Source organism: Clostridium hominis (assembly GCF_014287825.1).
In the GTDB taxonomy this organism is placed as follows: domain Bacteria; phylum Bacillota; class Clostridia; order Clostridiales; family Clostridiaceae; genus Clostridium; species Clostridium hominis.
The window spans coordinates 1-57671 of record NZ_JACOOO010000052.1; the positions used below are offsets into that span (position 1 = coordinate 1).

The 57671-nt window shown below is 28.4% G+C and carries 53 protein-coding genes, 1 tRNA gene, 1 other RNA gene, 2 riboswitches and 1 other annotated feature; of the genes, 18 read left to right on the top strand and 37 right to left on the bottom strand.

Going from position 1 to position 57671, the window contains the following annotated elements:
* Together H8S20_RS19845 and H8S20_RS19850 are read left to right on the top strand one after the other, a co-directional pair.
* Positions 1 to 385: restriction endonuclease (locus tag H8S20_RS19845; RefSeq protein WP_186861162.1), on the top strand; the 385-nt coding region annotated here is incomplete at its 5' end.
* The gene (locus tag H8S20_RS19850) at positions 375 to 896 is read left to right on the top strand and encodes a restriction endonuclease (RefSeq protein ID WP_032118041.1); all 522 of its coding nucleotides are present in this window, start codon (positions 375 to 377) and stop codon (positions 894 to 896) included. The genes H8S20_RS19845 and H8S20_RS19850, both read left to right, overlap by 11 nt.
* 31 nt (positions 897 to 927) lie before the next feature.
* On the opposite strand, the gene H8S20_RS19855 is transcribed toward H8S20_RS19850, so the two are convergent.
* The 3 genes from H8S20_RS19855 to H8S20_RS19865 form a co-directional block, all read right to left on the bottom strand.
* Positions 928 to 2913 (bottom strand): sensor histidine kinase, encoded by a 1986-nt coding sequence (locus tag H8S20_RS19855; protein ID WP_051986840.1) that lies wholly within the window; start codon positions 2911 to 2913, stop codon positions 928 to 930.
* A gap of 194 nt (positions 2914 to 3107) precedes the next feature.
* On the bottom strand, positions 3108 to 3950 hold the full coding sequence (locus H8S20_RS19860) for a CvfB family protein (RefSeq protein ID WP_032118040.1): 843 nt from the start codon (positions 3948 to 3950) through the stop codon (positions 3108 to 3110).
* An 11-nt stretch (positions 3951 to 3961) separates the two neighbouring features.
* Positions 3962 to 4462 (bottom strand): gamma carbonic anhydrase family protein, encoded by a 501-nt coding sequence (locus H8S20_RS19865; RefSeq protein ID WP_186861163.1) that lies wholly within the window; start codon positions 4460 to 4462, stop codon positions 3962 to 3964.
* 123 nt (positions 4463 to 4585) lie between these two features.
* On the opposite strand from H8S20_RS19865, the gene H8S20_RS19870 reads away from it, so the two are divergent.
* Entirely contained in the window at positions 4586 to 5620 is a 1035-nt protein-coding gene (locus tag H8S20_RS19870) for a CehA/McbA family metallohydrolase (protein ID WP_186861164.1), read from the top strand.
* Positions 5621 to 5659: 39 nt separating this feature from the next.
* Here H8S20_RS19870 and H8S20_RS19875 read toward each other — a convergent pair whose 3' ends face one another.
* Positions 5660 to 6010, bottom strand: coding sequence for a hypothetical protein (locus H8S20_RS19875; RefSeq protein ID WP_032118037.1), 351 nt, complete (start codon positions 6008 to 6010; stop codon positions 5660 to 5662).
* Positions 6011 to 6214: 204 nt separating this feature from the next.
* On the opposite strand from H8S20_RS19875, the gene H8S20_RS19880 reads away from it, so the two are divergent.
* Complete coding sequence (locus tag H8S20_RS19880; protein WP_032118036.1) at positions 6215 to 6676, top strand: Lrp/AsnC ligand binding domain-containing protein; 462 nt, start codon at positions 6215 to 6217, stop codon at positions 6674 to 6676.
* A gap of 62 nt (positions 6677 to 6738) precedes the next feature.
* On the top strand, positions 6739 to 6930 hold the full coding sequence (locus tag H8S20_RS19885; RefSeq protein ID WP_186861165.1) for a DUF378 domain-containing protein: 192 nt from the start codon (positions 6739 to 6741) through the stop codon (positions 6928 to 6930).
* On the opposite strand, the gene H8S20_RS19890 is transcribed toward H8S20_RS19885, so the two are convergent.
* Both H8S20_RS19890 and H8S20_RS19895 read right to left on the bottom strand, forming a co-directional pair.
* The gene (locus H8S20_RS19890; protein ID WP_186861166.1) at positions 6895 to 8649 is read right to left on the bottom strand and encodes a phosphoenolpyruvate carboxykinase; all 1755 of its coding nucleotides are present in this window, start codon (positions 8647 to 8649) and stop codon (positions 6895 to 6897) included. The two genes, H8S20_RS19885 and H8S20_RS19890, sit on opposite strands and share 36 nt — an antisense overlap.
* Positions 8650 to 8782: 133 nt before the next feature.
* Positions 8783 to 9466 carry a lysophospholipid acyltransferase family protein gene (locus tag H8S20_RS19895; protein ID WP_366456707.1) on the bottom strand — a complete coding sequence of 228 codons (684 nt, stop codon included), beginning with the start codon at positions 9464 to 9466 and terminating at the stop codon, positions 8783 to 8785.
* A 152-nt stretch (positions 9467 to 9618) separates the two neighbouring features.
* Between H8S20_RS19895 and H8S20_RS19900 the strand changes: the two genes are divergently transcribed.
* Positions 9619 to 10464, top strand: a complete 846-nt coding sequence (locus tag H8S20_RS19900) for a ComEC/Rec2 family competence protein (protein WP_186861168.1) — start codon at positions 9619 to 9621, stop codon at positions 10462 to 10464.
* Between the two features lie 77 nt (positions 10465 to 10541).
* Here the strand turns inward: H8S20_RS19900 and H8S20_RS19905 are convergent, their stop codons facing one another.
* Positions 10542 to 11210, bottom strand: coding sequence for a ribonuclease H-like domain-containing protein (locus tag H8S20_RS19905; RefSeq protein ID WP_186861169.1), 669 nt, complete (start codon positions 11208 to 11210; stop codon positions 10542 to 10544).
* Positions 11211 to 11428: 218 nt separating this feature from the next.
* Between H8S20_RS19905 and H8S20_RS19910 the strand changes: the two genes are divergently transcribed.
* From H8S20_RS19910 to H8S20_RS19920, 3 genes are read left to right on the top strand one after another with little or no spacing between them, the layout of a single operon-like run.
* Complete coding sequence (locus tag H8S20_RS19910; RefSeq protein WP_032118031.1) at positions 11429 to 11650, top strand: FeoA family protein; 222 nt, start codon at positions 11429 to 11431, stop codon at positions 11648 to 11650.
* A 13-nt stretch (positions 11651 to 11663) separates the two neighbouring features.
* A complete protein-coding gene (feoB, locus tag H8S20_RS19915; RefSeq protein ID WP_186861170.1) occupies positions 11664 to 13424 on the top strand; it encodes a ferrous iron transport protein B in 1761 nt (586 codons plus the stop codon).
* Between the two features lie 14 nt (positions 13425 to 13438).
* Positions 13439 to 13579 (top strand): FeoB-associated Cys-rich membrane protein, encoded by a 141-nt coding sequence (locus H8S20_RS19920; RefSeq protein WP_081921695.1) that lies wholly within the window; start codon positions 13439 to 13441, stop codon positions 13577 to 13579.
* Between the two features lie 39 nt (positions 13580 to 13618).
* Here the strand turns inward: H8S20_RS19920 and H8S20_RS19925 are convergent, their stop codons facing one another.
* Together H8S20_RS19925 and argS are read right to left on the bottom strand one after the other, a co-directional pair.
* The gene (locus H8S20_RS19925; protein ID WP_186861171.1) at positions 13619 to 14737 is read right to left on the bottom strand and encodes an AI-2E family transporter; all 1119 of its coding nucleotides are present in this window, start codon (positions 14735 to 14737) and stop codon (positions 13619 to 13621) included.
* Positions 14738 to 14878: 141 nt separating this feature from the next.
* Entirely contained in the window at positions 14879 to 16570 is a 1692-nt protein-coding gene (gene argS, locus H8S20_RS19930) for an arginine--tRNA ligase (RefSeq protein WP_032118028.1), read from the bottom strand.
* A gap of 122 nt (positions 16571 to 16692) precedes the next feature.
* Positions 16693 to 16902: a binding site (T-box leader), on the bottom strand.
* Between the two features lie 136 nt (positions 16903 to 17038).
* On the opposite strand from argS, the gene H8S20_RS19935 reads away from it, so the two are divergent.
* Complete coding sequence (locus tag H8S20_RS19935; protein WP_032118027.1) at positions 17039 to 18544, top strand: Ppx/GppA phosphatase family protein; 1506 nt, start codon at positions 17039 to 17041, stop codon at positions 18542 to 18544.
* Between the two features lie 58 nt (positions 18545 to 18602).
* Here the strand turns inward: H8S20_RS19935 and H8S20_RS19940 are convergent, their stop codons facing one another.
* Together H8S20_RS19940 and H8S20_RS19945 are read right to left on the bottom strand one after the other, a co-directional pair.
* Positions 18603 to 19256, bottom strand: a complete 654-nt coding sequence (locus tag H8S20_RS19940; RefSeq protein ID WP_186861172.1) for a site-2 protease family protein — start codon at positions 19254 to 19256, stop codon at positions 18603 to 18605.
* Positions 19257 to 19390: 134 nt separating this feature from the next.
* The gene (locus H8S20_RS19945; RefSeq protein ID WP_186861173.1) at positions 19391 to 20890 is read right to left on the bottom strand and encodes an LCP family protein; all 1500 of its coding nucleotides are present in this window, start codon (positions 20888 to 20890) and stop codon (positions 19391 to 19393) included.
* 421 nt (positions 20891 to 21311) lie between these two features.
* Here H8S20_RS19945 and rocF point away from each other — a divergent pair, with 421 nt between their 5' ends.
* Positions 21312 to 22211 (top strand): arginase, encoded by a 900-nt coding sequence (gene rocF / locus H8S20_RS19950; RefSeq protein ID WP_186861174.1) that lies wholly within the window; start codon positions 21312 to 21314, stop codon positions 22209 to 22211.
* Positions 22212 to 22305: 94 nt separating this feature from the next.
* The gene (locus H8S20_RS19955; RefSeq protein WP_032118024.1) at positions 22306 to 22938 is read left to right on the top strand and encodes a 3'-5' exonuclease; all 633 of its coding nucleotides are present in this window, start codon (positions 22306 to 22308) and stop codon (positions 22936 to 22938) included.
* Between the two features lie 187 nt (positions 22939 to 23125).
* Here H8S20_RS19955 and H8S20_RS19960 read toward each other — a convergent pair whose 3' ends face one another.
* Together H8S20_RS19960 and pflA are read right to left on the bottom strand one after the other, a co-directional pair.
* Positions 23126 to 24445: a CapA family protein gene (locus tag H8S20_RS19960; protein ID WP_186861175.1), complete on the bottom strand. Its 1320-nt coding sequence runs from the start codon at positions 24443 to 24445 to the stop codon at positions 23126 to 23128.
* Between the two features lie 147 nt (positions 24446 to 24592).
* Entirely contained in the window at positions 24593 to 25294 is a 702-nt protein-coding gene (gene pflA / locus H8S20_RS19965; protein ID WP_032118022.1) for a pyruvate formate-lyase-activating protein, read from the bottom strand.
* Positions 25295 to 25771: 477 nt separating this feature from the next.
* Here pflA and H8S20_RS19970 point away from each other — a divergent pair, with 477 nt between their 5' ends.
* From H8S20_RS19970 to H8S20_RS19995, 6 genes are all read left to right on the top strand, one after another.
* On the top strand, positions 25772 to 26311 hold the full coding sequence (locus H8S20_RS19970) for a helix-turn-helix domain-containing protein (protein WP_032118021.1): 540 nt from the start codon (positions 25772 to 25774) through the stop codon (positions 26309 to 26311).
* A 23-nt stretch (positions 26312 to 26334) separates the two neighbouring features.
* Positions 26335 to 27378 (top strand): spermidine/putrescine ABC transporter ATP-binding protein, encoded by a 1044-nt coding sequence (gene potA, locus H8S20_RS19975; protein WP_186861176.1) that lies wholly within the window; start codon positions 26335 to 26337, stop codon positions 27376 to 27378.
* 2 nt (positions 27379 to 27380) lie between these two features.
* Positions 27381 to 28232, top strand: a complete 852-nt coding sequence (locus H8S20_RS19980) for an ABC transporter permease (RefSeq protein WP_032118019.1) — start codon at positions 27381 to 27383, stop codon at positions 28230 to 28232.
* Positions 28226 to 29038, top strand: coding sequence for an ABC transporter permease (locus H8S20_RS19985; RefSeq protein WP_032118018.1), 813 nt, complete (start codon positions 28226 to 28228; stop codon positions 29036 to 29038). The genes H8S20_RS19980 and H8S20_RS19985 overlap by 7 nt, the downstream gene beginning before the upstream one ends.
* Positions 29025 to 30086, top strand: a complete 1062-nt coding sequence (locus H8S20_RS19990; protein WP_186861177.1) for an ABC transporter substrate-binding protein — start codon at positions 29025 to 29027, stop codon at positions 30084 to 30086. The genes H8S20_RS19985 and H8S20_RS19990 overlap by 14 nt, the downstream gene beginning before the upstream one ends.
* An 82-nt stretch (positions 30087 to 30168) precedes the next feature.
* Positions 30169 to 30441 carry an acylphosphatase gene (locus H8S20_RS19995; protein ID WP_032118016.1) on the top strand — a complete coding sequence of 91 codons (273 nt, stop codon included), beginning with the start codon at positions 30169 to 30171 and terminating at the stop codon, positions 30439 to 30441.
* A gap of 32 nt (positions 30442 to 30473) precedes the next feature.
* Here the strand turns inward: H8S20_RS19995 and H8S20_RS20000 are convergent, their stop codons facing one another.
* From H8S20_RS20000 to H8S20_RS20115, 24 genes are all read right to left on the bottom strand, one after another.
* Positions 30474 to 31421: a glycoside hydrolase family 73 protein gene (locus H8S20_RS20000; RefSeq protein ID WP_186861178.1), complete on the bottom strand. Its 948-nt coding sequence runs from the start codon at positions 31419 to 31421 to the stop codon at positions 30474 to 30476.
* Between the two features lie 98 nt (positions 31422 to 31519).
* Positions 31520 to 32890: an alanine/glycine:cation symporter family protein gene (locus tag H8S20_RS20005; RefSeq protein ID WP_186861179.1), complete on the bottom strand. Its 1371-nt coding sequence runs from the start codon at positions 32888 to 32890 to the stop codon at positions 31520 to 31522.
* A gap of 173 nt (positions 32891 to 33063) precedes the next feature.
* Positions 33064 to 33145: riboswitch (glycine riboswitch) on the bottom strand.
* 2 nt (positions 33146 to 33147) lie between these two features.
* Positions 33148 to 33225, bottom strand: a riboswitch (glycine riboswitch).
* Positions 33226 to 33400: 175 nt separating this feature from the next.
* Positions 33401 to 33486 (bottom strand) — tRNA-Leu (locus H8S20_RS20010).
* A 53-nt stretch (positions 33487 to 33539) separates the two neighbouring features.
* Positions 33540 to 34316 (bottom strand): potassium channel family protein, encoded by a 777-nt coding sequence (locus H8S20_RS20015; protein WP_186861180.1) that lies wholly within the window; start codon positions 34314 to 34316, stop codon positions 33540 to 33542.
* Positions 34317 to 34456: 140 nt separating this feature from the next.
* The gene (gene malQ / locus H8S20_RS20020) at positions 34457 to 35974 is read right to left on the bottom strand and encodes a 4-alpha-glucanotransferase (RefSeq protein WP_032118013.1); all 1518 of its coding nucleotides are present in this window, start codon (positions 35972 to 35974) and stop codon (positions 34457 to 34459) included.
* 151 nt (positions 35975 to 36125) lie between these two features.
* Positions 36126 to 37139 (bottom strand): LacI family DNA-binding transcriptional regulator, encoded by a 1014-nt coding sequence (locus H8S20_RS20025; protein WP_186861181.1) that lies wholly within the window; start codon positions 37137 to 37139, stop codon positions 36126 to 36128.
* Between the two features lie 207 nt (positions 37140 to 37346).
* Complete coding sequence (locus H8S20_RS20855) at positions 37347 to 38297, bottom strand: PucR family transcriptional regulator (protein ID WP_032118011.1); 951 nt, start codon at positions 38295 to 38297, stop codon at positions 37347 to 37349.
* Between the two features lie 121 nt (positions 38298 to 38418).
* Positions 38419 to 39528: an ABC transporter ATP-binding protein gene (locus H8S20_RS20035; RefSeq protein WP_032118010.1), complete on the bottom strand. Its 1110-nt coding sequence runs from the start codon at positions 39526 to 39528 to the stop codon at positions 38419 to 38421.
* A gap of 141 nt (positions 39529 to 39669) precedes the next feature.
* A complete protein-coding gene (locus H8S20_RS20040) occupies positions 39670 to 40713 on the bottom strand; it encodes an aldose epimerase family protein (protein ID WP_032118009.1) in 1044 nt (347 codons plus the stop codon).
* 83 nt (positions 40714 to 40796) lie between these two features.
* On the bottom strand, positions 40797 to 41831 hold the full coding sequence (locus H8S20_RS20045; RefSeq protein ID WP_032118008.1) for a galactose ABC transporter substrate-binding protein: 1035 nt from the start codon (positions 41829 to 41831) through the stop codon (positions 40797 to 40799).
* A gap of 33 nt (positions 41832 to 41864) precedes the next feature.
* Positions 41865 to 42842, bottom strand: a complete 978-nt coding sequence (locus tag H8S20_RS20050; RefSeq protein WP_186861182.1) for a substrate-binding domain-containing protein — start codon at positions 42840 to 42842, stop codon at positions 41865 to 41867.
* Entirely contained in the window at positions 42839 to 44644 is a 1806-nt protein-coding gene (locus H8S20_RS20055; protein WP_186861183.1) for a sensor histidine kinase, read from the bottom strand. Before H8S20_RS20055 ends, H8S20_RS20050 begins: the two co-directional genes overlap by 4 nt.
* Positions 44645 to 44647: 3 nt before the next feature.
* Positions 44648 to 46252, bottom strand: coding sequence for a response regulator transcription factor (locus H8S20_RS20060; RefSeq protein ID WP_186861184.1), 1605 nt, complete (start codon positions 46250 to 46252; stop codon positions 44648 to 44650).
* A gap of 154 nt (positions 46253 to 46406) precedes the next feature.
* Positions 46407 to 46562 (bottom strand): hypothetical protein, encoded by a 156-nt coding sequence (locus H8S20_RS20065; protein ID WP_186861185.1) that lies wholly within the window; start codon positions 46560 to 46562, stop codon positions 46407 to 46409.
* Between the two features lie 47 nt (positions 46563 to 46609).
* On the bottom strand, positions 46610 to 47632 hold the full coding sequence (gene mglC / locus H8S20_RS20070) for a galactose/methyl galactoside ABC transporter permease MglC (protein ID WP_032118005.1): 1023 nt from the start codon (positions 47630 to 47632) through the stop codon (positions 46610 to 46612).
* A gap of 16 nt (positions 47633 to 47648) precedes the next feature.
* Positions 47649 to 49148: a galactose/methyl galactoside ABC transporter ATP-binding protein MglA gene (gene mglA, locus H8S20_RS20075; protein WP_186861186.1), complete on the bottom strand. Its 1500-nt coding sequence runs from the start codon at positions 49146 to 49148 to the stop codon at positions 47649 to 47651.
* 74 nt (positions 49149 to 49222) lie between these two features.
* Entirely contained in the window at positions 49223 to 50299 is a 1077-nt protein-coding gene (locus H8S20_RS20080) for a galactose ABC transporter substrate-binding protein (protein ID WP_032118003.1), read from the bottom strand.
* Positions 50300 to 50478: 179 nt separating this feature from the next.
* Entirely contained in the window at positions 50479 to 50661 is a 183-nt protein-coding gene (locus H8S20_RS20085; RefSeq protein ID WP_186861187.1) for a DUF1858 domain-containing protein, read from the bottom strand.
* 14 nt (positions 50662 to 50675) lie between these two features.
* Positions 50676 to 51314 carry a hypothetical protein gene (locus H8S20_RS20090; protein WP_186861188.1) on the bottom strand — a complete coding sequence of 213 codons (639 nt, stop codon included), beginning with the start codon at positions 51312 to 51314 and terminating at the stop codon, positions 50676 to 50678.
* A 516-nt stretch (positions 51315 to 51830) separates the two neighbouring features.
* On the bottom strand, positions 51831 to 55025 hold the full coding sequence (locus H8S20_RS20095; RefSeq protein ID WP_186861189.1) for a ligand-binding sensor domain-containing protein: 3195 nt from the start codon (positions 55023 to 55025) through the stop codon (positions 51831 to 51833).
* Positions 55026 to 55320: 295 nt separating this feature from the next.
* Positions 55321 to 55685: RNase P RNA component class A (gene rnpB, locus H8S20_RS20100), an RNA gene on the bottom strand.
* Between the two features lie 46 nt (positions 55686 to 55731).
* Complete coding sequence (locus H8S20_RS20105) at positions 55732 to 55956, bottom strand: hypothetical protein (protein WP_032118000.1); 225 nt, start codon at positions 55954 to 55956, stop codon at positions 55732 to 55734.
* A 92-nt stretch (positions 55957 to 56048) separates the two neighbouring features.
* Positions 56049 to 56834: a Nif3-like dinuclear metal center hexameric protein gene (locus H8S20_RS20110; protein ID WP_032117999.1), complete on the bottom strand. Its 786-nt coding sequence runs from the start codon at positions 56832 to 56834 to the stop codon at positions 56049 to 56051.
* 8 nt (positions 56835 to 56842) lie between these two features.
* Positions 56843 to 57535 (bottom strand): tRNA (adenine(22)-N(1))-methyltransferase, encoded by a 693-nt coding sequence (locus H8S20_RS20115; RefSeq protein ID WP_032117998.1) that lies wholly within the window; start codon positions 57533 to 57535, stop codon positions 56843 to 56845.
* Between the last annotated feature and the right edge of the window lie 136 nt (positions 57536 to 57671).

Here is a 57671-nt window from a genome sequence, read left to right on the forward strand (position 1 = left end):
TTCTACTCATAATTATGAAAATATTATTATTTTCAAAGATAATATTCCTGAATTAACAAATCTTAAAGGAATATTAAATGGAGATAATGTCTATATAACTTGTATACAAAATATCATGAAAAATGATTCTAATAATGAAAATCTATCTACACTTACTACCAAAAAAGATATAGAAAGTTTTTTAGGACGTATGATCACAAATGATTGTAAAAGAGGTCTTTTCATAAATAATACTTCATATTCAAACGATGTGTGTGATTTCGTTAGAGTATTGAATTCTTCATCCAACTTTGAAATAAAATTAATTGATGGATATGAACTAACTAAATCCATACGATTATATAAAAATTGTAATATAGAACTGGAGGTAAGTAATGAGTTTTAATAATATTTATTTGTTTATTATAATAATCTTTTTTTGTCCACTTATAGGAAAAATAATAGTTAATGCTTTAGAGTTTTATAGCTTATCAAAAGAATATCAAAATGGTAGTCCTCTTCTTAATTCTTTAATAAGACTTACCCCTAAAGAGTTTCAAATTTGGTGCGGTGAGTACTTAGCTTATCTAGGATATAGCAATATAATATTTTCTGATATTTCAGATTCAACCTCCTCAATAATTTGTACTTTAGATAATTCTAGTTATTATGTTTGCTGCAAAAAAAATCCTAAGGATATTTTAGTTGATGAAGTTGACTTAGAAAGTCTTCTAGGTCTTTTAATATCAAAATCATTATATAAAGGTATATTGATTACTACTTCCCCCTTATCTTCTAAGGCATCATCTTTCTTAGAGAATATTCCTGCTCCATACTATATAGAAGTAATATCTTTAAATACTATTATCGAAAAAGATTTAGGTAATTATCCTCTACAGTTAAATAATTTAAAATAAGCTAATCTTATATAAATAAGATTAGCTTATTTTAGAAGTATATATCTGAAAATTCTATTTCTACTTTTGGTACTAGTGTATTTTCAAATGTAAATTCATCCTGTAATTTATAATAATCTTCTACATCACACTTTACTACAGGCAATTCTACTCTTACAGTAGTACCTTTCCCTACTTCACTCTCTATAGATATATTACCATTATTGATTTCTACCATAGACTTAACTAAATTTAAACCTATTCCACTTCCTTCAGCTTTTCTATATAAAGTAGTATCTCCTCTTTCAAATCTATTAAATATAGTATCTACTCTATCTTTGTCTATTCCACAGCCATTATCCTTAAAAAATATCGCTACTTTATCTTCAGCTTTTTCTATGTTTACATATAATAATCCACCATGTTCATTATATTTTATAGCATTAGATATTAGGTTTAATACAATTCTTTCTATTGAATCTTCATCACAAGAGCAAAAAATCTCCTCTTCTACAGTGTCAAATATAACCTCTATACCTTTAAACGATGCATAATCAATAATTGATTTAGTTATATCTTCAACTTTCTCTACTATATTTACTATTTTTTTAGTAGGTGAATAATATCCACTTTCTATTTTATTTATATCTAATATATTATTAATCAGCTTTATGAGTCTAAAGCAATTTTGTCTTATAGATGATGTATATTTTCTACATCCTACTAAATTGCCATCATCTATATACTTTTCCTGCATCTGCATAGCAGAATATATTACATTTACAGGTGTCTTAAACTCATGAGATATATTAGTAAAGAATTGATTCTTCAATTTTTCATCATCTTCCTTTTGTTTTAATTTTAATATCATATTTTCGTAATCTTTTCTATACTTTATATCTCTAAGAATAAACAAATATAAATCATTATATGTATCCTTTAATTTAACTCCAATTTCTTCACACTCTATTGTAATATCATTTATAGTATAAATATTTCTTCTTGGCTTCAAAATACTATCATTTGATAATATAGTATCTTTTTCCTTAATTCTTTCATAAGAACCTTTATCAACAATATCAAAGATACTTTTGCCTATTACATCATTCTTATTTTTTATATTAAAGAAATTTTGATAACTATCGTTTATATAGATTATTTCATCATTTTTTCTTATAGTCACTGCATCAGGCATATTTTCAAATATACCTTCATACCAAGATACCATGTAATGTAATTTTTCATTTAAATTTTTTTCAGTATTAATCAAAGTGTTACTTATTAACACTTTTAAAAACGAATATTCCCCAACAATATAAATTAGCGTAAATAAATAAAATCTTAAATCAAAAAAATCATATTTTTTAAAATACATAGATAATAAATATACTACCTTCAATGATAAATATACTAGTATTCCTTTATATGAGTCATCATCAAATCTTTCTTTTTCTTTATATAATAATATTATTAAAAATATGAAACCACATACAAGAAGCATACTTCTAATAGAGTATCCCCATGAACCGACGTTTAATTCAATAATTTCCATAAATACAAAGTTAATTAATATTCCTACTATAAATATTATTATAAAGTATTTAAAATTTTCTTTAAAATTATTTAATGTAGCTCCTATCAATATAATTTGTAATATGTAATATATAGTATTAATAAATATAGTTTTATTAGATATTAAGTCAAAACTTATATTGTTAGTATATGTAGAATAAAATATTGCTGACTTTATTATTGTAATTAGAGCTAAAAAACCGCACCCTATTGATATTTTTAAATAGAAATCATCTTCATTATCTTCTGAAAAAATACTATTATACTTATATTTCATTCTACTTATAGAATAAATCATTAAAACAATATAAAACATACTAGTTATAGTTTTACACATGTATTCTATAAAATATTTATCTGAAATCCCTTTAATAACTATGGACGTAAAAAATAAAAATATTATTATGCTTAATATATTTATTATATCCCAGGTCTTTTGCCCTTTTCTTAAACACTCTTGCTTCATAAATAATTTACCCCATCATTTTATCTAAATAAAATCATTCTAAATACTATGTTTATATTTTAACACTTCTAAATTTTACATCATTATATAAATAATTTCAATTTTTTCTACATATTTCTACACATAATAAAAAATATTATGTAATAAATTATAAAAATTAAAAGATGCTACATATTTGTAACATCTTTTTAATCTTATATTAATCTACAACCTTCTGAATCTTGTTTAAGTTTTCCTTCTTTCATAAGACCACCTAAAGCCATCTTAAAGTAATTTTTACTTGTTCCAAATGTAGCTTTAATATCTTCTGGATTGGATTTATCATTAAACTCCATAAATCCTCCATTCTTTTTCATATACTTAACTATCTTTTCTTTTAGTTCATCTCTTTCGCTTAATCTAGTTTTTCTTGGAGTTAACCCAATGACTCCATCTTCATATATTCTCTTAACTCTTAAGCTCATTTCTGCACCTGGGAATATTTCTTCATAATATTCATTAGGTAAAACTAAACCTTTATATTTTCCATCTACAGCAACATTTAAAGTTCCCGATGGTGTTCTTGAATAAACCATAGCAGTTACTTCATCTCCAACTTTAAACCCTACTGATTCATCTGCTACTTCTATGTAGTTTTCAACTTCAGTAGTACCTGCTAATCTATTTGTCTTATCTAAATATATGTAAAATAAATATTTATCTCCTGTACGAAGTTTAAAACGTTGCTCTTTTAATGGAACAAAGATATCCCTATCTAGTCCAAAGTCTACGAATGCACCAAACTCACCTTGTTGAACAACTTTTAGATATGCTACATCATATACTTTAGCTAACGGCTTTTTAAAAGTAGCTATAGGTCTATCTTTCGAATCTCTATAAATAAAAACTTCTCTTTCTTGCCCAACTTCAACATTCATTCCCTCAGCTAAAGATTTTGGAAGTAATACATCCTCACCACTCTCTTGATCTACCAAGTAGAACCCAAAATCCTTCTCTCTATCAACTTTTAACGTATTATAATCACCTATTTTTAACATAAGCCCTCCTATTATTTATATTTCTTACTTAATGCTACATAATTATCAGCAGACTTTTGAATTCTATCTATTTCTTCATCTGTTAATTTTCTAATAACCTTAGCTGGATTTCCTAATATTAGTACACCATCTTCAAATGATTTCCCTTGTGTTACTAATGCTCCTGCACCTATAATAGTATTCTTACCAATTTTCGCTCCATTTAATATTATAGATCCCATTCCCACTAAAACATTATCTGAAATATTACATCCATGTATTATAGCTCCATGTCCTATAGTAACATTTTTACCTATTATAGTCTCATACTCATTATCTATATGAATAACTGAATTTTCTTGGATGTTAGAATTTTCTCCAACAACTATTTTATTCATATCGGCTCTTAATCTTGCTCCAAACCATACATTAACATTTTCTTCTATTAAAACATCCCCTATAATATCTACAGATTCTGATATATATGCAGTCTCATTAATTTTAGGGTATTTACCACTAAACTCCTTAATCATCTCTTCAACCTCACTTATTCCAAAGTTTCACTTTATTTTATCATCATTTATAATTGTTGTCATTATTTTAATACTCACAATACTATATATAAGTAAGTAATAATTTATTAAGAGGTATAAACTTTGGGAAAAAAGAAAAATAAAGATAATATAGTCTTTGATCAAAATAAAATAAAATTTTATTACGGAATACCTCACTGTCATTCAAATTACTCTACTGGTAGAGGAACGCCTTCTGAGCTATATGAATATGCAACAAAATGTGGACTAGATTATTTATTTATAACCGATCATAATGATTTCCTTAATAATAAATCATCTAAAGACAGTTCATCAACAAAATGGCAAAGTTTAAATAGCATCTGTAATAAATTCAAAAAATCTCATGATGACTTCCTTCCAATGATTGGCTTTGAATGTAGAACAGAATCATTTGGTGATTTTAACGTAATAAACTCAAAAAACTTTTTTACTGGTGCAGTTAAAGATTTAAGACTTTTAACGTTATGGATGTTAAACAATCCAACTGCATTTATATCTATTAATCATCCCCATAAAAATATAATGGCTATTCCCTACGATCCAATATTTAATAATATAATTACATCTATCGAAGTTTGTAATGGTAATCCTTCTGCAAAGATTACTTATCACGACAAATATTTTTTTCAATTATTAGATTGTGGTTGGAAATTAAGCGCTATAAATGGTCAGGATAATCACAGAATTAATTTTGATCAATCTGATAATCTTACTGTATATATAGGAAATGAATTATCTCACGAAGCTTTAACAGATGCGTTTAGAATGCATAGAACATATTCTACTGAGTCTAGATTTTTGAGATTATATTTTACAATAAATAATAGCTTTATGGGAGAAAGCTTAGTTATTAGTAATAAAAAATTAAAGTTTTCAATTTTTGCAGAGGATGTTAAATATAGAATAAAGGATATCGAAATAATAACAAATGGTGGCAAACTTATTAAATCAATAAACAATATAAATTTAAATAGTATCAAATACCTCTATGAACATATTCCTTCCGAAAATGAAAGTTGGTATGTAATAAAAGTCTATCAAGCAGATGGTAAAATTGCTATTACATCTCCTATTTTCATTTATCATTATAACATTAATAACGAAGAAACCTTGTAAAAAAAATGAGAAGCAAATTAAAAGCTTCTCATTTTTATTTTACTTATCATTATTTTGATTTTTTAAATGCTTAACTCTATTTGGCTTAGCCTTAGGTCTAATTTCAATTTGTTTTTCTTTTTTCTTAGGTCCTCCAGTAGTTTGAATCTCCAAAAACCATAAGAAAAATGTTACTGTAACTATAGTAAATACCATACTTACCCACATATTTTGTTCTTGCATAATCTTTGGTAAGAATAATTGTATAAGAAATAATGCTATAGATATTCCTAAAGGTATAAATTTATTTATTCTTACCTTTGAGAAAACATATTTTCTACCTAAGAAAAGAATTCCAAATGTAATTGCTAGTAATATTACGAAATATAATACTGTAAATAAAATGCCCATCCTCTGTTTGCTCCTTCCATATATTATACTTATATATTACTTTTAATTTAACATATTTTCAAGTAATATTATTTTTCCATTTTTTGATAAAACGTTAAATTTTCACTTATTATTTAAAAGATTTTATTTAATACTTCTTTTTTCTTATATAATTTGATAAAATATATAGAAGATATTATAAATTTATTAAAAGGGGTGTTAGTTTTGAATCAAAGTTATCAATTAGATGAACTAGATTTTCAGATTTTAGATATATTAGTTAAGGATTGTAGAACTCCTTATTTAGAAATTGCTAGACTTTGTCATGTAAGTGGTGGAACAATACATGTGCGTATGAAAAAGATGGAGGAACTTGGTATTATAAAAGGTTCTCGTATATTACTTGACCTTCCAAAACTTGGGTATGATGTTTGTTGTTTTGTTGGTATTTATGTAGATAAAACTTCTTCATTCAATGCTGTTTTTGATGAGTTATCAAAAATCAATGAGGTTGTGGAGTTACACTTAACTACTGGTGATTATTCAGTATTCGCAAAAGTTATATGTAAAAATATCACAGACCTTCAAGATATACTTTTAAATAAAATTAATGTTATAACCGGAATTCAGCGAACCGATACTATTATTTCGTTAAATCAGCCTATAGACAGAAATATTACTATTTAATGAATAAAACCTCCTTTTTATGGTTACTATAGCAACAGTATCATAAATAAGGAGGTTTTTTTATGAAACTACTAGATAATATAGTACTTACATTAATTATACTTGGCTCTATTAACTGGGGCTTAATTGGTATATTTGAATTTGATTTAATCTCTAATATTTTCGGTTATATGTCTGTATTCAGTAGAATTATATATTCTATAATCGGAATTTCTGGTTTATATGCTATTTCTTTCTTTTATAATATCAAATAATTCTATAGCTGCTCTTCTTGGTCCTTCTTTTTCTTGACCTTTAATTCCTAAGCAAGTTTTAATCTGACCTACCTTAATATTATTTTTAAACATAAGCTTAAAGTAGTCTTCTATTAATATATCTGTCTCATCTTGCATTTGAACTGGTCCAAACGGATTTGCAAAATAACTTTCAACTAAACCTTTTTCTGAAGTAGTTCCCTTAGCCATTCTTGCTCCACTTTTAAATACTTTAATAGAGTCATCAACATTATCAAAGAACTCTATAGATTTATCATTACTTCCTACTTCCGTGTAGTTATTTGCATAAAGCATTATATCTACCTTATATCCCTTAACTATTTCAAAATAAGGCGTTATCGGCATTACTAGTCTAGCATTTATCTTATCCGGATTCATAAATATACTTCTATCTATTTCATTAAAAGCATATCCTTGCTCCAAATCATCTAACCTAACAAAAGCTCCTATTTCTGTTCCGTAACCAACTACTTCTTCATCTGTATTTTTAAATGTACCCATATCATCAAAAATTACAGTCATATCACTTATATTATCTTTACCAAGAGCTCTAAATGCCTCTAAACTTTCAGATTTTCCTGCTCCACTATCTCCCATAATAACAACATTAGCTTCTTTACCATCTTTAAGTTTAATATTAACCATTGCTCCATGAATAGGTAAATATCCCCTTTTTATCATTATTATATTATGAAGTGTTAATATCATTTTTTTCATATATCCAAAATAATCTATTTGATCTGAGTGGTTGATATATCCAAGCATAATATCATTCTCTACATCATCATAGAATACTGTTTTGAAGTCATCTTCTTTATCTGTTCCTCCAAACACATATACTATATCAGGCTTTTTATTTCTGCACTCTTCTCTTTTTGCCATTTCAAAAAGGTTACATAACGTTATTCCGTGTTCCATAAAATCTCTATGGAAATATATATACGCCAATAACTCTCCAACTTTCGCTGGATAGCAGAACCAATGTTCTTTATTTATTACGCATTTCTTTAAAGGATTTTCTGTTGTTTCTGAGAATATTCCTGTTCTCGTATTTCTTTTTGGATAAGTTATAAATGGTGGTTCAATTAATATACAGTCAATAAAGTTTATCTCTTGTAACATCTGATATGATTTAGGCATTGGCCAATTTACTTTATTTATCATCACACTACAATTTCCACCAACTGGTATTTGTCTAAATACCAGTGGTTTTTCACCTAAGACATTCTCTTCCACTTTTCTATATAACTTTAATATCAATCTTGAAAAATTACTATTTGCTTCAGTAAAACTCATAGCTGCAAGTCCTTGTCTAATCCTATCTGTGTGAATAATAGTGTATCTTTCAAGCCTTCTCCAAAAACGATAAAAATCCTCTATAACCTTTATAAATTCATTTTTATCTTTAAATAGCCCCTCATAATTTATATTTACTTCTAATATTTCTTCTACATTCATTAAAGTTAACCACTTAAAAACTGTAACAAGATTTTTTCTTATATAATGTATATCATTACTATCAAGAGCTTCTGATAAATATCTATATGCATTAGATCTCTTGTTTTGTGCCTTCTTTAAATAAACTTCTAAAGTTCTTCTGAATCCATCACTATCTAGTATCATCTCATAAGTTGTACAGTATTTCGCTGTAAAATTAATTAATACTTTGTCGTTGTTGATAGAAAATTCTTTTCGCATTTAGCAATCTCCTCCCCAATGTGGCTTTATCTTATATTATTTATTCAAAAAATGCTTTAATATGCAAAATAAATAAGTAATTCTTACTATAATTAATAAATTTACTTAATCTATTAAATTTTAAAGCACATTCTTAGCTTAAATATGATTCTATGACACTTCTTACATCATCATTCAATGATTTTTCTTGTTCCTTAGTTAATTCAGCAGTATTTATTGCCTTTCCAAAGGTAACTTTTATTTTTGAAGGTTTAAACTTTTTATCTTTTTCAAAGCTCGTATAAGCACGATCTATTGCTATAGGAACTATAGGTGCTTTTGCTTTTGTAGCAAGCTTTAAACTTCCCTTTTTAAATACTCCTAAATTTCCATCTTTACTCCTAGTTCCTTCTGGAAATATTGCTAAAGAATATCCTTTTTTCAATAATTCCACTCCATGATTGATTGTTTTTATAGCTTCTCTTGGATTTTCTCGATCTAATGGGATACAGTGTCCTTTTTCAAGCCATGTTCCAAGAACTGGCACCTTTAAAACTTCTTTCTTAGCAACAAATCCTACCAATCTATCTATTATATAAAACATTATAGGTATGTCTAATATACTAGTATGATTTCCAATAAAAACACATGGTTCATCAGGTATATTTTCTAATCCTCTTATATCTAAATCTATACCAATAGTTTTTATAGTATATTTACCCCAAAGATATGCTGTTTGTTGAGCATATTTATCTGCTTCTTCCTGCCCTTTATATTTTTTAATCCACGAATGTTTTATAGCCTTACCCCTAAGAATTACCATATACGCACCGTACAAAATCCCTTTTATTATCATTAATTTACTCACACCTTTATTGTTTAATTATATCAATTATACTATTTAAAATATTTCACTTCAAGAAATACTCTAATAAATTTGTATATTTTTTTGTTATTTTGTTAAGTATTATTAATGATTTGGAGGTTATTATGAGATTTTTTAAATTTTTACCCATTATTTTTATTATTTTATTATGTAGTTGTACAGTTCCCCCTTCAAGTTCTACTCAATTAATGGAAGTTCATTTTATCGATGTTGGTCAAGGTGATGCAATTCTAGTTCAGGTTAATAATAAAAATCTTCTCATAGATTCCGGTCCCAAGGAAAGCAGTTCTAATTTATTCAATTATCTTAACTCATTAAATATAAATAAATTAGATTATGTTATAGCTACGCACCCTCACGAAGATCATATAGGAAATATGTACTCCGTCATAAAAAAATTTGATATTGGTGAATTCTTTGCGCCTAAAGTAACACATACTTCAAAATCTTTTGAAAGAATGGTTGAATCTCTTATATCCAAAAACCAAAAGATTAATGTATTTGATACTAATACAACATCTATTAATCTAGGAAAAAGCATCCATATTTCTATATATTCACCCTCACCAAAAGATTATGGCGATAATCTAAATCTCTATTCTGCAGTATTTAGAATTCAATATGGGAGTACTTCTTTTTTATTCACTGGAGATTCTGAAAAAAATAATGAAGAAGAAATCCTAAACTCTGATTCATCCATCAGATCTAATGTCTTGAAAATAGCTCATCATGGTTCATCAACATCTACTTCTCAATCTTTTTGGGAGGCTGTCAATCCTGAAATTGCTATTATTTCTGTTGGAAAAGATAATAGTTATAATCATCCTAACTCACAAATTTTAAAATTAACAAGCTCTCTCGGGACTAAAGTTTATCGTACTGATAAAGATGGTACTGTAACTTTAATTTCTGATGGTACTAATATTTATAAAAAAACTTCCTCTAAATGATAGATGCTCCTAAATTAATTTAGGAGCATCTATCATTTAAGGATTTTATCCTTAAATCAATATATTGATAACAAACATTAAACTTCTTCTACTATCTCTATTGGTTTAATATATTTCTTCCATGCAGTAAACATCAAATATAAACTTACTACATCTTGTTCATTATACAATAATATATTTTCAATTTTTTCATTTGGCATTCTCTCAATATATTCTTTATCTTTTAATACTTTATGGAAAGTTTTAGCTAAATTTGAACCGCTGATTAATTCGCTCTCTCTATGTATATCAAATACTTTTTCAAGGTTTTTTAATCCTATAGAAGTCTTTTTATCCATCTCATATTCTTTTTGAATATCTACTGATTCATATTCCCTAATAAAATCATAATAAACACCATATTTATTAAATAAGTAGTTTATTACAGTAAAATCATTATTTCCTGAAAAGGTTACTATAGCTTTTTTACCCTCTTCTTTCATGTTTATAAAATATTTCTTAGCCAATATCAATATATCTACTACATCATTTTTTCCTTCTATCATATATTGAGTAACATGAAGTTTTTTATCCTTATCATCAAATACACATGCTCCAAAAACACCTACACACTTAGGTTTTTTATATACATAATGTTCTAAATCGAAAAATATCAATTCTTCTGGTTTAAACTTAACATTTTCTCTTTCTAGAATATACTCTAAATCTTGTTCCTCTACTTCTATTATATTTTCTCTAATTATCAAAAATATCACTCTTTCTTCTTTATTCTTTCTTCCCCCTCAATTCAAATTTACTAAACTTTCTTTTTTCATTATATCATCTTATTTTATAAGTGAATATATAATTATTACTATTAAACGTAGCATTTTCAATTTATGTGATACTTTTATTATATTGACCAATTGTTAAAGTTTTGATATTATAATTATATGATAATGATTTTCAATTTGAGGTGAAATTTATGTGCATTTGTGATTTAAAACTTGGTGAAAAAGGTATTATAAATAAAATAAATGGCGATTCTAAACTCGCTAAAAGACTATCGGCCTTAGGTTGTATAGAAGGAACTGAAATTGAATTAAAAAGAATTGCTCCTTTAGGGGATCCAATTGTATTAAACTTAAGAGGTTTTGATCTTGCAATCAGAAAGAAAGACGCAAAAAATATATATTTGACAAAATAAAGGGGATGACATAATGAAAACAGTTGCCTTATTAGGTAATCCTAACGTAGGAAAAACAACTCTTTTTAACGCATTAACTGGCTCCAATCAAAGAGTTGGAAACTGGGCTGGTGTTACAGTAGATAGAAAAGAGGGTACTTTCGATGATGTAAAAATTGTGGACTTGCCTGGAATATACGCTATGGATACCTATTCTAATGAAGAAAAAGTATCAAAAGAATTTTTAGAAACTGGTGATGTTGATGTTATTTTAAATATAATTGATGCTTCAAATATAGATAGAAATCTTTATTTAACTACTCAATTAAAGACTTTTAAAAAACCTATTATTTTAGCAGTAAACATGATTGATGTTGCTGAAAAAAAAGGAATTAAAATAGATTATGATAAACTATCAGAATTATTGCAAGTTACAGTTATTCCGATTCAAGCATCAAAAGAATTAGGTATAAATGAAATTAAAGAAGCAATAAAATCTGATAATTTTTTAAAGTCACAAGATGATAACAATTATCAATTTTCTTCTGAAAAAGAAGCTTATGACTTTATTTCATCAATTTTAGAAAAATGTAATAAAACAGAAAATCCCGAGCATGAAACTTTAAAAGATAAACTTGATAATATTCTATTAAATCCATGGTTAGCATATCCAATTTTCTTTATAACTATGGCTTTAATTTTCCAAGTAACATTTAGTTGGATTGGACAACCTCTTTCTGATTTACTAGATGGCTTTCTAAATGATACTATTATTCCTTTTGCATCTAATATGTTATCAAATTCTAGTCCTTGGTTTAGTTCACTAATCATTGATGGAATAATTTCTGGTGTTGGTGGTATATTAGTTTTATTACCTATAATCCTATCACTATTTACTTGTATAACTATTTTAGAAGATAGTGGATATATGGCCAGAGTAGCTTTCCTTATGGATAAGGTTATGAGAAAAATGGGACTATCAGGGAAAGCATTTATTCCAATGATTGTAGGATTCGGATGCTCAGTACCAGCAATTATGACTGCTAGAACTTTAGAGAGTGAAAAGGATAGAAAGCTAACTGCTCTTCTTGTACCTTTAATGAGTTGTAATGCTAGATTACCTGTTTATAGTGTTTTCGCTGCAGTATTTTTTCCAAATAGTATAGGGCTAGTTGTAGCTTCTCTTTATTTTTTAGGAATACTACTTGCCTTCATAATGGGAATCCTATTTAAGAATACTTTATTTAAAAAAGATGAAGAACCATTCTTAATTGAATTACCTGAATACAAACTACCATCATTTAAAAATATTATAAATCAACTTTACGAAAAAAGTAAAAGTTTTATTATAAAAGCAGGAACATTAATTTTTGCAATGAGTGTAGTTTTATGGTTTTTATCAAACTTTAATTTTTCTGGTATGACAGATGTAAATAGCAGCATATTATCATCTATAGGTGGTTTCTTAGCACCAGTATTCAAACCTTTAGGTTTCGGAAATTGGCAAGCTTCAGTTTCATTATTAACAGGATTAATTGCTAAAGAAACTGTCGTTTCATCTATGAGTGTTATATTCGGTGGTAATCTTTCAGTTTTATTACCACTACATTTCACTGCCTTATCCGCACTATCATTTTTAGTTTTTGTTTTACTATATACACCTTGTATAACTGTTTTAGGTACTATGAAAAAAGAATTCGGCTTAAAAATGACTTTATTCTCAGTAGGATATCAACTTATTTTAGCTTGGACTGTATCATTCTTAGTATTTAATATCGGTTCATTAATTATATAAAGGAGATATGTATTATGGAAATTTTCGCAACAATTGTAATAGCTTTATTAGCATCATTTATAATATATAGAAATATAAAAAAATCTTCTAAAGGTAGTTGCAATTGTGGAAGTTGCTCTTCCCATTGTCCTAAATATAATAACAATAAAGAGTAACATTTTATATAAAAAAGGAGCCAATAGGCTCCTTTTTCATTATACTCTCTCTATTTTCTTTATAACTTCTTTATTTCTTTCTAATAACTTTGAGTAATAAAGCTTCATTGTTGCAGCTGTTGGCGAAGCAAGCAACATTCCTATAGGTCCAAAAAAGCCCCCTCCGATTACTACAGCATATATAATCCAGAAAGGTCTAACTCCAACCTTTCCTCCTATTAGTTTAGGATCTAAATACCAACCATCAAACATTTGTAATGTAAATAATGTTAAAAACACTATTATCCCTTTAGTTGGTGATACAAACACGTTTATTAAAAATCCAACTACTTCCCCTATAAACGGCCCGAAATATGGTATCATGTTAGTTATCCCTACAATTATAGAAAGTAGTAATGCATACTCTGATTTAACTATTGTAAGTAGTATAAATGCCATAATTCCAATAATAGTAGAATCTATAGCTTTTATCCCTATGTAAGTTCCTATCATATTATTATATATTCTACCAAATTCAATAACTTCTTTTGCTCTTTTCTCTTTTAATATTAGTACTAAAACTCTTTTAAAATCATTAATAAGTCTATCTTTATCTGATAAAACATATATAGATACTAAAAATCCTAATACTACCTTAACAAGCTGTGAAGATAAACTAAATAATGTATTAAATGATCCTTCTAAAAGATTAATAAAAACAGAACCTATTTTATCAATATATGACTGTATAGTTCCTAATGCACCCGTAGAGTTAATTATTCCATTTAACTGCTCATTACTAACTATATCATTTACAAAATTCTGAGCTGCATTTATATACTCTGGAACTTTATTAGTCATATCTTTAATACTATCTATTAAGCTTGGTATTCCATATATTGATACAATAGTAATAATAGTAAAAAATAGTATATAAGTTAAAGCTATTGCAAGACTTCTTCTTATTTTCATTTTTACTTGAATTACTTTTACTATAGGATTTAATATATAAGCTATTACTATTCCATATATAAATGACATAGATAATGAAACTATCTTTCCTAAAGCACTTGTTACATCATCTAAATATCCGAATAATTTAAATGCTAAAATACTAAAAACTACTATCCACAATGCAGCTATAACCGCATCTTTATATTTATTGTCCTTCAAAAACACTATTTTTGTGCCTCCTTTCATTTTACTATTTGATTATAACAGAAATTGTTCTTTTGGTAATAAACTTTCTGTTACCTTTTTGTTAATAGCATAAAACCAACAAAAGTAGAAACTGCATAAGGCAGTTTCTACTCTTTTCTACTACATTTTTTCCACTACTTCAATTCCAATTAATTCCAATCCATTTTTTATTACTTGGCATGTTGATTTCACTAAGTCTAATCTCGCTGCCATTAACCCCTTATCTTCCAAGTTTAGCACTGAATGATTATTATAGAATTTATTAAATGTCTTAGCAACTTCTATTACATATCTAGTTACTATTGATGGTTCTAATTTTTCAATAGCTAAATGAATGTTTTTATTAAAGTTTTCTAATGTTTTAACTAATTCGAATTCTTCCTTAGAATTTAACTTTGTAAAGTCTGCAGTGTCATTTACTTCTCCTGCCCTAGTTAATATACTATTAGCTCTTGCATAAGAATATTGAACATATGGTCCAGTTTCTCCTTCGAATGAAAGCATCTCTTTCCAATCAAAGACTATATCCTTCTCTCTTGAGTTCTTTAAATAAGTAAATACGACTGCACCTACTCCTATCTTCTTAGCTACCTCTTCCTTATTTTCAAGATTTGGATTCTTCTCATTTATTACCTCTAAAGTTTTATCTACTGATTCTCTTATTAAATCATCTAGAAGAATAACTTCTCCCTTTCTAGTAGATAATTTTCTATCTGCAAACTTAACTAATCCAAAGCCAACATGAACACAATCATTAGCCCATTCATGCCCAGCAAGTTCTAACACTTTAAATACTTGCTTAAAGTGTAGTGCTTGTGGAGTTCCTACTACGTATATACACTTATCAAAATTATATTTATTTTTTCTATACATAGCTGCTGCCAAATCTCTTGTAGCATATATAGATGCTCCATCAGCTTTTAAAACTATACATGGTGGCATATTATATTCATCAAGCATTACTACTTGAGCTCCATTACTTTCAACTAGTAACCCCTTATCTCTTAATTCATTTACTACTACATCCATTTTATCATTATAGAATGCTTCTCCTGCATATGAATCAAATTTAACATTAAATACGTTATATACTCTTTCAAACTCTTTTAAGCTTAAGTTTCTAAATCTTTCCCATAAAGCTTCTGCTTCTTTATCCCCATCTTCTAAAGCTTTAAAATACGCTCTTCCTTCATCTTCTAACGAAGGATCCTTTTCTGCCTCATCATGGAATTTAACATAAATTCTTAAAAGTTCAGCTATTGCATCTTTCTCTAATGCTTCTTCATTTCCCCATCTCTTATAAGCAGATATAAGCTTACCAAATTGAGTTCCCCAATCTCCTAAGTGATTAATTCCTTCAACTGTGTAACCTTCTTTTTTAAATAGCTTATATAAAGAATTTCCTATAGCTGTTGTAAATAAATGACCTACGTGGAATGGCTTTGCAATATTTGGTGATGAATATTCTACACATACAGTCTTCCCTTCACCAACATTAGAACTTCCATAAGAATCTCCTTCTAAAAGTATCTTTTCTATTGTATTCTTTGTAAATGTTCCCTTATCAACAAAGAAATTCAAATAAGGGCCTAAGCTTTCAATCTTTTCAAAACCTTCTTTACTTAATTTTTCTTTTAGCTCTTCAGCTATCATATTAGGAGCTTTTCTAAAAGCTTTAGCTAATTGGAAACAAGGGAAAGCAAAGTCACCCATTTCTGGTTTCGGTGGGATTTCTATTAACTTTTCTATACTCTCTAAATCCATATCTACTTCTGTTTTTATAAGTTCTGCAACTTTCTTTTTATAATCCATAAAACTACCTCCAACATTTATATTCACAATAATATTAAAAATTTTCAAAGCACTATAAGTTCTTCAAAAAATTAGTTATACACTTTATTATTTCCTTAAAAATAAAAAAACCATCTCCATAAAAAAGAGACGGATATTCCGCGGTACCACTCTAATTGCATTTTTAAATAATGCCACCTTAACGCTTTAACGCAGCTACTACGGTTTATCCTACTTAATTTCGGTAAACTTCTCCAAGGCTCTCTTTCCTTTAATATATCTTATGAACCTTACACCATCGTTCACTCGCTTTAAGACCTAATTAAAGTACTTTTCCTCTTCATAGAATTTCTTTTTCATTTAATTATAACTAATAAAAAGTTTTTTTGTCAATAAATCATAAATTTTTATTTGAACTTATATAAAATTAAAGGTACAATAGGATAATAATATACAATATAATTTAAATAAGATAAGAAAAGGTGCGTTATGGTTAAGATTGGAATTATTCATATAAGTTCAAGCTCACTTAGACTTGTACTTGCAGAAATTGAAGAAATCGGGTATTTCAGAGTTGTAGATGAATTAAAAACCCCAATGAAGATTTGTTACAATTTAAATAATACTTGTAAAATATGTAATGAAAAATTACATTATATAATTTCTACATTAAAAACTTACGAGTCTTTATGCCTAGCTAGTGGCACATCGAAGATAATTGCTATTGCAACAAACTCATTTAATCAAATTTGTGATAATGAAATTATAATAAAATCACTTAAAGATAACTTCGATTTAGATTTAAGAATATTAACCCCTAAAGAAGAGATATATTATAATTATCTAGGAATTGTAAAAAGCTTAAATATAGAAAACTCTCTTGTTGTTGAAATAACCGGTACATCAACAAATTTAACTTGGGTAAAAACAGGAAAAATCCAAGAATGGTCTGTTTTACCTTTTGGTAATATAAATTTAACTTATAATTATGGATTAAACGATAGAATTCTATCCGATTCAATAGATGAATGTACTTCATTCATAAACAATAATTTAAAAGATATACATTGGCTTAATAACTCTTTTGAATCAATAATTCTTCTAGGAGATGTTGGCCGTAATATAGCAAAAATAGATAAAAGACGTAGACGTTATCCGTTTGATAATTTTAATAATTACGAATTATTAAACAATGAAATACATGAACTTTATAACATGGTTAAATCTAAAGATTTAAGACAACGTCGTAAAATAGAAGGTCTTGAACAAGATATGGCTGATACAATATTTACTTCTTTAGCTATTTTTAATAGTATTTCTGATTTAGTAGATTCAAACTATATAAAAATATCTAATCATTCATTAAGAGAAGGTATTCTATATGAGTTTTTAGATAATAATTATGAGGTAACACAAGATATATTAGATTATAGTTTATATGGTATATTACACTCACTAAACTGCAATATACCTCATGCAAATCAGGTTTATAAAATTACATTAGATTTATTTAATTCTTTAAAGCCGTTACATCATTTAGATGATAGCTATTTAAACATATTAAAAACTAGCTCATTACTTCATGATTGTGGTATAAGTATAAATTATTTACAGCATCATAAACATTCTTTTTATATAATACTTAACTCTTATATAAATGTATTAAATCATAAAGAACTGTTAATGAGTGCTGCAATTGCTGCTTCGCACAGATTTAATAACTATCAAATACCAGTTCCACAATTCTCTTCTATAATAAATAAACTTGACTTAAAAGTTATTTATGAAATCGGAGCACTTTTAAAGATTGCTGAAGGATTAGATAGAAGCTTAGTATCTTCTGTAAAAGATGTTGAAGTAACCTTTGATGACGAAAAAGTTGTAATTCTTTTATCATCTCCACTTAACTTGGAAGTAGAAATTCACCAAGCATTAAGAGCTAGAGATTTCTTTAAAGAAGTTTATGATAGAGACTTAATAATACGTAAAAAGTAAGTAAAAGTTAAATGCCCTTATACTAAAATAAGGGCATTTAAACTGCTTACTTTTTTTGTTATATAAAACTAAATAGTAAATTCAAGATACTATAAAAAATATTTCTTATAAACATTGCAATGTATGAAATAAAAGGGAATACATTATTTATAAGAATAACGCCTAAAAATATAAATATTTGATATTGATACATTTTATCTGCATACTTATAAAAAGTTTTACGTGATAAATCTCTAAATATATCAAACCCTGATAAACCTGGTATAGGTAATAAGGTAAATACCGCTAACATAATATTAACATTAACTATAAAACCTAACATCGCTGCTATTACCACAAATATATTTTCTGGAATCCACATAAATAACTTATTAAATAAAACGTATATTAATGCACCTAAAAAACCTACTATTAAATTTGCTAAAGGTGGTGCTATTGATACTTTTATGGAATCTTTATAGCCTCTTTTAAAGGCACTTGGATTTGTTTCTAATGGCTTTGTCCAGCCAAATCCAAATAATAGTATCATTAAAAATCCTAAAGGATCTAAATGTGCTACTGGGTTTAGTGTAAGCCTCCCTTGAAATCTAGGAGTTCTATCACCTAATTTGTCAGCAACAAACGCTTTTCCATATCCTTGTGCCGTAAATGCAATCATAACTGCTGGAATACTAAGTATAATATTTAGTAATATTCCTCTAAATGAACCCATCTTTTCACCTCGTATTCTTATTATTTAAAAATATTATATCACATATTAATTAAAAATTTATATCATTAATAAATTTTTAATAAAAAATGGAGATAAATACTTATCTCCATTAAATCATATTATATGCCTTCAACTTATTGAGTTGGAGGTTGTTGCTCCGAACCACTTCCTGGCTGTTCAGGATTCGTCCCATTTGTAGGTTTATCTGCTTCTCCACCTTGGCTTCCTCCATCAGTTCCACCTTGGCTTCCTCCATCAGTTCCACCTTGGTTTCCTCCATCAGTTCCACCTTGGTTTCCTCCATCAGTTCCACCCTGGTTTCCTCCGTCAGTTCCACCCTGGTTTCCTCCGTCAGTTCCACCCTGGTTTCCTCCGTCAGTTCCACCCTGGTTTCCTCCATCAGTTCCACCCTGGTTTCCTCCATCAGTTCCACCTTGGCTTCCTCCATCAGTTCCACCTTGGTTTCCTCCATCTGGTTGTTCTGAAGGCTTTTCTTCAACTGGTGGTTGAGTTATTTCATCTTGTTTTGGTAATTCCACATCGTTATTCTCATAATCTTCTGGATTTATTCCATTTTCACTATTGTATATATCTTCATCTGCAGCATATTGAGCTAATTTTTGATATAAAGAATAGTAATCAAATTCATCAACATTAGGAATTTGATCTTTATATATAAAGTCATTAAGAATTTGAGCATTTTGCTCTCCATCCATCAAGAATACCCATCCTAAATCTTTATATAATCTTCCTTCTGCAAGTTCTGGAACAGGTATTTGTAATTGCTCAGTAACTAAAGAAGGAAACTTATAAATTGTATAAGCCATATTTAAAGCTTCTAATGGATCTATATTAGTTTTAATATAATCCAACATTTTATTCATTATACCAAGATATTTACTTGGCTTTGTTTCCCTAAGCTTCTCTGCAACTTTCATTAAAACTTCTTGTTGCCTAGAAGTTCTTTCAAACTCATCACCTGTATTATATCTTATTCTTGCATATGATAAAGCTTGTTTCCCATTTAAAGTTTGTAATCCAGTTTTTGTTACAGGGCAATCATTACCACCTGTGGATTCACCGATATATTTATTAAGCTCTTCAAGCTGATAATCTTTCACATCAACTTCTATACCACCTATTTGGTCTATTATAGCTTCAAATCCCCAGAAATTAATTACTGCATATTTATCAATATGTATATCATATGTATCACTTATCGTTTCTAAAAGTAAACTTGGTCCACCTAAAGCATATGCTGTGTTTAGTTTTTGCTCTCCATATCCTGGAATGTTTACTAGCGTATCCCTAAATAAAGATGTTAATTTAATTTTTTTGTTATTATTGTCTAAAGTTGCAATTATAATAGAATCTGATCTTGATTGCTCGTCTAAGGTTCTTGCATCTGTACCAATTAATAATACATTTGTTATTCCTGGTACTTCTTTATATTCACTATTTTTTATAACATCAGAATTACTATATATCTTATTTTTTACATACATATATCCACCTAATAGAAGTATAATAATTGCTATAAAAACTGATATAGTTGATACAACTACCTTTTTTTTATTTGACCATTTCTTTCTCTTAATTTTACTCTTTCTATTAACTGACTTATTTTCACTCATTTGTTAAACCTCCATAATTAATAACTAGATAAAATTTAAGTATTAATTATAATTTGTTACATATATACTTGTTATTTTTTAATTATAATTATTTTGTGAACATATTTAATTATTTATTATATTCCAATATATATTATCATACTTTATAAAAAAATAGTTACTTCTAATATGAATTCTTTATAAATTTTTATTAAATAAAAAAATTAAAATGAATTTTTTTTAATATATATTTCCAAAAAAATCTTTAATTACTTTATTTTCGCCCGTTTTCTTCATGGTTTAATGGGCAGAATAATAATATAAAGCATATATTATGACGGATAATTTACGTTATTTTTAAAATTAGTGTTTACTTATAAAACTTTAAGTATTAATATATATTTATTGTTTTAAAAAATAAGTTGTTTGTTGGAGGTTTTTTATGGATATAAGTATTATTGGAATGCCTCTTTTTTATGGTTGCGATAGACCCGGTGTAGAAAAGGGACCTGACATTTTAAGAGAAAACAACCTTGATAAAATATTAGAAAAAAATCATCATGTTACTGATTTAGGTAATATTGATGTAGATTATATAGAATCAAAGGACAAGTTCTTAGAAAATGATAAATTAAAATATTTAAAACAAGTAGTTGATGCAAATAATAGGCTTGCCTCTAAAGTATATGAAGCATTAACAAACAACACTTTACCTTTTATTATTGGCGGTGATCATTCATTAGCCTTAGGATCAATTGCTGGTTCAAGCAAATATTTTGGTAATGATTTAGGAGTAATATGGATTGATGCCCATGGAGATATAAATACAGAAACAACTTCTCCTTCTGGAAATATTCATGGAATGCCATTAGCTGCATCTATGGGAATTGGTTATGATAAGTTAACATCAATTTTCTTTGAAGGTTTTAAAGTAAAGCCTGAAAATGTATTTATTTTAGCATGTAGAGATTTAGATCAAGGAGAAGTTGAACTAATCGATAAACTAAAAATAAATGTATGGAATATAGATGAGATACAAAATGGTGATTTGGATAAAATCATTTCTGATTTATTATCTAAGATAAAAGAGAAAAATATAAAAAATATTCATCTTTCTTATGATATAGATTGTCTTGATCCTGAGTATGTTCCTGGTACTGGTACTCCAGTAGATAATGGTTTAACCTTTGAAGAAAGCAAAAAACTTCTTAAGTCAATCCTTAGTACAAGCTTGGTTAAATCTATGGATTTTGTTGAATATAATCCTGAATTAGATTCAAATAACAGAACAAAGGAAACTTGCATAGAGCTTTTAAATATAATATCAACTGAATTAAAATAATTAATGATAAGAAACTCTTTTAAGAGTTTCTTATTTGTTTTTAAAAATATATGTGATATTATTAAACATATATCTTTTTAATTTGGAGGAAATAATGAAATTACTTTTTTTTGATACAGAAACTACTAGCGTAAAGCCAGGTAATATATGCCAATTAAGCTATATAACTGTAGATACTTCTACTAAACCTCAACAAACTGTAGGTAAAAACTTTTTCTTTACAGTAGATGAAATGGATGAAGGAGCTGAAGCTATCCATGGATTTTCCTTAGAGAAATTATATGAGCTATCAGATGGTCTTGAATTTTTTGATCAAATTCAAGAATTTATGAGAGACTTCTTTGATGCAGATTTTGTAATAGGGCATAATGTTCAATTCGATGTTAAATTTTTAAAACATGAAGTAGATTCTCTTTATCAAGCAGGAATGATAGACTCAAATTGGGAGCCAAAACGAACATTCTGTACTATGGCTTATTATAAATCTATATGTAATATTCCTTCTGCAAATGGTAATGGAATTAAAAACCCTAAACTTTCTGAAGTAATAAACTATTTAGGAATTTCAGACCAAACAATAGCGGATAAAGCTGATGAACTATTCCAAGGAAGTGGAAATTATCACGATGCTAGATTTGATACTGCCGCTGTATACTTACTAGTGATAGAAGGTATGAAGAAGAAGCTTATTAAGCCAGGATTCTTTTCAAATCAATTAAATAAATAGTTTTAATAATTTATAATATTAGATTATATACATACTTAAACAAATTGTGTATCAATTTGTTTAATGGAAAATTATAAATTTATCATCCTAAATTCAAAAGAGAAACTGCTAATTCAGCTTCTCTTTTTTTAATTCTATTAAAAAATTTCTTCATTTAACTTTTCATTTATAATTTAGAGTTTTCCACTTAATTTTCCTTCCACACATCAACACTATCGTTATAACTTTCAACTATTCCAAATGTTCTATCATAGGATTCATCTACTCTTATGCTTTGGTAATAATCTAAATAATCAGTATTGTTTTCTATTGCAGGCACAACTTGATAATAGTAATTACCATTTATAATATTTAATTTCACCCAAGTCGGCATATATTTAGGTATCCCTACTACAACCTCTCCAGTTTTAAAATTCTTAATAATATTAACAGATACCATTAATCCATCTTCTGTATACGGATTGCCTATACTTTCAGTTCTTTGACTAGAAATAAAATTTCCCAAGGAATAAATTACTGCTGTACTATGCTTTCCATCTTCTGACTCAATAATATCTATAGGTTGAATCGTATGAGGATGGTCCCCAAAAATTATATCTACCCCTTCATTTGCTAAAAAATTAGCAATTTTAATTTGGCTTTCATTTGGCTCTAGTTGATACTCATCTCCCCAATGCATATAAAATACCATTGCATCTACCTCTTCTTTTCTCATCTTTTCAATTTGTTCCTTCATAAGTAAAAGGTCATCGTCTACATCATAAGGATTAAAAGTATTCATTAAAGGATTTAACTCCTCTGGAATTGGTATTCCATTTAACCCTCTTCCTCCTTCATATCCATCTGTTGTATAACTATAAGCTATTATTCCAACCTTTATCCCCTTAATATCCTTTATAATATATCTAGACTCATCTTCTCTATCCCTTGTCCCAATCACTTCAAATCCTTTTTCCTTTAATACTTTTCTAGTTCTTAAGAAACCATCCTTTCCCTTATCTAAAGAATGATTGCTTATATTGCTAACTATATCAACTCCAGCTTTTTTTATCGAATCTGCTAATTCATCCGGTGTATTAAAACAAGGATATCCTGTAAATCCACTTTCTTCTCCAGCTAAAGTAGTTTCTAAATTAGCTATTGTTAAATCAGCTTTCTCTAAATATTCTTTAATTAACTCAAAATTATAATCAAAATTATAAGTATCGTTATTCCAATCATACATGGCTTGTACAATATCAATATGCATTAGTAGATCTCCTATAGCCATTATTTCTATACTTTCAACTCTCTCTTCTTCCTCATCTTCATTTTTCATTATTTCTTTTTTAAAGTCATTTATATTTTCTATATCATCATTTTCATTAGAATTAATAGATTTTTCTGTATAAGTAGCTAAATTTTCATTTTGATTTCTGTCTATATATTTATAAATAATCATTCCAATAAAAATTATTGAAATTACAACAAAGAACCTCTTAAGAATTATTTTAATCTTACTTTTCATAATATTATCACCTCAAGTAAAATTATAATTCTTTTTATAATATTTTCCCATTATTTTACATCTACTTATTCATTCATATTTCTCCAATTAATTTAACTTATAAAAAAGGAGATATCTCGAAAGTGATATCTCCTTTTAAAACACTCATTATAAAAACTTATATAATTCCTTACATTTTTCTTTATCCATAGCTGGAACGCCTTCAAGTCTATATTTTATCCCCATAGTTTCATATTTACTTATACCTAAAAGATGATAAGGTAATAATTCAACCTTTTCAACGTTTTCAAGAGTTCTTATAAAATCTCCTAGGGCTGTAATATACTCCTCACTATCTGTTACGCCTGGTACAACAACTTGTCTTATCCATAATTTAGTTCCAGACTTTTTACACGCTTCTAAAAATTTCAAGCTTTCATCAATATCAATACCTGCAAGGTCTTTGTATCCTTCTTTAGTAAGATGTTTAACATCAAAAAGTACTAAATCGACATATTTCAGTATTTCTTCATAATTTCCAAATCCAACTCCAGAAGTATCTAAAGTAGTATGTATATTTTTTTCTTTACATAATTTTAATACTTCCAGCAAAAATTCAGGTTGTCTTAAAGGATCTCCCCCTGATAATGTTATTCCTCCACCTGATCTTTCAAAATAACTTCTAAACCTTGAAACCTTATTTACTAATTCTTCAGGAGTCATTTCTAACTCTCCTTCACCTGACCAAGTATCAGGATTATGACAATACTTACATCTTAATGCACATCCCTGCATAAACACAACTACTCTTATTCCTGGTCCATCCACTAATCCCATACTTTCTATGGAATGTATTTTTCCTCTTACCATTTATATCCTCCTGATAAATATAATAGTTTAATTAACTCTTTTACTTTAATTATCCATCTAATTTTTGTTGTTATATATCAAAATTATACACTTTTTATCACCTTTTGTTAATGTAATTTATTCCCACGATATTTCTTACTGTTAATCCTACCTAAACAACATTTTTTTCCTTTTCATTATATAGGTTTGATTTTTGCTTAATATTTTGACTTTATAAAATCCCCATAATTTAAGGACTTTTATATTTTTCTTAGTTATACTAAACTTTCAAGGCAATATTTTTAAACTTCAAAACACTTTCATCCCACTAAACCCTTTCTAACTCAACGTTTAGCATCAATATTTTTTTTAAGTTTTTTAAATAAAAATATTGATTTTTTTCCACAATATATATATAATACTATTTGTTTGTTTAGTAATTTTAAACCTTTAGTTTAGTAATAGTTACTAAACTTTTTTGTAGTAGGAGGTGAAAATATGGAGATAGGTGAAAAAATCAAGCGAATGAGAATTGAAAAGGCCCTTACACAAGAAGAGCTCGCTAATAGATGTGAACTTTCAAAAGGTTTTATTTCTCAACTTGAAAATGATTTAACATCACCATCTATTGCTACCTTAATAGATATTCTTGAAATATTAGGGACAAACCTTAAAGAATTTTTTAGTGATGATAAAGAAGAAAAGATTACATATACATATGAAGATATGTTTGAAACAGAAAATGAAGAATTAAAATATAGTCTTATGTGGTTAGTTCCAAACGCACAAAAAAATGAAATGGAACCAATTATGATAACTCTTGAACCTAATGGGCAATATATAGAAGAAGAACCTCATGAAGGTGAAGAGTTTGGGTATGTTTTATCTGGAAGTATTACCCTACATCTTGGTAAGAAAAAATTTAAAGTAAAAAAAGGCGAAAGCTTTTACTTTAAGCCAAGATCAAATCACTACATTTCTAACTCTGGAAAAACTCCAGCAAAGGTGATTTGGATTAGTACTCCACCATCATTTTAGCATTAAGAAAGAGGTGTTTTATTTTGAGTCAAAACATTATTGAATTAAAAGAAATTTCTAAAACATATGGAGATAATACGGTTTTAAATAACCTTTCATTAAATATAAAGAAAAATGAATTTTTAACACTTTTAGGACCTAGTGGTTGCGGTAAAACAACAACGCTTAAAATAATAGCAGGTTTTGAAAATGCCGATGAAGGTGTTGTACTATTTGGAGACAATAACATTACAAGTCTTCCTCCATATAAAAGAAAGCTTAATACAGTATTCCAAAAATATGCTTTATTTCCTCATATGAATATATACGAAAACATAGCTTTTGGATTAAAAATAAAAAAATTACCTAAAGCTGAAATAGATAAAAAAGTTAAAAACATGTTAAAGCTTGTTGCTTTAGAAGGTTTTGAAAAAAGATCTGTTGAGTCTTTAAGTGGAGGCCAACAACAAAGAGTTGCAATTGCAAGAGCATTAGTTAATGAACCTGAAGTTTTATTATTAGATGAACCTTTAGGTGCATTAGACTTGAAGCTTAGAAAAGAAATGCAAATTGAATTAAAGAAAATTCAACAAAGATTAGGAATAACATTTATCTTTGTAACTCACGACCAAGAAGAAGCTTTAAGTATGTCAGATACTATAGTAGTAATGAATAAAGGTGTAATTCAACAAATGGGTACTCCTGAAGATATATATAATGAACCTGCTAACGCCTTTGTTGCAGATTTTATTGGTGAAAGTAATATCTTAGATGGAATTATGATTGATGATTATAAAGTAGAATTCTCTAATGTAACTTTTGAGTGCGTTGATAAAGGATTTAACAAAAATGAAAAAGTCGACGTAGTAATAAGACCAGAAGATATTGAAATAACAACTGTAGAAAAGGGTATGTTAAGCGGAAAAGTTAGTTCTGTAACCTTTAAAGGTGTACATTATGAAATTGAAGTTGAAGAAAAGAGTCGAAAGTGGATAATACATAGCACAAAAACTGCTATAGTTGACAGTATTGTTGGATTAAATATTGAACCAGAAGCTATTCACATAATGAGAAAGGTGACTGAATAATTATGAAAAATAATAATGGTAAAAGTATTCTTCCAGCAACACCTTATATACTTTGGAGCTCACTTTTTATAGTAATTCCACTTTTAATAGTAATATTCTTCAGTTTCACAATCAGTACATCTGATGGCTATAAGTTTTCACTGGAAAATTTTCAAAGGCTATTAGATCCAAATTATTTTACTGTCTTTAAAAGAAGTATTTGGCTTGCTTTTCAAGCTACAATTGGTTGCTTAATATTAGGATATCCTGTTGCTTACTTAATTTCAAAAATGAGACCTGGCAAACGAGATATGCTTATAATGTTATTTATAGTTCCTATGTGGATGAATTTCTTACTTAGAACTTACGCCTGGCTACCTATCCTAGGTAAAAATGGATTTATAAATAACTTTTTAGAACTTATAGGTATAGGACGTGTTAACCTACTTTATAATGATTTCGCAGTACTTTTAGGTATGGTTTATAACTTCTTACCATTTATGGTTTTACCAATCTATACTGTACTAACTAAAATGGACACAGATTTAATTAATGCTGCTTCCGATTTAGGTGCTAGCAGAGGAAAAGTTTTTTCAAAAATAATATTGCCTTTAAGTATGCCTGGAGTTGTTTCAGGAATTACTATGGTATTTATGCCAGCTGTATCAACCTTCGTAATCTCAAGATTACTTGGTGGTGGTCAATATATGCTTTTAGGTAACTTAATTGAACAACAATATACAACTATGGGTGATTGGAACTTTGGTTCTGCCATAGCAATTTTTATGATGATTGTAATATTAATTTCAATGGGAATAATGAATCTCTTTGAAGGTTCTGACGATAAAGAAGGAGGAGGAAGTATGTTATGGTAAAAAAACTTGAAGCTTTTATAAAAAGATTTTACCTAGTTTTGATATTTATCTTTTTATATACACCAATAATAACATTAATGGTTTTCTCCTTTAATGATTCTAAATCTATGGGTAAGTGGAATGGCTTTACGCTTAGATGGTATAGTGAGTTATTTCAAAATGCAAGAATAATGAATGCATTGAAGTACACCCTAATAATAGCAGTAGTAGCATCAATAATAGCAACAATTATAGGAACACTCGCTGCTATAGGAATTCATAGAATGAAAGGACTTCCTAAAAAAACATTACTAAATATAAACTACTTACCAGTTTTAAATCCTGATATAGTTACTGGTATATCACTTATGAGTCTATTTATATTCCTTAAACCATTATTAAATATAGAATTTGGTTTTTTAACAATGTTATTAGCTCATATTACTTTCAATATCCCTTACGTAATATTATCAGTACTACCTAAATTAAAGCAAATGCCTGCAAATATAACAGATGCTGCATTAGATTTAGGTGCAACACCTGGATATGCCATGAGAAAAATAATATTACCCCAAATTAAACCTGGTATATTCGCTGGACTTCTTATGGCATTTACAATGTCTATAGATGACTTTGTAATAAGTTTCTTTACTACAGGCCCAGGAGTAACTAACCTTTCAATTGAAATTTACTCTATGGCTAGAAAAGGAATTAACCCTTCAATAAATGCGTTATCTACGCTTATGTTTGTAACAGTATTAATTTTATTATTAATTGTTAATAGAAAAGAATTTACATCAAGAGGTGGTAAGATTGAAGAGATTTAAAAAACTAAGTGCTTTAGTAGCAACTACATTACTTACAACTACTCTTTTCGCTGGTTGCGGAAATAGTAAGGTTGGAGAAAACGGAACTATAAACTTCTTTAATGTTGGTGATTACATTGATGAAGCTCTAATTAAAAAATTCGAAAAAGAAACTGGTATTAAAGTTAATTATGATACTTACGATACTAATGAAATAATGTATCAAAAAGTAAAAACTAATCCTGGAACTTATGATATAGTTGTTCCATCTGATTATATGATTGAAAAGATGATTAAGGAAGATATGTTAGAAAAAATCGATTATAATAATATTCCTAATTATCAATATATAAATCCTGAATTTAAAGATTTATCTTATGATCCTAATAATGAGTATTCTGTACCTTATATGTGGGGAACTATAGGTATATTATACGATACAACAAAAGTAACAGAACCTATAAAAAGTTGGGATATATTGTGGGATTCTAAATATAAAGATGAAGTTTATATGTTTAACTCTCTAAGAGATGCTCTAGCTATTTCATTAATTAAGTCTGGATATTCAATTAACTCAACTAATCCTTCAGAAATAGATCAAGCTAAACAAGCACTTATAGAGCAATTATCATTAACTAGCCCAATATACGTTAATGATGAAGTTAAAGATAACATGATTGCTGGTGAAAAGGCTCTTGCTACCGTTTGGTCAGGTGATGCAATTTATTGTATGGATTCTAATCCTGATTTAGCATATGCTATCCCTGAAGAAGGTTCAAACAAATGGGTTGATGGTTTAGTTATTCCAAAGGATGCTCCAAACAAGGCTGGTGCTGAAGCTTTTATAAACTTCTTATGTGACCCTGAAAATGCAAAAACAAATGTTGAATACATAGGATACTCTACTCCAAACAAAGCAGCTTACGATTTATTAGATGACGAAACTAAGAACAACCCTGCTGCTTATCCTTCAGACCAAGTATTAGATAACTGTGTTCTATTTGTTGATTTAGATAAAGATACATTAAAATTATACGAGGATGCTTTTACAGAAGTATTATCTCAATAAAAAAAGAAGCGATTTCGCTTCTTTTTTATTTTATTATTTTCATGATATAATTATTAATAAATGCTATTAATCGGAGGATGTTATGATAAGATACCATATAATTTTAGATGGAAGAGTTCAAGGTGTAGGATGTCGTTTTTTCTGCCAAATGAATGCATCTTCACTTTCATTAACTGGATGGGTTCGTAATCTTGATAATGGTATGGTGGAGCTTGAAGTGCAAGGTAATGAGGATTCGGTAAATAAATATATTTCTACAATTACTAAAGGAAATAGATTTATAAGAGTAGATGATTATTCTATTAAAAAGAAGGATTTAATTTCTAACGAACGTTCTTTCAAAACAACTTATTAATTAATATATACTAGATATGAAAAAGGTAGCTTTTATAAGCCACCTTTTACTTTTGAATCAAATATCATAAGATTATATTTTTGTATTACATTAGTAAGTTTATCTGCATAAATCTTATCTCCATTTTCATCTTTAGCTGTACTATATCCTGCATTTTCTAACGCTTGTGCTTGGCTTTTATATTCATTCCCATCAAATAGACCATTAGCTCTATACCTTTCATTTTCATGCAAAAATTCTCCATGATCCTCTATAGACTGAAGAATACTATCATATTTTCTAAAATTAGCTTCTATAACATCATCATAGTTCTCTTTTGTAGTCATAGTTGCAACGGCTCCATCCCAACGACTATCCGCTTTTATTCCAAATATATTATTATGTTCTACTGCTAATTCTGATTCACCCCAACCTGATTCTAATATAGCTTGAGCCATTGTTATAGATGGTAAAATACCATAACTCTTATAATTTTCTAAAGCTGCGGGATAAATCTCATTTATAAAGGCTATTTTGGCTTCATCTTTATACAAATCTTTATATAAGGTATTATCTTCTATTTCACTTAAAAATGATTTTACTTCTTCTTCTTCTTCATTATTTACATTTAATTTTTCTAAAACTTCATCAACTGTAAATAAAGTGTAGCCATCATTCTCACTACTCTTCAAAAATATCTCTGCTATCTTAGGAACAAGCTCATCCTCTTTACCACTATTAAGAACTTCGTTTATAGCCGCTACCTCTTGCCAATTTACTTGAACTTTCCCTTCACTAACCTTATCTGTTATATCTATATAATATGAAATCTTATCATAACTTAAAGTACTATTATCGACCTTTTCGAAAAATAACTTTCCCCCAATCATAATTAATGAACAAAATATAATTCCAAGTATAATCGGATAAACTTTAATTGTCTTTTTTCTTTTTAAATGTCCATAATTATCTATACCATTATATCTAAGTTTTTCACTCATATAATCACCTCACATAATAATTATATGATAACTCTATTAAGAATATCTCATATATTTATTAAGAAATTCTTATGTTTTCATCTTATATAATTTACTCATTATACTATTAATTCAACTTCATCTTTTTTATTTTCTACTTCAAAAAACTTTCTAGTCTCACTTATTACAATCTCTCTTAGTCCTATAAGCCCAACTAAATTTGGTAATGCCATAAGACCATTACAAATATCCGCTATAATAAAAATTAAATCTAAAGGTAAAAATGGTCCTACTGCAATTAAAATTATGAAAATAATTTTATATGGCTTTATAGCTTTAACTCCATATAAATATTGAATACATCTCTCCCCATAATAATTCCATCCAATAATTGTAGTAAAAGCAAAAAATATAAGACCTATATTAACAATATATTTGCCTATATTAAATATAGGTAATGCTGATTGAAAAGCTGAAGTAGTTACTGCTGCCCCATCTAATCCTATATTGTAAGAATTAGTTATAACTATTGCTAACCCTGTTAATGTACATATAACTATTGTATCTATAAATGTACCTGTCATTGAAATTAAACCTTGCCTTACAGGTTCTTTAGTTCTCGCTGCTGCGGCTGCAATAGGTGCACTACCTAGTCCTGCCTCATTTGAAAATACACCTCTACCAATCCCTCTTTGCATTACCATAAGAATAGTTATACCTGTAGCTCCTCCAAATGCAGCTCTAGGATTAAAAGCGCTTTCTATAATTAATATAATAGTTTCTGGTATTAATCTTATATTTACTGCTAAAACCATCAAAACTCCTACTATATACATCACTGCCATAAATGGTACAATAGCCTCTGATACTTTTGAAATTCTTTTTATTCCTCCTAAAGTAACCAATGCTACTATTATTGTAAGAATTATACCTGTTACTACTATAGGAATATTAAAACTTAATTTTGCTGCATCTGCGATAGATTTAACTTGTCCAAAGGTACCTATTCCTAAAAGTGCAACTCCTACCCCAAATACTGCAAAAGCTTTCGCAAGAAACTTTGACCCAAGACCTTTCTCTATATAATACATAGGACCGCCTGCTATTTGTCCATTTGAATCCACTTCTCTATATTTTACCGCAAGTACTCCTTCAGCATATTTTGTAGCCATACCGAAAAATGCTGCTATCCACATCCAGAAAATTGCTCCAGGTCCTCCAGCTACTATAGCTGTTGCTACCCCTACTATATTTCCTGTACCTATAGTAGATGATAAAGCTGTACATAGAGCTGCAAAACTACTTACATCTCCTTCTAAATCTTCAATATCATTTTCATCCTTAGAAAAGACATACTTAAAAGCTAATTTCAATTTACTAAGTTGAATAAGCCTTAACCTAAAAGTAAAATAAATACCTGTTCCAACTAATAAAATTAATAATGGTGGTCCCCAAATAAAATTGTTGATAGTTGATAAAATTTTTTCCATAAAAAAATCCTCCTAATTATAAAATTACGGAGGAGACTTAGATTAATTAATAATTCACAATTCATAATTTACAATTAACGTGTAAACTTCACTTTAAGTTCACTTTAAAAGCCAGTATATCTAGCTTTTCCATCAATTATCAATTATTAACTTTTAATTATTAACTATCGCATCCCCTGTCCTTTTACCTGAGAGTTTGAGTTTAATAAAATTAAACCTTGCTCCTTCGGTGCTCTTTTTGAGTCTCTCCAGAGGCTCGTCCAATAGCGGTCCTATTACCTGAAAGATTTGCTTCTTCGGTGGACAATAAATTGTCACTCTCCCACTATCTTCATCCGAACTCTATTAAATTATAAAAATATTATATGTATATATATACCATATTGTCAATAGTAAATTTCTACTCTATTTCCTACATTCTATTTATAAAAGACTACTATCTTCACTAATAATTAATAGGTACCTATCCAAAATACTTGCTAATCTTCTAAACCTATCTCACAATCTTTTTGGTGCAGATAACGGGACTTGAACCCGTACGAGAACCTCTCACTACCCCCTCAAGATAGCGCGTCTGCCTATTCCGCCACATCTGCTTAATATCTTTAATACAATTTTAAATTATATATAATTTCATTTCAAGAAATTTTTAACTTTCTTTATCTCTTAAAGATTTTAATATTTTTACTATATTATCTATATCTTCATCACTTAAACTATCATAATTATCAAGCATTAACTTAATTCCTTCTAACACTTTATTTTTATATGAAGTATTTTTTTCTTTTTTACCTCCATTTAAAACTCTAAGGGCAATAGCTGTTGATGTAATACCTATAAATCCCACTCCAAATACCATAAGAATGACAGCAATACTCCTACCTAACTGTGTTTTTAAAACCACATCTCCATAACCTACAGTAGTAAAAGTTACAAAGCTCCACCATAAAGCATCTCCTAATGAAATTCCTTCTATAAGAGATATTATAACAGCACCTATAACTATAATTGTAGTTGATATTATTAATAGATAATATACTCTATTAGTCCTAATTTCTTCCTTAGTTTTAACTTTAAATTTAATAAAAAATACACCTAGCATAAACATTTTAAATACTTTTATTATAACATTAGGTTCTATAATATAAGCTAAGTTAATAAGACTTGCTATTTTAATATAAGCTCTAAGTGGTATTATTGACATTAAATCAATCATATTATTTTTTATAAATATTCTTTTACCTTTTGCTATAACAAACCTAATCATATAGTCCCCGATAAAAATAAGCCTAACTATATTATCTATGTAATAAAAGCTTAAAGTTACTTCCTTAGGCAATGGTATAAAAATATCAATAACTAACATTAAGGCTAACATCAATGCTAATAATCCTATAAAAAATTCGTATACAGTTTTTTTATTCATACAACCTACCTCATTATTAAACTAATAGATTATATTATTTCATATGTAATATTAGAACCATGTTACTAGTTAAAAGTTAAGAGTTAATAGCTATCAATTAAATTAAATATAAAAAGCCAGCATCGCTGGCTTTAAATTTATTAACTATTCACTATTAGTTCTTCACATCTTCCATACATTTTAGTATATCTATATATTTTATCTGATAGTTTCTCATCATAACTTCCTTCAGATATTCTCCATTTCCAATTATCACCTAAGGTTGATGGCATATTTATTCTTGCTTCATTTCCAAGATCTAAAAAGTCTTGCATTGATGCAATGGCTAAATCTGCTACACTACTCCATACTCCTCTTATAAATCCCCAATTATATCCTTCATCATCTGATAATGCTAAATATTCTTTGCAATACTTAACATCATCTCTAGGTGCAGTTACATCATACCATCCTCTAAAAGTATCATTATCATGAGTTCCAGTATAAGCTACGCAATTATTAGTATAAGTATGAGGAAGATAATTGCTTTCTTCTCTTTCATCAAATGCAAATTGTAAAACCTTCATCCCTGGGAATCCTGACTCTTCTAAAAACTCTTTTACTTCATTAGTTAAAAAGCCTAAATCCTCAGCAATTACATTAACTTCTCCTAGAGCATCTTTAATAGCATCAAATAACCTCATACCAGGACCTTTCACCCATTCACCATTAATAGCAGTTTCCTCCCCATAAGGAATCTTCCAATAGCTTTCAAATCCCCTAAAGTGATCTATTCTTACTACATCATATAATTTTAAACTTTCTCTAACTCTCTTTATCCACCAAGAGTAGTTTTGCTTGTCCATATACTCCCAATCATATATCGGATTTCCCCATAATTGACCTGTAGCAGAAAAAGCATCTGGAGGACATCCTGCAACACTAATAGGTTTTAATGTATCAGTATCTATTAAATATCCTTCAGGATTGCCCCACACATCAGAACTATCCTCAGCCACATATATAGGAATATCCCCAATTATTTTTATTCCTTTAGAATTAACATATTTCTTTAAATCGTTCCATTGTTTAAAGAATAAATACTGTACAAACTCCCAATACTCTATATTATCCTTCAATAAATTTTTATATCTTTCTAAAGCTTCTTTTTCTCTTTTCTTAATATCTTCATCCCACTCTTGCCAACTTACAAGATTAAAATGATTTTTCACTGCCATATACAGTGCATAATCCTCAAGCCACCATCTATTTTCTACTCTAAACTTTTCAAATTCTTCTCTTAATATACTTGAATCAATTCTAGTAAAATTATTATAAGCCTTTCTTAATACCTCATACTTTACTTTAAATAATAATCCATAATTTATATAATTGTCATTATCACCATAATTTTCATTTATATATTCATCTTCATTTAGCAAATTATCTTTTGCTAACAAATCAAAATCTATAAAATATGGATTCCCTGCAAATGCTGAAAAAGATTGATAAGGAGAATCTCCATATCCAGTCTGTCCCAGCGGTAATATCTGCCAGTACTTCAAGCCTGATTTATATAAAAAGTCTGCATAATTATATGCTTCTTGTCCAAAAGTTCCTATTCCAAACTTTCCTGGTAAAGATGCTATATGCATTATTACTCCAGCACTTCTATTCATTTTGCCACCTATCCCTCTCACTATAATACTTATACAATTTATACGTTAATAATGAAACTCACTACTCATATACATTTGTAGCAGTAAGTTCCAATTACACAAATTAAAATTTGTATTGTCACTTATGGTTAGTTAATAACCATATAACTACCTAATTAATACTATTACAAGATTCTCTTTCTATTAGTTCTGTATCTAATAAAATATGTTTATGCTCACCTTTTCCACTTAAAAGCGCAAATAATAGTTCTATGCTTTTAAGTGCCATAGCTTCTTTTGGCTGCTTCATAGTAGTTATTCCTGGATTATAAAACTCACTTATATCCATACCATCGAACCCTATAATAGCAATATCTTTTCCAACTTTTAGCCCACAATCAGCTACTGCCTTTGCCACACCAACAGCCATAATGTCTGAAATAGCAAAAATAGCTGTTACTTCTTTATTTTGTTTTAAGAAGCTTTTTGTTTCATTATAAGCAGTTCTAGTATCATAATTACCAATTAACATATTTTCACTATTAGTCTCTATGTTACTTTCTTCTAAAGCTTTCTTATACCCCTTATATCTCCACCAACTTATGCAAAGGTCATTTTTTTCCCCTAACATTATTGCTATATTTTTATGACCTAAATTTATTAAGTGCTTTGTTGCATCATAAGCTGACTTTAAGTTATCAATTCCTACTGTTGAATACCTATCCTTAATATTAGGCATTTCAGTGTTTACTGAAGTTAAAACTACTGGTACATCAATGTTGCCAAAACTTTCTTCATCGATGTTCACAAAATTTCCTCCAAGACATATAACCCCCTGTAATCTTTTTTCCTTTATAAAAGACTTCAACGTATCTACATCTTCTTCTAACCCATAATCATTTTGTTGTAAAATCATCGTATACTTTGATTCATTTATCTTACTCCCTATTACATTAAGCATCTCAGAGAAGAACGGATTAAAAACTCCTTTAACAAATATACCAATGTTTCTTGTATTATTTTGCTTTAATATCCTTGCACTATTATTAGGAATATAATTACTTTCCTTTATAACTTGCATTACTCTTTCCCGTGTACTTTCTTTTACATCAGGATGATTATTTAATACACGGGATACTGTGCTTACACCAACCCCTGACAGCTTGGCAATATCTCTAATATTCATCTTTTTTCTCCTTTTTAAAAAACTTAACTGCAATTTCGGCACCGTTTCCAAAATCACTTAAAAATTTTTATAACATTAACGCTTGAATAAAATCATATATATTATCTATCAAAGTATAGAACCACAAAAATGTGGTTTTATACTTTTTAAACACCATCAATTCGGTATCGTTTCCAATATTAATTATAAATTAATTTACAAACATTTTCAACTTTTTTTAGATTTTTTTTCCTTCCATAAGAAAAAAACTATTTTAAATATTACAGCATTATTAAACTCTCTTATATCATAAGAAGTATATTTCTCAATTTTATCTAATCTATAAATCAAAGTATTTCTATGGATATATAATTCCTTAGCAGCTTCACTTAAGTTTAATCCACATTTGAAAAATACTTCTATAGTCTTAATCATCTCATTATCAAGCTGTAAAAAACCATAATTAAACTTTTCAAATATATCTTTTTTTACTTCTTCCGAAACTGAATCAACTATTCCTTCAAATATTAGATTTTTATCATCGATTATTGCTTGACTAAAGTTATATTTTTTAGCTAATTCTATTTTAAATAAATTATCCATATACTCTTTACGCAGCTTACTAAGATCTGAAACTTTTGAATAACTAATATAATATTTCCCGGAAAAAGTATTACAGATAGTTTCTTTTATACTCTCCATATGCTCTTTAGCATCTTCTAATTCCCCAATAATTATAATATTTCCTTTATAAACAATTACCTCTACTTCACTATCAATATAACATTCCTTAATATAATCATATATGTTTTTTATATTATTTTCAGCATAAATTCCAACTAAATAGAATTGCTCACCTATTCTTGGTAAAGCACTTTTTAATACTTCTTCTTCTACCTCTTCTCCGTTTAATAGTGATGATATTACAGTTCTTTTATGTACAAATGCTTCTTCCAACTTATCTTTAATACAAAAAATTAATAACTCCAAAATAGCACTAAATGCTGCATTAACCTTTATGCAGCATTTAGTATATTCAAATTTAAAATTCTTTGTTAAATAATTTTGTGTTTTGTCAAAAAGAGGCGTAGAATATGATCCATATCCATCTACATTTAATTGAAACGGAATATTAGAATTTTTATAAATATCATCTACTAATTTCTCAATATATTTCACAAAATCACCTCAAAGTGTCTTTTATTTTATAATTAAACTCCTTCTCCTTATGTCGAATGAGTAACTTCCAATAACAAAATTACATGTGCGCCCCGTGGGTGAAATTTTGATTGTCAGTTAATTAAACTACTTTTAATTCTGTTTCTTTATTAAATACATGTAACTGGTTAGAATCTAAGAATAATTTAGCTTCTTGTCCAATTTTTAAAGATGTTGTTCCTTCAACTCTTACGTTCATATTAGAGTCACCACATTTTGTATAAATATAGCTTTCAGCTCCCATAAGCTCAATAACCTCTACATTGCCATTTATTACACTATGAGGATTAGCTTGAATTAACTCATCTTTATCACTTATGTGTTCTGGTCTTATTCCGAAAATAACTTCCTTACCAACATATCCATCGGCTTTCAATACTTTAGCTTTTTCAGCAGGAATTTCTATTCTATTTCCATTAAATACAGCTACTAATCCATCTCCATCATTTTCGATAGTTCCATTTAAGAAGTTCATTTGAGGACTTCCTATAAATCCTGCTACGAAAAGATTTGCTGGGTTATTGTATATATTTTGTGGAGTATCAACTTGTTGTATAACCCCATCTTTCATAACAACTATTCTTGTACCCATAGTCATAGCTTCTACTTGGTCATGCGTTACATATATAAAAGTAGTTTCTAATTTTCTATATAATTTAATTATTTCTGTTCTCATTTGAACTCTTAGCTTAGCATCAAGGTTTGATAGAGGCTCGTCCATTAAGAATACCTTTGGATTTCTTACAATAGCTCTTCCTAATGCAACTCTTTGTCTTTGCCCTCCTGATAAAGCCTTTGGCTTTCTCTTTAGAAGATGTTCAATATCAAGTATTCTTGCGGCTTCATGAACCTTTTCTTCTATTTCAGCCTTTGGAACCTTTCTTAGCTTTAAAGCAAATGCCATATTGTCGTAAACTGACATGTGTGGATATAACGCATAGTTTTGGAATACCATTGCTATATCTCTTTCCTTTGGTTCTACATCATTTACTAATTTATCTCCGATATATAATTCACCTTGTGAAATATCTTCTAATCCTGCAATCATTCTTAATGTTGTTGACTTACCACATCCTGATGGTCCAACGAAAACTATAAATTCTTTATCTTCAATTTCAAGATTAAAGTCTTTAACCGCAGTTACATCTCCTTGATAAACTTTATAAATATGTTTTAATGATAAATTTGCCATTTTTAACCCCTCCACTATTGTTTCTCAATATACTTAAATTGTACACCTTGAAACTGTTTTCATCTATATACACTATTTACAAATATTAAACATAATTTTTGTAATATTATCCAAATAACATAATTTGTTCCTATAACCATTCTATCTAACTTCAAATTTGTATACCGTTTGACTTACATATTCTTCTCCTTCTTTTAAAATTGAATCTTCCACAAAACAAGAGTCAACTCCAATTGGTGGATTTTGAGGTTCTATAGCAACTCCATATCTCCATTGCCCTGACTTATTATTTTCTAAAACTTCATCATCTGGATAATTGTGAGTATATATAACTATAGATTTTCTATCTGTATAAACTTCCAAAACCCTTCCTGTAGCTTCATCATAAAGCTCAAGGTCTGCTCCATCTCCTTCTTCAAGATACCAAGGAATATCATATCCTTTACCATTTATTAATTGAGGATGATTTCCATTTATATCTTTTCCTATCTTCTTACTAGTTGTAAAGTCATACTCCGTTCCTTCTATAAACATAAGCAATCCAGTTGGGGCTTGATTTTCATTTAGTTCAACTATACTTTTACTCTTTATATATAAATCATGATTTAGTATATCTTCTTTTCCATTACCACTTAAATTGAAATAACTATGGTTTGTCATATTTACTAATGTGTCTTTATCACTTTTTCCATAATAATTTATCTTTAACTCATTATCTTCTGTTAAAATATATTTTACTTTAACTTCAAGATTCCCCGGGTAATTTTCTTCCATATCAGGACTTGTTCTACTTAATTCAACATAGGCTTCATTTTGTAATATTTCACATTTAACCTCATAAAACTTTTTATTAAATCCTTCACTGCCTCCATGTCCTTGATTTGGATTGTAATTTTTGCTTAAAACTAACTTTTTGTCGCCTAAATAAACTTCTCCATTGCAAATTCTGCCTCCAGTTCTCCCTATTAAGGCACCTAAATATGATGTATTGTCAATATAGCTTTCCCAATTCTTATACTTAAGTACTATATTCTCTCTTTTATTATTCCTATCTGGAGTTAGTATATCAGTTATTATCCCACCATAATTCAGTATTTTAACCTCTATACCTTTAGAATTTGATATACTATAGCAAATAACCTCTTTATTATTTGAAATTCCTAAAACCTTTTCAAAAATTTCCATATTATACCTCCTAAACCATTATAAAAATAATTATACCATATTACATATAGTATAATTATTAAAATTCTTAAGTTATCATTTTTTTACTTTAAGTATACATCTACATTATTCTTATCTATCTTAATATGCTTAGTTTTTATATATTTACCTTCAAGTCCTTCTACATCACTCAAGTCTCCATTTGTGGCTTTTGAATATGCAATATTAAAAATCCCTTCTGCCTGTGCTATAGAATTACTAATTACAGTCCCTAACATTTCATCATTTTTCACTGCTTCTAAAGCCTCTGTAACACCATCTACTCCCACTACAATTACATTATTAATTTCAGCCTCTTTCAACGCCTCAATTGCTCCTAATGCCATATCATCATTATTACTAAAAACAACCTCTATTTCACTTCCAAATTCTTTTATCCAACCTGTCATTTTAGACTTTGCTTGAGCAAATTCCCAATTTGCTGTATCATCTGCAAGCTTTTCCACTTCAATTCCATTTTGAACAATTGTTTTAATACTATATTCGGTTCTAATGGCTGTGTCTTGATGTCCATGTTCTCCTTCTAACATTACATATTGTATTTTTCCATCACCATTTTTATCTATCTCTGATTTATCACTTGTATACTTATCAATTATTAAGCTACCTTGAAGCTCTCCTGATTTTTCCGCTTCAGCACCAACATAATATACATCCTTCCATCTTCTCATATCTTCTTCAACTGGTTCCCTATTAAAAAATATAATTGGTGTATTACTACTCTTTGCTTTATCTATTATAGTTGCAGCAGAAGTTCTATCAACAATATTTACGCAAATAACATCATAATTATTTAAAATAAATTTATCAACTTGATTACATTGATTTGCCAAATTCTCTTTCGCATCTAATATATCTATTGTTATTTTTACATTTTCCTCTTTCTCTTTCTTTTTAGCTAACTCTAATATATTATTGGTTATTGTTGATATAAACTTATCATCTTCTTTATATACTGTTACCCCAATTTTAATTTCCTCTACGTTGTTATAAACTTCATTATTATTTGTACAACCAACCAAATAATTAACCATAAATATAATAGCTACAAACGTAGACGATACCCTCATTTTCCCCATATTAATTCCCCCTCATAATTGTATATAATAATACTATCTAACAAACGGAAATAACAATCTTTGATTTTCATCCGAATACATATTTATATTTGATATAACTGAAAAATCAATATTTTTATTATTTATTTTTTCACCTTTTATAAGATCTACAGCTGCTTGTACACATAAATAGCCTACATTAAATTCATTCTGTACTATAATAGAGTTTATTACATGTTCCTCCAGCAAAGCTATTATCTTACTAGTACTACCTACCCCATATATTTCTATATTATTAGCCTCTTCATATCCTAAGATTAATTCCTTTTTAGCTTGAGCTAATACTTCCAGGGTAGATGGCTCTAGAGCGACTAGTATATCTATATTTTTCTCTTTAACCATTTTTGGGATATATTCAGTGCCATTTATAGTATCACCGCTTATATCCCATAGTTCATACTTATTTTTGCTTTCTTTAATTACTTCCTCAAACCCTCTATACCTATCTCCTATACTACTATAGCTTGTATCGCTATTAATAATAGCAATATTTTTCCTATAATTGCCTGATCGTATTACCTCATCTGCCAAGCTTTTTCCTAATAAATAATTATCACAAGAAACATAAGGAATTTGCTTCATTCCTTGAATTGTTGAGTCTATTAAAACAACTGGTACCTTTTCTTTAGCACTTTTTATAGCATTCGACATCTTTTCTGAATCAACAGGTGCAATTATAAGAGCATCAACACCATCATCTATCTCCCTTTTTATTAATTTTTCTTGTTCTTCTAGATTATTTTCCTCTGATAAAGTAATAAAGCTTATATCTACATTCATATCAAGTGCGGCTTGGTCAATCCCCTCTTTTGTTATCATCCAACTCTCACTATTTTTTCCTCGTATAATAACTGAAATTCTATACACCTTATTATCCTCTTCATAGATAAAATTCTTACTTAATATAATTAAGAAAAATAGACTTGAAATCAATATTGCAAGTATTAAGTACTGTTTTTTTCTTACTCTCATCTATTTTCCTCCTTCAATAAATATTCACTATAAGTTATTTTAGGCATACGAATTCTAATAGTTGTTCCTTCATCAGGCTCACTATATATATCTAATCCATAATCAATTCCAAAATAAAGCTTTATTCTTTCGTTAACATTTCTCAATCCTATACCAGAACCTTTTTTCGAGTTGCTCTCATTAGTAAGCAGTTTATTTACAGCCTCCTCCGTCATTCCTAATCCATTATCGATTATATCTATGTATAGGGTTTTATTTTTTGTGTATGCTTTTACTACTATTTCTCCATCTCCATACATGAATTCCATACCATGATATATAGCATTTTCAATCAGCGGCTGAATTACTAGCTTTATACATGCTAAATCTAATATAGATTCATCTGCTTCAATATAATAATCAAATCTATTCTTATACCTTATATTTTGTATAGTTAGGTAGTTTTTAGCATGTTCTAACTCATCTCTTAAAGATATTATATTTTTTCCCTTGCTTAAACTTATTCTAAAAAGCCTTGCTAGTGCAGTAACCATAACTACAGCACCATCGTATTTCTCATTTTCAATCATCCATATAATTGAATCCAAAGTATTATATAAAAAATGTGGGTTAATTTGCGCTTGTAAGGCGTTTAATTCGCTTTTTCTTTTAGCTTCTTGCTCAACGACTATATCGTCCATAAGCTTTCTCATATTTTTAACCATTGATTTTATAGCTTTGCCTAAATGCTTTATTTCTGGAGACCCTTTTATAGAAATATCTACATCCATTATACCATTTTCTAAGTCATTTACTGACTTCTCTAAAGACCTTATAGGACTTGTAATTCTAGTTGATACAAAGATATTAACTGCTACAAGAATAAAAATTACTGCAATCAATATAAAAATAGCGAATATGCCAACTTGAATATAATTTTTTGAAAGTTCATTCATTGGTTTTACCCCAACTATTTTCCATCCTGTATATCCTACTGTTTTTACAGTTATTATTCTTTTTTCACCTAAGAACTCTTCAATATGATTTCCATCTTCATAAGTAGCACTTTCCTTTGTATTTTCTTGAATTAAATTTGAATAAATTAGTTGTTGCCTAGGATGATATATTATCTCACCATTTCCATCTATGAGATAAACATATCCTGACTTACCCATATCTATATTTTTACATATTTGTTCAATCCCACTAAAGTTCATATCAACCAGTAAAACTCCTGGAACTATCTTTCCATCATAAGTAAGCTCTACAGATCTGCTTAATGAAACTACCCACCTATATTTATAGTTGTTATCTACAAATAAATTCTGTACATGAGGAGTGGAAAAATGCAAATTTTCTCTTCTATCTACTGCGCTAATAAACCATTCACTATTTCTTGGATCTATAGAACTTTTTAATTGAGCAATAGGTGATGCTGCTATTACTTCTCCATATTCAGAAAACAAACAAATACTAACAAGCGAACTTTTATTAGTTTCATATAGGAGATCCATTTCTTTATCTATATTTTCAGTTGCCAAATCTTTTCTTTTTATTACGTTATAATATATTCCATCAGATACTTTCATCATATTACGTAAATAACTATCTAAGTTCAAATTTACTTGTTCTATCATCGCCTTATTATTTTCTAAAACCATAGTTTCTGTTGTGTGTATAGACTTCAAATAAAATGATACTCCGACAATTAGCATCCCTACTACTGCAACAACAGTAAATGAGAATGAAATAATGTACCTAATACTAGCATGATCATATCTATCTCTTATTTTTTCTAATAGAAAGTTTAAAATTCTTTTCATATTTTAATTCCTTCTATACCTAGATGGAGCAATTCCATACTTTCTTTTAAATACATAACTAAAATAGTTTGCTTCTTGATATCCTACTTTTGCAGCAATTATATATGTCTTGTCATCTGTTGTCTTTAATAGTCTTAAAGCTTCTTCTAATCGTATTGAAGTAAGATAATTTACAAAATTCATTTCAGTTTCTCTTTTAAATATAGTAGAAAAGTAAGTTGGACTTACATGAAGATAGTCACACAACTTCTCTACAGATAAATCATAATCAGCAAAATTGTTATTTATATAATCTTTAGCCTTTTCTACTAGTAATTTGGATGAGTTCATTCTCTCTTTTCCTATATTTAAATTAATCTTTATAGCTTTATCAGTAACCCATTTTTTTGCTTCCTCTAAAGAATTAAAATCCTCAACTATACTATAAGGATTAAAGCCTTCTCCATAAATATCACTTATATCTAAATTATAACTTTGGATAAGTTTAATCATTGCTATATTTATCTCTAACAAATAAATTTTATACTTGTCCAAATCCAGTACTACCTCTTCAGTTTTTTTAAATAATTTACTTATTAATTCTTCAATTGCACTTTCTTCTGCAACTTTTATTGTATCTAATAGCTTACGTTCATCTTGCTCCGTAAATTTTAATTCTACATATTTATCAGGCTCTACATCCCCAATATAAATTACCTTTCCTGTTCCAAATAAGAATTTGTAATTTACCGCATCTTGAGCTCCAATATAAGATCTGTTTAACTCATACGGACTATTAACTATATTCCCTAACCCTATTGAAACCTTTATTCCAAGAATTTTTTTATAAATATTCGAAAAATTAGTTAATCCTTCAATTAATAATTTAATATCTTCTCTTTTATCAAATAGTGAAACACCAATTACTTTACCATAGTAAATAAATGATGTAGTTCTACAATATTTATTTATTTCTTCTTCTAATAGTTTTTTTATACTAATATTAATAATATGCTCTTCTCTATTTTCTAAATTCGAACAATTATCTTCTTCATTTTCCGCCTCAATTATAGATACAGCTAAATGTTTACATTTTAAATCTACCCCTAATTTATCACATTCACTTATAAAACTTGCTTTATTTTGTCTTCCCTCTATTACAGAAGCTAAAAACTGTTCCCTTAAGATTGGCAAACTTTCTAAATAATGATTATGAAGGCTTTCTAAATTTATTTTTTCATCATATTCTTTATCTAATTTAACTTTTAATCTTTTTAATATTTCTATTAATTCATTTGAATTTATTGGTTTTAATACATACTCAATAACATTAATCTTTATAGCTTTTTGAGCATATTCAAAATCATCTGAACCTGAAAATATAATAATTTTACTCTCAGGCATTTTTTTAGTTAATTCTCTTCCTAATTCTAATCCATCCATAAATGGCATCTTAATATCTGTCATAACTATATCAGGTCTAAGTTTTTCTGCTTTTTCTAATGCCTCTTGTCCATTTTCTGCATCACCTATAACCTTAAATCCATACTCTTCCCACTGTATTTTCTTTATTATTCCAAGTCTTATCTCTTCTTCATCATCAACTACCATAATAGTATATAAACTCATAAGAATCTCCTCCCTTGCAAATATGAATTTAATTGTCCAAATACTTTCACCATAATATTACATATATTATAATATATCACATTACAGTTTTTTTTGCACAAAAAAATCCCTAGCGATATAGAGAAATTTTCTATACCACTAGGGATCTTTAATGTTATATTATAACTCCTAAAATTATTGAAGCAACAAGAGCTATCATAAGTCCAGCTATTACTTTATCCATTGTATTAACTGAGACATCTATTCTTCCATATAGAGTATCTCTAACGGTTTTCTTTTCTTCATTATTTTTTATTTCTTCTGTCTCCATTAACTTGCCTCCTTAATTTTAGTTTTTATATGTCTTTCTATATTAAATTATTTTTTAGCTAAATATTTTCTTACGTCAAGTGATACCGCAATAATAATTATTAATCCTCTTATAATATATTGCCAATAAGCATTTACTCCTACGAAGTTTAAACCATAGTTTATTACTTGTAATAAAACTGCACCGATTAAAACTCCTGGTATTGTTCCAACACCGCCTGAGAAAGATACCCCTCCAACAACGCAAGCTGATATAGCGTCAAGCTCATAGTTAAATCCTGTCATTGTTGATGTTGATCCAGCTCTTGCTGCTTCTAAGAATCCTGCAACTCCATAAAGTGCTCCTGCTATTATGAATATTATCATCATATTCTTTACAATATTAACACCAGAAACTGCAGCTGCCTCTGGATTTCCACCTATAGCAAACATATTTTTACCTAGCTTAGTCTTATTCCATATAAACCACATAATAATAGCTGCTATTGCTAAATAGAATATTAAGTATGGTATATCTACTGAACCAATGCTTAAAGAACCATTTACAAAGTTACTATATCTTTCATCTAAGTTAGCAACTGGTTGAGCTCCTAGTGGTGGTCTATCTACATAAATACAAGTTATACCATAAGCTATAAGTTGTGTTCCTAATGTAATTATAAATGCATGTAGCTTAAGCTTTGCTACTCCAAATCCATTTATAGCTCCAAAGATTCCTCCTACTACCATAGCTACAATAAAAGGAATAATTAGTGGTAATGCTTTTAAATCTGGATACATTCTAGATGCATAAGTAGTTGATTGTAATAATGACGCTGATATAACAGCAGTTAAGCCTAATATACGTCCTGCTGAAAGGTCTGTTCCTTGTAATACTATAAGTCCAGCTACTCCAAGTGCCATTATTCCACGAGTAGATGCTTGAGTTAATATATTAGTAAAGTTTTTTACTGATAAAAACGATGGTTCTTTTACTATAAAGAATAAAATCATTATAAATAAAACTATATATAATGCGTAATTTAAAAAGAAATTTTCTAATGACTGTTTGTTTAATTTAGCTTTTTCCATAAGTTACACCTCAATCCTAAATATATTTTGCCGCTAAAGCCATAATCTTTTCTTGTGTTAAGTCTTCCGGTTTACCTTCACCTGCTAACCTACCATTTGACATTACAAGAATTCTATCACAAATACCTAGTAGTTCAGGCATTTCTGAAGAAACTACTATAACTCCCTTACCCTTATTTGCTAAATCAATTATTAATTGATATATTTCATATTTAGCTCCAACATCAATTCCTCTTGTAGGTTCATCTAAAAGTAACACTTCCGGTTTTGTTAAAAGCCATCTTCCTATAATTACTTTTTGTTGATTTCCACCTGATAAAGTCTTTATAAGTGTTTTTTGACCAGGAGTCTTAACTCGCATACTATCAATAGTCCACTTAGTATCTTCATTCATTTTCTTATCATTTAAAACCCCAAATTTTGAATAATTATCAATATTGGCAATTATACTATTAAACTTTATATCTAATCCTCCAAAGATACCATTCGCTCTACGTTCTTCAGTTAACAACGCAAAACCATTTTTTATAGCTATCCTTGAATCTTTATTATCAACAGCTTTACCATGTAGTTTTATATCACCTTCACTATGATGTCTAATTCCAAAGATTGTTTCTAGAAGCTCTGTTCTTCTTGAACCTACTAAACCTGCTACTCCTAAAATTTCTCCTTTTTTCAATTTGAAAGAAACATTCTTTACTGCTGGTTCGTAAGTTCCTGTTAAATTGTTAACCTCCATTATTACATCAGCCGGTTTATTGGTTTTAGGAGGAAAACGATTTGTTAAGTCACGTCCTACCATAAGCTTTATAATCTTATCTGTTGTAAGATTATTAGCACTCAAAGTATCTACCCATTTACCATCTCTCATGATAGTAACATCATCTGATATTTCTAAAATTTCTTCCATTTTATGTGATATATATATTATTCCGCAACCTCTATCTCGAAGCTTATTTATTATTCTAAATAAATGATCTACCTCTTGCTTAGTTAATGAAGACGTAGGTTCATCTAATACTAAAACCTTAGCGTTATATGAAACGGCTTTTGCAATTTCAACCATTTGTCTTTGTGATACTGATAGCTTAGCCATCTTTATCTTAGGATTAACATCTATATCTAGCTCTTTAAAAACTTTTTCAGTTTCCTCAAGCATTTTTTTCGAATCAATAACACCATTCTTACCTGGATATCTACCAAGCCAAATATTGTCCATTACATCTCTTTGCAATACTTGATTTAACTCTTGATGAACCATTGCAACACCATTATCCATGGCTTGCTTAGGATTTGAAAACTTAACTTTTTGTCCATCAAGATAAATTTCCCCATCATCTTCTATATAAACACCAAAAAGGCATTTCATTAGAGTAGATTTACCTGCACCATTTTCTCCCATCAATGCATGTACACTTCCTGGTCTAACTTTTAACTGTACTCCGTCTAAAGCTTTTACACCTGGGAAGCTCTTACTTATATTCATCATCTCAAGTATGTATTTTACTTCTGCCATTGTCTCTCACCACTCTTCTTATTTATTGCAACTGCATAGCGATTAAACGCCATGCAGCTTTAATATTTTAAATTCTATTTTACATATGGTTGGTAAGGAATTCTTACTGAAACTCCTGTATCATCAAATTCATATGAAGTTCCATCGATAGCACTCTTATCTTGAGCTAAATTCATTCCTATTTCATAAAGTGCCTTTGCCATACCTTCAGCATCTTGTAATACTGAACCTGTCATATATCCTTTTTCTATATAATCTTTAGCAGCATCTACAGCATCAACTCCAACAACTGGTATAAACTTAGATTCATCACCTTTGTTATATCCTTGATTTTGTAGCGCAGCCACAGCTCCTAATGCCATCCCGTCATTATTTGCTATTACAACTTCTATTTTATCTCCATGATTTGCAAGCCAAGCTTCCATTGTAGTTTGTGCTAGGTCTTGTTGCCAGTTACATGGTTGAAGCTCTAATTTTTCAGTCTTTATACTAGCTTCTTCAATAGTTTCTACTGAATATTTAGTTCTAGCAACTGCCTCTGGATTATCTGGTTCCCCTTGGAACATAACATATTGCATTACACCATCTTTATTTTTATCTATAGCATCTTTATTTGCATTCCATAAATCGCTTAATATCTTACCTTGCATTACACCAGCTTCTGATGCATTAGTTCCAACAAATACAGCATCTTCATAAGACTTAATTACATCTACAGATGGTTCTCTGTTAAATAATACAACAGGAACTCCTGAAGTTTTTATCTTATCTACAACGGTTTGTCCAGCACCTATATCAACTAAATTTACCATTAAAAGATCATAATTCTTTTGAAGTAATGTATCAATCATATCATTTTGTACAGATTGGTCACCTTTTCCATCAAAGAACTCAAATTCAACTTTCCCCTTATTTTCTTCTTGAATTTTAGTTAAATTTTGACGGACTGTTGATATATAAGTATCATCAAATTTATATAAACACACCCCAACCTTTATTGTTTTTTCTGCTGTATCTTGATCTCCAGTTTCAGTTGTTGTATTTTCTCCACCCTTATCTGAAGATTCATTTGATGATCCACATCCTGTTAATACTCCCATAACCATTATTGATGCAACAGCTAATGCAACTAACTTTTTAACCTTTTTCATTCTTATCCCTCCACACTAAATTCTCTCTTTGTTAATGTTTACATTTTAAATTATAGTTTGTCCTCTTTATATACTCCATACAAAATTCTTAACTCTTCTATCGAAATTCTAAGGTTTATTATAAATTTATAGGAAAACAAAAAAATCACCTCTTTTTCAAGGTGATTTTTACTACTTATTTATTCATTTAATTTTTTTAGTACCTCATCAAGATCTAATCCATGAATATTACAAGCATCTTCCAAGCTTTCCATAGACGCTGACGGACATCCTAAACATCCCATACCAAAATTCCTTAAAATTTCTTCTGCATTTTTATTCTTCTTTAATACATCTGCTATTATATCTGTTTTAGTTATCATAATATTATCCTCCATTAGGCTTTTCTTATTACTCTTGTGCCATTATCTATTTCTATGTATTCAAAGTCTTTATTTAACTCACTTATAAAAGCTTTTATCCATAATCCTCTAAAATCATAAAAATATTTAACATCAATATTTTCTGCATTCCAAATATCTTTATGTACGCAAATTCTTCTAGTCCATTTAATCATTTCTTCTGAGGAGTCAATTATTTCATTAACTCTATCACAAGGCATTCCATCTAAAATATAATCATTCATTAAATTATATAATTCTTCTGCCTTTTCAAAGCTTTTTCCTTCTGCTACTACCTCCCTAGCAGCCTTTATTCCTTGGTTTATATAAACTCTTTCTATTTTATTTATTCCCTTTTCTGAATTATTTATTATCTCTGAAATCCATGCTGCCATTCTTCCTTCAGCTGAATTTATTTTAGATTGTAACCATCCATGAATATTTCCAGTATCAATCATATCTTCTAGAGGTTTATTAGGTAACTTTTCTCCATACCTTTTATTTATTTTATCTCTTATTTCATCTGTATATATACCCTCTTCTTTTGCTACCTCTATAATATCTTCCTCTAAAATTTCAAACCATTGTATTTTATTAAATAACCAATAATGTATTTTCCCTAAAAATAAACTCATATTATATCCTCCATTTTAATGTATATTTTATATGCACTTTTTTATATTTTAATAATAGCTTATTATTTTTATTTTTACAATACTTATTTAGAAATTCTAGATTTAATATATTTATTTATTCCTAATTATAGTGAATGTACTAATATTACACTAAAAAGCTTTTCTCTCCACTACATTCAAAAACTTTTCAATTCATTATTTCTAATTAAGATAAATATCTCTTTTTCAAAACTACCTACATATAAACTATAACCATCATATTATTTTTGTATTATTATCCCGCTATCTCTTTTATATGCTCTAATATTCAAAGCCCTGTTAGTATTTAACTTATCAATTTTCCTTAAAGCATCTCTATATCGGTATCATAATTTTTTACTTCCTACACTAAATACTCCCTTTTAGTATGTTCAAGGCACATAAAATTATTAAAGTTTACAAAAAAGAATAACATCTACATACCCTGTAAATGTTATTCTCTCATTCTCGTTTTACTTAATCCATATATTCTACCTACTATTCAATAGGTAATAATATAATAAATTCACTACCTTCTCCAACTTTACTAAATACCTTAATCTCTCCTCCATGAAGATTAATTAAATTTCTAGTTAATGTTAATCCCAATCCACTTCCTCCAAAATCTTCTGATGAAACATCATACACTTGCCCAAATCTATCAAAAATACTCTTATGATATTTCTCATCTATTCCGACACCTGTATCTTTAACAGATATTCTAACCTTATCTTCCAACTCATCAACAGCAACAGTTATAGTACCTTCTGATTCTGTAAATTTTATGGCATTTCCAATCAAATTAACTATGCATCTTTCAATATCTAACTTATCACAACTTATAGTTAACTCTTCTATTTCTGGATCAACAATTAACTCTATCCCTTTTGATCTTGCAAGTTCAACCATAGATAATGCTGTATCTTCTACAAGAGAAACTATGTCAGTCTCTTCTTTGTTTAGCTTATATGATCCTGAATCTATTTTAGATGTATCTATAATATTATTTATAAGATTTAAGAGCCTCTTTGAGTTTCCTCCCAAAGTATTCATATATCCTTCCATCTTTTCATTATCTATTCTCTTTCCTGATTTAACTAAAGACCTTATTAATTGCTCTATCGATAAAATTACATTTAACGGTGTCCTAAGCTCATGAGATAAGTTTACAAAATAATTATTTTTGTACTGCTCTGCTTCTATAAGTCTCTTATACAGCTTCTTATTTTCATGAAGCTTATTATTTAACTCTTGAGTTCTTTGAGTTACTAGAGAATCTAAAATCTTTACCTGATTATAAAAGAAATATATTATTCCAAACAATATAAATATATATATATAATATGCAACAGGAGTCTTAAAAATTGAGTTTTTAACCTTTATATCTACACTCGAAACATCAGACCAAACACCATTATAATTTCTTCCTGCCATAAGCATTTTATATTTTCCTGGTGGAAGATTTGCATATCTTGCATAATTTTCAGTACCTGAAAATTCCCATTCACTATCCATACCCTCTAATTTATAAGCATACTGCATTTGACTCATATTTTTATACTCTGGAATAAAGAACTTTATATATAACTCTCTTGAATCATACTCTAAAACAACATTGTCTCTTAAAGTAACTTCCGTTCCACCACTTGTTTTTATACTATCTACAATCACATTGCTTGTACCCATTTTAAGTTGAAGTTCTAATGGATTAAATTTAGTTACTCCATTTACTCCTCCTACATAAATTTCACCATTTTTATTTTTATGATATGAGAATCCATTAAACTCATTGGTAGCAAGTCCATCTGCTTCATAGTACCTTACAAATTTATCTTCACTCTGATCATACATTGATAGTCCATAATTAGTTGTAGCCCAAATATTATCATAATCATCTACTAACACTCCATAAATAAAGCTATTAGATAATCCATCATTATATAAATATACTGTAAATTCTTCTGTATTCTTATTTAGTTTGTTTAACCCATCTTGAGTCCCTATCCATATATTTCCGCTACTATCTTCCGATATAGATCTTACATTATTAAAACTTAAAGAATTTTTATTATCATCGCTTAAATAATTCTTAACCTCTCCAGTTTCTTTATTATATTTTACAAGCCCGCCATCATTTCCAAGGCCAAACCACATTATCCCCTCACTATCTTCGTAAATTGCACTTACCGTTTTCTCATATACTCCATTCTTCTCTAAAACTTCATTATACGAAGTAAACTTTCCTTGTCTATCTAATGTAGATATTCCCCCTCTAGTTCCTATCCATAGAATGCCATCTTTATCAATATGTAAAACTCTTATTTCATTGTTTATTACACTATTCTCATCTTCTGTTTTCTTATATACAGTAAACCTTCCTGTAGCTTTATCATATTTATTTAATCCATTATCTGTAGCTATCCAAATTTCATTTCCTATTCCTGTTATGTCTTTTATCCTATTACTACTTAAACTGTTAGACTCATTGACATCATTAAAAAACCTAGTTACTTCATTTTCGCTAACTTTATTTACTCCTGCATTAAATGTTCCAATCCAAACATTTCCTTCATCATCCTCATATATACCACATACACTACTACTACTTAATGAGTTATTATCTGTAGGATCATTTCTATATACCCTAAAATCATTATTAGGAAAGAACTTACTTACTCCACCAAATGTTCCTACCCAAATTACTCCTAAATTATCTTGATATAAATTAATAACATTATCATCACATATACTATACTTGTCTGTGTTCTTTTTATATGTATAAAAAGTTTCATTCTTCTCATCAAATGAAGCTAACCCTTGATCTGTAGCTAACCATATATTTCCGTCTTTATCTCTTATTATGTCTCTTATAAGATTACTTGGTATTGATTTAGGATTATTAGAATCATGAACATATTTTTTAATACTATAATCTTTTAGATTCATAATATTTAGTCCACCAGTTTTAGTCCCAATCCATAATTCATTATTACTATAATGAAGAGAAAAAATATTATTTTCACTTATCGTATTTTTATCATTTTCATCATGATAGAAACTTTCAACAGATTTTTTTTCATGATTATATTTAAACAAACCATCTCTTGTAGACACCCAAATATTTCCTTCACCATCTTCAATAATATCCTGAATTCCCTTATTCTCTAGATAATCAGATGCTACTTTAATAAAATTATCATTTTCACTATCATATAAATTAAGACCGTTAATAGTACATACCCAAAGTCTACCCTTAGAATCAATTAGTAATTCATCTACAACAGTATTAGAGTATAGCTTGTCCTCTTCAGAAACTAAATATCTAGTTATCTCACCAGTATTTAAGTTCATTTTATTTAAGCCACCATCTGTACCTATCCACAAATTTTTATCACTATCTTCAACTAATGAGCTAATCATATTATTACTAATAGTATTTTCATCATTTTTTATATTTTTATATACCTTAAACTCATTTCCATTATATCTATTTAATCCATCATTAGTTCCTATCCATATATATCCTAAACTATCTTGATATATATACTCTGCTAATGATTGTGATAATCCGTCATCTATTGTTATACTTTGAAAATTAATATTACCATACTTATTTGATGAGTATACATTATTACTAAATACACAAATAAATAAAAATAATAAACCTATAACTTTTTTTATATTTTTTTTCATAACTCACCTAACCCAAAAGAAATCATTTATCACATTATAGCAAATTGCTACAAAATAATCATTACTTTTAAACATCTTTGTTATTTTTATTCATTTCGTTAAATATATTTATAATTTCACTATAAATTTTCTTAACTTTTATTGTAAAAACTATATTTTTTCTGAATTATATAATATTTTTAAGTATTACCTTCCTTATTTATAATCATTTTGAAATTATATAGTACTAATATAATTGTTTTTCTTTTATTGCAACAAAAGAAAAACACTAGGCGTAAACCTAGTGTTCATCACGGTTGCGAGATAGTCCGTAAGCGGAGTTCTGTATTAAGCAATCATCTATCTAGGCTTACTGTTGCCAGTAAGCTCAAGCGACACACCACGTAGCGGGACGGGCCACCCATATGCTACATCTCGGTCTTGCTCCAGGTGGGGTTTACATAGCCATGATGTCACCACCATGCTGGTGAGCTCTTACCTCGCCTTTCCATCCTTACCAGTCACTAAGTGAACTCAGGCTAAAAGCCTTCTGGCGGTATATCTCTGTTGCACTATCCTTCAAGTCACCTTGACTGGCCGTTAACCAGCACCATCGCCCTATGGAGCTCCGACTTTCCTCTCCTAGCTTCTAGAGCTAGCAGCGATTGCATGTACCACTCGCAAGAAATATAATATCACACATATTCAATTCTGACAAATAGTTTTTTTAAACAAAATATAGAATTATGAACAACATGATTAGAATTATCCAACTATAGATACCTATTCCTGAAAATAATAGTGTTATTCCAATAAGCACAAATATACATAACCTTGCCGCTGGATTTGGACAACTTGGTTGCCTTGGCTTAGCTGATGGCGTCTTAATAGCACATATTATATCATTAACAGTCTCCCTAAATACTTTTCCCCAATCAGTTTTCTTCGACATAATACCAACCTTACTAATTACTATAGTTTATAATATGTCTTTACCTATTTATCTTATTACTACAATTTTAAATTTTACGTAATTAATATAATTTATAAAAATGTATATGGATCTTCTTCAACCTTTGATAATATAAATTCTACATCATTAAATTTATCTATAATATTTTTCATTACATTAAAGAATACAATTTGTTCTGAAGCAAAATGACCAGCATCAATTATATTTATTCCCATCTCTTTATAGTCTGAAGCAAAATGATATGTAGTATCACCTGTTATAATACAATCAGCACCCTTACTTATGGCTCTTCCTATAAAATCTTGCCCACTTCCATTAATAATAGCAATCTTATTTACTTCATCTTTTCCTTTAACTACTCTTAAATTATTAATATTAAAGGTAGCCTTAACCTTATTAATAATATCCTCTAATGTAGTAGCTTTCTCTAATTTAACTAACCTTCCAAGACCTGCTTCCGAATCTCTTTTATTAGTCTCTAGAATCTCTGATGTGTCATATCCTAACAAACCTGGTATACTATCATTTAACCCTTTTTTTGCAGAATCTAAATTAGTATGGCTTGAATAAAGACTGATATTATTTTTTATAAGCTCAATTATTTTTTTACCTTGAAGAGTATCAGTAGTTATATTATTAGGGCGTCTAAAAATAAGAGGATGATGAGTTATTATTAAATCTACATTATTATCTTTTGCTTCTTGAACTACTTTCAATGTACAATCTAATGCTACTAAAACTTTTTTTACTTCCTTTTCTCTATCTCCTACCATAAGACCTACATTATCAAAATCTTCTTTTAAAAAAGTAGGAGCTAAGGTTTCCATAACCTCTATAATTTCTTTTACCTTTTTCATATTATCACCTATAAATATTTTTTCATTCTACTTATTATCTCTATTTTTTCAGAAACTTCAGCTTTTCTCTTTATTGCTGACTCACTATCATCTGTAATAAAACCTAGAATCCTGTTGTATTCATCTATTTTATAATCAATATACTCTTTCATTAATGGATGTTTACTTCTTAATAACATTGGACTTATTTCATAGTATATGCTATCTAGTTCTGTTGCCTGACCTTCAGCTTTTCTCACCTTGAATAGTTCATAATAAATACCTTCATCAAAACATAAATCTTCTTTAATTATTTCAAAATCATTTTTATAAAGATATTCTCTTAAAACCTCTGGATTTTGTGCTGGAATAAGTACTAAGTAGTTGCATGAAGCTACTTTATTTAAATCTTTCTGAATTATATCTCTAATAAGATTTCCTCCCATTCCAGCTATTACAACCTCTTCTACTTCATTAATGTTTAAAGGTTCAAATCCATTTCCTAATCTAAACTCTATTTTATCATCTATTCCCTCTAAAATAGCATTTAGTTTTCCTTTTGCTAATGGCTCTTTATTTATGTCACAAGCTATAGCCTTCTCGCATAGTTCATTTCTTAAAGCAAGTAGTGGTACATATCCATGGTCTGTTCCTATATCTGCTAATGTAGTTACCTTTTCTAGATTTGATACTATAAATTCAATTCTTTTACTTTTATCCATTATTATTACCTCTGCGCTCTATTTTTTGTAAATATTAGCTTTTAATCCTTAATCTAGTAAGAAGTTAAAACATTAGGAAACTTCTAATATCTTAACTTCTTTAAATATAAATTATGTTATTTTTCGAATTTTATTT

Coding starts and splice junctions, on each gene's coding strand:
- H8S20_RS19850 (WP_032118041.1), top strand. CDS start 375: ATGAGTTTTAATAATATTTATTTGTTTATTATAATAATCTTTTTTTGT.
- H8S20_RS19855 (WP_051986840.1), bottom strand. CDS start 2,913: ATGAAGCAAGAGTGTTTAAGAAAAGGGCAAAAGACCTGGGATATAATA.
- H8S20_RS19860 (WP_032118040.1), bottom strand. CDS start 3,950: ATGTTAAAAATAGGTGATTATAATACGTTAAAAGTTGATAGAGAGAAG.
- H8S20_RS19865 (WP_186861163.1), bottom strand. CDS start 4,462: ATGATTAAGGAGTTTAGTGGTAAATACCCTAAAATTAATGAGACTGCA.
- H8S20_RS19875 (WP_032118037.1), bottom strand. CDS start 6,010: ATGGGCATTTTATTTACAGTATTATATTTCGTAATATTACTAGCAATT.
- H8S20_RS19885 (WP_186861165.1), top strand. CDS start 6,739: ATGAAACTACTAGATAATATAGTACTTACATTAATTATACTTGGCTCT.
- H8S20_RS19890 (WP_186861166.1), bottom strand. CDS start 8,649: ATGCGAAAAGAATTTTCTATCAACAACGACAAAGTATTAATTAATTTT.
- H8S20_RS19900 (WP_186861168.1), top strand. CDS start 9,619: ATGAGATTTTTTAAATTTTTACCCATTATTTTTATTATTTTATTATGT.
- H8S20_RS19910 (WP_032118031.1), top strand. CDS start 11,429: ATGTGCATTTGTGATTTAAAACTTGGTGAAAAAGGTATTATAAATAAA.
- feoB (WP_186861170.1), top strand. CDS start 11,664: ATGAAAACAGTTGCCTTATTAGGTAATCCTAACGTAGGAAAAACAACT.
- H8S20_RS19920 (WP_081921695.1), top strand. CDS start 13,439: ATGGAAATTTTCGCAACAATTGTAATAGCTTTATTAGCATCATTTATA.
- argS (WP_032118028.1), bottom strand. CDS start 16,570: ATGGATTATAAAAAGAAAGTTGCAGAACTTATAAAAACAGAAGTAGAT.
- H8S20_RS19935 (WP_032118027.1), top strand. CDS start 17,039: ATGGTTAAGATTGGAATTATTCATATAAGTTCAAGCTCACTTAGACTT.
- H8S20_RS19940 (WP_186861172.1), bottom strand. CDS start 19,256: ATGGGTTCATTTAGAGGAATATTACTAAATATTATACTTAGTATTCCA.
- H8S20_RS19945 (WP_186861173.1), bottom strand. CDS start 20,890: ATGAGTGAAAATAAGTCAGTTAATAGAAAGAGTAAAATTAAGAGAAAG.
- rocF (WP_186861174.1), top strand. CDS start 21,312: ATGGATATAAGTATTATTGGAATGCCTCTTTTTTATGGTTGCGATAGA.
- H8S20_RS19955 (WP_032118024.1), top strand. CDS start 22,306: ATGAAATTACTTTTTTTTGATACAGAAACTACTAGCGTAAAGCCAGGT.
- H8S20_RS19960 (WP_186861175.1), bottom strand. CDS start 24,445: ATGAAAAGTAAGATTAAAATAATTCTTAAGAGGTTCTTTGTTGTAATT.
- pflA (WP_032118022.1), bottom strand. CDS start 25,294: ATGGTAAGAGGAAAAATACATTCCATAGAAAGTATGGGATTAGTGGAT.
- H8S20_RS19970 (WP_032118021.1), top strand. CDS start 25,772: ATGGAGATAGGTGAAAAAATCAAGCGAATGAGAATTGAAAAGGCCCTT.
- H8S20_RS19980 (WP_032118019.1), top strand. CDS start 27,381: ATGAAAAATAATAATGGTAAAAGTATTCTTCCAGCAACACCTTATATA.
- H8S20_RS19985 (WP_032118018.1), top strand. CDS start 28,226: ATGGTAAAAAAACTTGAAGCTTTTATAAAAAGATTTTACCTAGTTTTG.
- H8S20_RS19995 (WP_032118016.1), top strand. CDS start 30,169: ATGATAAGATACCATATAATTTTAGATGGAAGAGTTCAAGGTGTAGGA.
- H8S20_RS20000 (WP_186861178.1), bottom strand. CDS start 31,421: ATGAGTGAAAAACTTAGATATAATGGTATAGATAATTATGGACATTTA.
- H8S20_RS20005 (WP_186861179.1), bottom strand. CDS start 32,890: ATGGAAAAAATTTTATCAACTATCAACAATTTTATTTGGGGACCACCA.
- H8S20_RS20015 (WP_186861180.1), bottom strand. CDS start 34,316: ATGAATAAAAAAACTGTATACGAATTTTTTATAGGATTATTAGCATTG.
- malQ (WP_032118013.1), bottom strand. CDS start 35,974: ATGAATAGAAGTGCTGGAGTAATAATGCATATAGCATCTTTACCAGGA.
- H8S20_RS20025 (WP_186861181.1), bottom strand. CDS start 37,139: ATGAATATTAGAGATATTGCCAAGCTGTCAGGGGTTGGTGTAAGCACA.
- H8S20_RS20035 (WP_032118010.1), bottom strand. CDS start 39,528: ATGGCAAATTTATCATTAAAACATATTTATAAAGTTTATCAAGGAGAT.
- H8S20_RS20040 (WP_032118009.1), bottom strand. CDS start 40,713: ATGGAAATTTTTGAAAAGGTTTTAGGAATTTCAAATAATAAAGAGGTT.
- H8S20_RS20045 (WP_032118008.1), bottom strand. CDS start 41,831: ATGGGGAAAATGAGGGTATCGTCTACGTTTGTAGCTATTATATTTATG.
- H8S20_RS20050 (WP_186861182.1), bottom strand. CDS start 42,842: ATGAGAGTAAGAAAAAAACAGTACTTAATACTTGCAATATTGATTTCA.
- H8S20_RS20055 (WP_186861183.1), bottom strand. CDS start 44,644: ATGAAAAGAATTTTAAACTTTCTATTAGAAAAAATAAGAGATAGATAT.
- H8S20_RS20060 (WP_186861184.1), bottom strand. CDS start 46,252: ATGAGTTTATATACTATTATGGTAGTTGATGATGAAGAAGAGATAAGA.
- H8S20_RS20065 (WP_186861185.1), bottom strand. CDS start 46,562: ATGGAGACAGAAGAAATAAAAAATAATGAAGAAAAGAAAACCGTTAGA.
- mglC (WP_032118005.1), bottom strand. CDS start 47,632: ATGGAAAAAGCTAAATTAAACAAACAGTCATTAGAAAATTTCTTTTTA.
- mglA (WP_186861186.1), bottom strand. CDS start 49,148: ATGGCAGAAGTAAAATACATACTTGAGATGATGAATATAAGTAAGAGC.
- H8S20_RS20080 (WP_032118003.1), bottom strand. CDS start 50,299: ATGAAAAAGGTTAAAAAGTTAGTTGCATTAGCTGTTGCATCAATAATG.
- H8S20_RS20085 (WP_186861187.1), bottom strand. CDS start 50,661: ATGATAACTAAAACAGATATAATAGCAGATGTATTAAAGAAGAATAAA.
- H8S20_RS20090 (WP_186861188.1), bottom strand. CDS start 51,314: ATGAGTTTATTTTTAGGGAAAATACATTATTGGTTATTTAATAAAATA.
- H8S20_RS20095 (WP_186861189.1), bottom strand. CDS start 55,025: ATGAAAAAAAATATAAAAAAAGTTATAGGTTTATTATTTTTATTTATT.
- H8S20_RS20105 (WP_032118000.1), bottom strand. CDS start 55,956: ATGTCGAAGAAAACTGATTGGGGAAAAGTATTTAGGGAGACTGTTAAT.
- H8S20_RS20110 (WP_032117999.1), bottom strand. CDS start 56,834: ATGAAAAAGGTAAAAGAAATTATAGAGGTTATGGAAACCTTAGCTCCT.
- H8S20_RS20115 (WP_032117998.1), bottom strand. CDS start 57,535: ATGGATAAAAGTAAAAGAATTGAATTTATAGTATCAAATCTAGAAAAG.